Genomic DNA, 55531 nt, shown 5'->3' on the forward strand with positions numbered 1-55531 from the left:
CAACCACTGATCCCATGGCAGACAGTCTCCCCGCGGGGACGGTCCGCGATCAAGGGCCGACGTCGTCTCTAGCTCAACCAAATGAGATGACTTCTTAGCTGCGAGGCGGTACATGACCTGCCTCAAGGTCACCTTGAGCGGCGCGTACCCGCCCACGATCTGCCGCGCCCGTTCCACGACGAGGGGCCACCGGATCCGTTCACGAGCCATACCGGTACATGTACCCCTCCGCGCGGCCGCCGGCCCCCGGACGGACAGACCTCTCCCCTCGGCTATCGCGAGGTAAGAGGTGTCGTGATCCGAAGGAGGCCTGTCCATGGGCTCTGACCTGCACGGATGGAAGATCACCGGATTCGGTGGGTCCCACCTCCGGTCACACCTGCGGTCCCCCGCCTAGTGCACCCCTGCAACCACCTGTGCACGCAACCTCCGGTGCAACCCCGATGCGGCCCGTGCGGTCTACGGGCGGGCCGGGCTCCCGGCACCATCCGATGGAGGTCGGGGAAGAGCCGGCATTCCTGGAAACCGGGCAGCTGTGGGAGATCGCGACCGAGCTTCGGCCGCTGCTGGAACAGACCGCCCGGACCGGCTCCACCACCACCTGGCCCCAGATCCACAAACGCCTACCGGGCCTGCCCCGCCTGCACGCCGACGACCAGTGCGTGCTCCTGTGGCCGGTCGACGAAGACGGCCGGAACGGGGAACCGCTCCTGTCCGCGCTCGTCACCGTCGGAGACCGCCAGATGCACCCCCGCTTCCCCGCCGTCGCCGAACAGCTCGGTTGGACGCCCCCGGCCGGCACCCGTCCACACGCCGCATGGAGCTACGAGGTCCTCAAGGCCCACCAGCACTGGCGCCATCGACGCTGACACGGCCGGGCCGCCAGCCCTGGGCAAGCCTTTGTTACGGGAGGCTTGCCCAGGTTCCCCTTGGGCTTGCCCAGACTTCGGTTTCCGCATCGGAACCACTGGCTGGACCATGGGCGGGCGCAGCTGTCTGGGGTCTCCTGACTAGCTCTCTGAGGGTTTCGCGGAGGGCGGCAGGGCCCATGTCGAGGAGCGCGTGCCGTCGGCCCTTGAGGAGCCGCAGGCGCAGTCGGTTCGTCCGGCTCCTGGCGGTCAAGGGTCGGCTCCGTCCTTGGTGCCGGGATCAGCCTGTCGATGGTGATGGCGAGTTCGACGCTGGCGATGCCGCGCGGCCTAAGACCGTGTCCTATGTGGTGAGGCGGACGAGTCGCTTGTAGCAGCAGATGGCTGCGGCGAGGCCGAGGAAGGCCAGGTAGTTGCGAGGATGTCGCTCGTAGCGGTGGTTGAGTCGGCGGTAGCCGGTCAGCCAAGACATGGTCCGCTCGATCACCCACCTGCGGCGGCCGAGGCGTTCGGAGGACTCGATGCCCTTGCGCGCGATGCGGACGCCGATGCGTTTCCCGCGGAGCCATTTCCGCAGTTCAGGTATGTCGTAGGCCTTGTCGGCATGCAGACGCTGGGGCTTGAAGTGTCGGCCGCGATGAGGGTCGTGTCTCGTTTGGTGACCGAGCACCATGGGCTTCAGGGCCTGGCTGTCCCAATCATGTTTGTCAAGGCGCCGGGGAGTGTGGTGGAGCCCGGGAAGTGATCCTGGCGCTCGTCCCTGCGGCGGGTGAGATCCTGAACGGATGAACGAGACATCCGCTGCTCTGGCGACCGCTCGGTGGCCGCTGACCGCGGCTGGGGAGACTGATTGGCTGCGGGACCTGGCCGGCGATGACGGGCTCACCGGCTTCATGCCGCCGGCACTGCCCGACGCCGCCTGGGTACTCCACTCCATGTACGAACACGAACTCGGACCCACCGACATGTCCTATGTCGCGTATCAACGAGCCGTGCTGAATGGCAGCGGGCCCGAGATCATCCCGGGCCTCGACCCCGCGGACCTGATCGAGGGGACGCCGGGCGAGCCCCGCGGCCCCCGTTGGCGCCGGCTGCGCTGGGCGGAGCTCTCGCGGCGGACCGGTGATCCAGTGGCGCCCGAGGGGCAGCTGCCCTGCCACCGCTCCTTCCCCTCGCTCCGGGAGCCGAGCGGATGGCCGGTCGGCATCGACGGGCCGTCCGAGGGCAGCTTGGACCGGACCGACTGGAACCGCCTGGTCGACATCCTCACCGAGCACAGCCCGCAGGGTGCCGAGACCCGCTGCCTGGCCTACTACAACCCGCTGTTGCAAAGGGCCGAGGACTTCGACAACCTGCACGTCCGGACCGGCACGCTCGCGGATGCCAAGGCGTTGTACGACCACCCGGAGGAGGACGGTTGGACCCCGTCCAACCTCTGGGCCCAGGACCGGTCCTGGGTCCTCTGCACGGACTACGACCTCTGGGCCACCAAGGTGGCGGGCCCTGCCCCGCTCGTCGAGGCCCTCCTGGACAACACGGAAATTGAGGCCCTCCGACTGCCTTGGGCCCTCTGATCCCGACCGGTGCGCGCCGCTTGATCAAGCGGTGAGGTCGGTCAGCAGGTCTCGCACCCGGTGGCTGATCACCGGCGTCCGGTTGCGTCCCCGCCGCTCGCCGCCCGACGTGCTGTCCTCCAGCCGGCCCTCCAGCGCGGTGAAGTCGCGTTCGACGGGGTCGGTACCGTCCCGGGACTGCTTGATCTGCAACCCCAGCTTCGCCCCGTCGACTCGCTCCGAAGCATCACTCCGTCATCCGCAGATCACCAAGATCACCGGCGTCTACGCCGCGCCCTATGACGTGGTGTCGCCGTCGTCGGAGGTGTCTTCCTTGCCCAGGACGAAGCAGGTTTTGGCGGCCCGGTCGAAGTCGTCGCCGTTGCCGGAGTCCGGCGATGCCCAGGTACACCCAGGCGTCAGTACCGGCTCCCGTCTCGTCCGCGGTCTCGATCTTCGCGCGGATCTGCGTGATGTCAGCCATCGGATTTTCCTTTCCTTCTTGATCGGTTCGGCAGCGCCGTGACAGCGCCGCACGGGTCACCCGGCCCCCGGGGAGGGTGCCGGACACTTGTGGGGGTGCTCAACGGCAGCTGGACGCGGCGGTCGCTGCCGCGACGGTCGAGGCCGGAGCGGTGCCGCCGGGGGGGGGTGCTGGCGGCGGCTGTGGTGACGGCCTGGTCCACGCCGACCCCGGCACGATGTACGTCGGTGAGGGTCCGGGCGACGTCGATCCCGGCGGCATCTAGGCGGCCCTTCGCGGCCGCGATGTATGTCACGGATGCCTCCGAGGCCGATCTGGCGGCGGCGGAGAAGTTGCCGAAGTCGTCGATCGAGGCGGAGTTCTACGCAACGCATCGAGCGCCAAGAACGGGGCTGGAGGAATAGCGCAAGTTTGGAATGACGCTCCGCGCCAGCTGGCGGGTACGGCTGGACCACCGAACGCCGCCGCCGCTACGCCAACGGCCTCGGCTCCGACGTCACCCTCGTCGGCGTCACCGCCCGCTCCAACCGCCAGAAGTCCGACCAGGACCCGGCCACCGGGATGCCCATGGACCAGGTCCACTGCCGCTACTCGGTGAATGGGTCGCCACCAAGCGCCGCTGGGTTCTCGCCGTCGACCCGGCCGAGCGGGAGCCCTCCTTCAGTACGCGGCGTCAGGATGCCGCCTCCGCCCCACGGTCAGGCCGGTCGGGGAGGGCCTGGATGCTGCCGACCGAGGCGGTGACCGGCGAGGTTTGACGGCAGCCGGACTTGCCCGCAGCCCGCAGCGCCACGGGGCTGAGAGCGGCCCTTCAGCGCAGCTCCCGCGGCGGCTCGGACTGTGCCAACTCGGCCCGAGGCATCGCGCCCCGGGGCCCCGTCAGGCGCCGTGTCTCGGGGAAAGGGTTGCTCCCTCGCGGGGCGTCCCAGGCCCGGGAGCGCCGAGAAGGTGCCAATCAGGCGGCCGGTCGCATCTTTTGCCTACGATGCGCAACCGTTCCGCCGCTCCTGCATGTCACACCTTGCAGGAGCGACAACTCCAATGACGACCAGGGGGAAACATGAAATCCACCCGTTCCGTCCTTACCACCACCGCATTCGCCGCCCTGGCCCTGGGGGCCACGACCGCGCTGGCGGCGCCCGCTACCGCCGCGCCCAACACCACGCCGCAGAAGGTCTGCGGAAGCGCATACAAGACCGTGAACTCGGTCGCCATCGGCTCGCTGGGCACCGTCTACCTGACGTACAACGCCTCGAACGGCAAGAACTGCGTCGCGACCATCCGCAACAACCCGGGTGCGGCCGTGGACATGGCCCTCTGGATCGAAGTTCCCGAAACCTGGGAGCGGGGCGAGGACTACGGCCGGTACACGTCGTACGCGGGCCCGGCCTACGTGTACGGCAAGGGCCACTGCGTCGACTGGGGCGGGGGCATCAGCAACGTGCACGTGCAGGTCTACAACTCCAACTGTGGCGCGCGCAAGGAGCACCGGGTCACCGAGGTCCGCTGACCCGAGCTCCTCCTGACCGCGACGTTCCGTGCCGTCGTGCGGCCGTCGGGGGCAGGACCTGCGACCCGACGACCGCACGCGAACCGCCGCGGTCCGGCTCGCCCCGGCAGACTCGCCGAGTTCTGCCGGGGCGAGTCTGAGCCTTTCTCCATTTGGTTTGGTACGGACGCTGGTCGCGCCCACGCTTCCCAGACGGCCGACCCGCCCCACTTCTCCCTCCACCACCCCCACATCACCCATTCGAGTGACAGCAGGTGGCGGCTGTGCGATTCGGATGGCCGGGACACACTCGGACGGCGAGATTCCGCGCCAAAGAATTCCACTGCACCCGGATCCTCGCCGGGCCTCGTTCTTCTTTCCCGGGGTCCGGTGGCCTGACCCGGCGATACCGTGGGCACAGACGCCGAACGACTGCCCTGGAGCACACCGATGAGTCAAGAGCCGGCCCCCGCCAGCACGGTGCGGCAGCCACTGGAGCCCGCGGCCGCCGACGCGGTCCGCGCCTACGCCGCCAGGACCCGCGATAACGCCGACCGACTCGCCGCCGTCCTCGAGGACATCGCCGCCAACGGCCTGCCGTCGGTGGAGGAGTGCACGCCCTGGGAGGAACTGCGCGAGGCTCATCTCGCCCGCCTCGCCGCGCAGCGTCCGGCCGTCGCCTGATGGCCCCACGACGCGCCAGGATCGCGTTCAGCGACTCCGCCGCGAAGCAGCTCGAAGAGCTCACCACAGAGCGGGAGATCCACGCCCTGGACCGCGCCTTGGTCGCCATCTCCGTCGCCCGGGATCGGCGGGCCGATCCCGGGCGACGGCACCGGGCCCGAGCTGCGCCAGTACGCCGACGAGATCGAGAACGTCCGCGTCCTGTACTTCATCACTGCACTGCACGCCGTCGTCGTGGTCGCCTACATCGAAACCTGACCAGAACGACCGCGCTCACCTCCCCGAGCGCGGACGTCCTGCCGAGTGCGGACCCTGTGTGCCTGCCGTTACCTGTCCTGCGCGGTCAGGAGCAGGACCAGTGCCGGGGAGCGGGTGGTCCCGAGCACGGCGGCCACCGCTTCGGCGGTCATAACGTCGTCGCACAGCGCGCTGGCGGTCTCCCGGCCCACCCGGGCGGCGATCCGCTCCGGCACACCGGCGGCGCGCAGCGCGGCCGACGGCGCGTCCGCGGCGGTGGCGGTCAGCTGCCCGGCAGTCTCGACCAGGAGGGCGGCCAGCCGTTCGGACAGCGGCACGGCCGCATCGCGGACGACGGACAGGTGCGCGGTCCCGAAAGGTCGACGTCCGCCTCGTACAGGGGTCGGTCGCCGAATCGTGCCCCAGTCCAGCGGGTACTGAGCGGCGCTGCGCCATCCGCACGCGCACACCGCCCGGAAGGCCTCGGCGCGCGGACGGCGGGCCCGGCCGTCGTACGCCGACCAGGGCCTGGTCGACGGCACCTCCGAACCGCTCCCGGCATCAAGTACACCGGGCCGGCTCACCACCATCGACGAGTACACCCGCCGCGCCCGCGTGCGCGTCCCCGAAGTCCACCGTCCACCAGTCCCAATCCACCAGCACACCGCCCTCTCCCACATCCCTGCCCACAGGCCGACCGGATCCCGTCTGCGACCCTGCCCCACCCACGCAATCGCCCACACCCAGGCAGCCTCAACAACCAGCACAGTTGGGTACTGGCTTTGCTCATGGGAACGGCGGACAGCAGATGTTCACGACCTCCGGAGGCGCCGTTGTCTGGCACTGTTCGATTGCAGCAGCAGTACTCGCGCTTCAACCTCCGCGGGCGCCGAGCCAGCCGTTGCCGCCCCTCGGTGCCATCGAGCACGGTTGCGTGAGGCGGCCAGCGTCACGCAGGCCCGGAGCACAGCCGCGTGAAAGACGCCGCACATGGTGAAGAACCGGGCGAACCGCAACCACCAGGGCAATCCCGGGGACATATGAAAGGGCCCAGACCAGGCGGGGGGCTGGCCGGGGCGGGTCCCGGCCAGCGGGGGGGCTGGCCGGGGGCATTCGGGGCGGAGCCGCAAGGGCAGTCACTTCACAGCGGAACCCCGACTCCAGCCGGACGTTTCAGCGACGCTGGCGCCCACGCAGATGGGATGCGGGGCTTCTTCGGTCGCTGGCGCGAGGACTTGCCCAACGCCGCTCAGTTGTCCGGACCGCAGACCGTGCCGCCGGGCTGCTGGCGGGAGTACCGGACGATGGCTTCCTGCGAGGTCGATGGCGCGCTGCCGTCGGCGGGAGTGAGGGTGTAGAAGGCGATGATAGAACCCTCGGTGACGGCGTCCAGGACGCCGTCCCAGGGGATGGTGTAGCTGACGGATGTGGTGTCAGCGGTGACTGTTACGACGCCCTGGATCTGCGCGGCCAAGGTCTGCCCGGCGGTGTCGCTGCAGACCATGACGTCGAAAGTGACCTTGTCGCCGGTCGTGAACGGTATTTGGTCCACCACCACGAGCACGCCATTCCAGGGCTTCTGCAGGCAGTTGATCCACCCGGGGGGGGCTCCTCAAAGGGAAACTCCGGGAAGTCGAGTTCGATCGACGTGAAGGCTCCTGGTTGTCGAAGGGTGGCCAGAGGTCGGGCTCCCGCAGCACTGATCATCAAGCTTCCAGTGGTTGTGGACCGGGGCCGCCGCGACACATCTCGAAGACACCACACCCGGTAGGATTAAATCCAACAGGTAGATGGGGTTAATTTCGCTAGGGTTCGCGGTGGAGGTGGGCCATGCCGAGCCAGGAAGAACTGTTCGACGCGGTGGACGCGCTGCTGGAGGGCGAGCCGCGGTTGCCGTCTCCGGCGGAGCGGGCGCGGCTGCGTGAGGCGGCCGGTGTCACGCAGGCCCGGCTCGCGGCCGCGTTGAAGTCGACGCCGCAGACGGTGAAGAACTGGGAGAACGGCCGCTCCGAGCCGCGCCCGCCGCGGCTTCAGGCCTACCTGCGGCTGCTGGACGGCTGGGCCGAGCGGTACCCCGCACCGGCCGCCTCCGAGTGCACGCCCGAATCCGTGCCCGCGCCCGCTCCGGCCACGGTTCCGGAGGCGCTCACCGGCCCCGTGGAGCAACCCGCCGAACCCGCCGCTGCGCCGGATCCGGTCGCAAAGGCGCCGGTGGACGTGGCCGGACCGTCTGCGACGCCGCGCCGCCCGGCGAGGAAAGCCGCCCCGGTGGCGGCCGCCGACCTGCGGTTCCCGCACGGGCCGCTCGTGGTCCTGGACGGCGACGGGAGCGCGTACGGCGTCGACGGGATCGTGCTGGACTGCCCGGCCACCAACGTCCCGGAGTTGGTGGAGTGGACGCTGAAGGAGTCCGGGCTCGGCACACCGCGGCTGAACCGCAACGGCAAGGACTCCGACCCACTGGTCGTCCTCACCGCGGCAGCCGCGGTGAAGCTGGGGCTGCCCGAGCGTCTGGAGGGCCACGAGCAGCGCCGCTCTCTGCGGTTGCCCGACGACCACCCGGTCGTCAAGCAGCTCGCGAAGGCGAAATGGAAGCTCACCAAGCGCGGCTTCGGGCCGTGGGCTCGCATCTACCGGCCGGCGCAGGCCGGGCAGCGGCAGTGCGTGCAGCTCGCGATCCTGTCCTGGGACGCGCTCGATGCCCGGGCCTGGCCGGGGGTGGCGGCGATGGAGCCTGCCGAGGTCGCCCGCGTGCTGGGTACGTACGCGGCCCGGGTGATCACCCCGCGCGGCTCGACCGCCACCTCCGGGCTGGAGCTGATGACCGCGTTGCGGCCGCCGACCCGCGCCGTGAAGAACGAGACCACCGGCGAGTGGGAGCCCGCCTACAACCCGGGCTCGCTCGGCACCGAGCCGATGGATCCGGCCCCGCCGGAAGCCCCGCAGGAGCACCCGGCCGCGCAGGGCTGGACCGGCGGCTTCCTCGACGAGGAGGCCTACCAGTGGGTGCGCGAGGTGGACCTGCTCACGGATGAGGAGTGTCTGCTGCCGTACGCGGTCGGCCTGGACCTGAACACCGCGTTCCTCGCCGCGGCCGCGCGCCTGGTCGTCGGCCTGTCCGCACCCGACCACTTCCACGCGCCGAAGTTCGACAAGAAGATCCCCGGCTCCTGGCTGGTCGACCTGTCCGGGATCGAGCTGGACCCGCGGCTGCCGTCGCCGTTCACCCCGTCCGGGCAGCGGCCCGAGGGGCCGGCCTGGTACCAGACCCACACCGTCGCCTACGCCCAGGAACTCGGCTTCGACGTCGCCCCGATCGAGGCGTTCCTGCGCCGGGAGACGGGCGCGTATCTGGATCCGTGGCACGACCGCCTCAAGACCGCCTACGCCGACACCCTCGCCGACCTCGGCGTCACGCCGGATCTGGACGACCGGCAGTTCCTCGCCGCCATGGAACACCACAAGCAGGTCGACCCGGGGATGGCGGCGGTGCTGGCCGCGATCAAGGCGACCGTCAAGGGCGGCATCGGCAAGCTCCGCGAGCGCCCCCAGGGACGGCACTACCGCGACGGGGAGCGGTGGGCGGCGCTGGAGCGGCCGACATGGCGGCCCGACATCCGGGCCGCGGTCATCTCCAAGGCGCGGGTCAACATGCACCGCAAGATGGCCAACACCGCGAAGGCCACCGGCCACTACCCGCTCGGCGTTCTGTCCGACTGCGTCGTCTACGCCAGCCCCGGACCCTCCCCGCTCGACTTCCTGCCGTACACCACTTCCGGCAAGCCGCTCCCGGGTGCGTTCCGCCTCGGGACGACGCCGGGTCTCGCGAAGGTCGAAGGTGTGCAGGAGATGGCGTGGGCCGTTGACCTCATTGAGAAGGGTCTGAACCCGGCCCGTCACATCAAGGGCGGCGACGCTGTCACGGACGAAGGAGAGTAGCCGTGGGGGACATCGATGACGCTCTGGAGCGCGCGGGCCGCGAGACGTTCACGCGGGAGCCGCCCAAGACGCTGAAGGGCCGCATCAACTTCCTGATGAGCAAGCTGAAGACCACCAAGGCCGTCGCCGCGGAACTCGGCGTCAGCCAGCGCTCGATCGAGCGCTACCGCACCGGCGAACGCAAGACCCCGCCCAAAGCGATCACCAACCGCATCGACGCCGCCGTGCGCGCACGCTGGCAGCCCGTGGTGCGCAACCGCCGACGGAAGGAAGCCGCCACCCGCACCGGCATCACCATCGAGACCCGCGCCCGCTTCGGATACACCGCACCGATCGGCACCACCGACGACGGCCGCATGCGCCGCCTCACCGTCCACCTCCCGCCCGCCTACGCACAGCGCCTCTTCGACGCCCAGCAGCACGGCGCCCCCGATCCTGAACTCCGCGCGATCGTCGCCGAAGGCCTCCAGGACATCTACTTCAAAGACGGCGGAACCCGCGCCGACCAGCTCGAAGTCGAATTCACCGACATCGACTACATCGACGTGTCGTTCTAGACGGCCAACGTCCACCCGGAGCAGGCGCACCCCTCCCGGGAATACGCGAGGGCGGCGGTCACCGTGCTGGTGACCGCCGCCCGTCGTTTCCTGCCCCGGGGCGGGGTATGGTCCCGCTGCCTCACCGCCGTCCGCAAGCCCGCCCCGCCGGACACGGGGCCGGTGCGCGCAGCGGCATGGCTGCGTCGGAGCACTGCCGCTAGGTCCTGTCCGGCCGATCTTGGGTTGTGGGAGGATACGGTCCATGACTTGCACTCGAAGGGGCCGTGCCTCGTAGAACACCAGCTTCACTTCGGCCGCGGGAACGCGGCTGGGGTAGACCCTGGGTGCGGTATCGCGATGTCCCAGGTCTGTCGGGAGCGGCGAATGCCGCTGTCCGTTTGCTCGAACGGGAGCGATTGTCTCCGGGCATCGTGGCGGTGGCGCTGAGCATGTGGTCCGTGCGCGCCCACGGCACGAGGCGCCGATGGAGGCAACGGGAGGCGGAGTTCACCTGCCCTTGCTGCGGCGAGGGGTGGGCCCGGGACAAGCTGCAAGATGCTCTGTTCATGCTTCCGCCAAGGGCCGCCAGCGAACTTCGGGTGCAGGTCGAGCGCCTGGACGCGGTACTCCTCGGGCGAACGCATCACGAGCCGATGTCAGACCCCGAGTTGCCGTGGTGGCATCGCAGGGTGTTGACCGTACCCATGTCGCTCACTGGTTCGTTGGCTCTTGCGTGACTGGTCGGGGGGATCTGACAGAGGCGGAATGGCGACGTCTGAAGCCGCTCCTGCCCATGGGCAACAACCGCTGCGGGCGGTGGCGCGATCACCGCCAGGTGGTCAACGGCATCCTGCACCGGGTGCGAACTGGGGTGCAGTGGCGTGCCTGCCGGAACACTACGGGCCGTGGAAGACCGTCTACGAGCGCCACCGGCGCTGGTCGGCCGACGGAACCTGGGAACGCCTACCCAGCAGGTGCAGGCCCAGGTCGATGCCGCCGGTGGGATCGGCTGGGACGTCTCGGTTGATTCCACCTCGATCCGTGCCCACCAGCATGCGGCCGGCGCGCGGAAAGCTCCGCCGCCCGCCGCGTCAAAAGGGGCGGCCGCGATGGCACACCAGAGCGGAAGACCGTGGGCGACGGCCACTACAAGGGCCAGCACCACGGCGACCACTGACACACACCAGGCCCTGGACCCGGCGCGCTTCGCGCCGTCACCCCAGACCGCCGTGTGAACCAGCCGCAGCACACAGTACGAAATCGGCCTCCCCTTCCTTCCCCAGGGGAGGCCGCATCGTGCCGGGCTGCGCGCTGCAGTCTCCGCAGTACGAAACGGCTCCGCCCTTTCTATCCGCCGGATGCCCAGGCGGCCGCCGTGTCCGCTGCGACGGGAGATTTTCGGCCGCGCCTTCGGCACCGCCAACCTGCTGGAATTCCTGCGGCGGGCCGGCCTGGACCGCGACGTCGTCCGCCTGGATGATCCGCTGCTGATCGAGTGGCGCGGCGGCGGACCCGCCGTCTGGAGTCCCGACTCCGGCGAGGCATGAGAGCAGCAGTGCGGGCCGCCACCCGGTACAGATGCTGTGGGCGAATTGCCTACCCGCTGTCCGACCGCGTCTCACTTCGGGGAGAGCCCGTGCCGTGGCGAGGTTCATCCCCATGGGTGAGGTGCAGGAAGGATGGCGGATTTTCGCCTCAGTGGGAGGAAATGATCAAGTGCCGGAGTCTCCTCGATTGGGCTGCGGCCGGGGCGTCAGGATCGCGCCTTGGTACCGGATGAAGGAGTGGAACCGATGGCAACAGGCACTGTGAAGTGGTTCAACGCCGACAAGGGGTATGGCTTCATCAGCCAGGACGATGGCGGCGCAGATGTGTTCGTGCACTTCGCAGCCATCCAGACCAACGGATACAGGAGCTTGGAAGAGAACCAGCGGGTGGAGTTCGAGGTCACCCAGGGGCAGAAGGGTCCGCAAGCAGAAATGGTCCGCCCCTTGTAACCCCCTCTCCGTTCTGACTGCGCTCTGTACCCCCGCGATGGCCAGTGGGAGCAGAGCGCAGTCCCAGCATCCCCGGTGGGTGGCGACCCTCACTGCTGCGAGGGGCGAGTGGCACGGCAAGCTGACCGCCGCCAGGCCCCGGGCCGGGCCCCCATGGCGCCGCCACCGACTGCCATGGGAACCGGGTGGTGCGCAGTGTGTGCGGGCAGCGGAGCGGCTCCGCCCTCGTAGAGGGGGAGCCGCTCTTGTCGTATGCCGTCGGAGGGGTGGGTCAGGCGTGGCTGTGGTGGCGCTTGTTGCCCGTGACCAGCCGGTAGACGGCGAGGAGGATAACCGAGCCGATGATGGCAGCGATCCAGGTGGAGAGGTCGAAGAAGCCGTCGATGGAGTCGACGCCGAAGATGACCTTGCCGAGGAAACCGCCGAGCAGGCCGCCCGCGACGCCGATGAGCATCGTGATGATGATTCCGCCCGGGTCCTTGCCCGGCATGAGCGCCTTGGCGATGAGGCCCGCGAGCAGTCCTATGAGAATCCAAGCCACAATGCCCATGACGCGTCTCCTACCTCGATGTATAAGGCTGCTGTCAGCGATCGTCTGCACCACGACAGCGTTTTCAAACGCCCCACCCTTCGAGCAGACCGGGGGCGGAACCAAGGGCACCGAGGCCAAGCTGGCGGCACTCGGGAAGTGTCAGGTGATTCGGGCGTCTGCCTCGGTCGGCCGACAGCGCGGGTGGCGCCTCGCTCGTTGTGCGGGGGTGGATGACGAACCGAGAGTTGTGGACCAGCTGCCGTACGAGGCGGGGCAGCAGCGCCGGGAGCTGAGGTCCCACATGGAGACTGCCCTCGCCCGGCGCCTGGGGGTCATGGCCAAGCCATCGGCGTGGCCCGCTCCGGCGGGACCAAGCCGTGCGACGGATGGTGGCGGGTCCTAGGCTGCGGCGCCCATGGCCGCTCCCACGATCGGGGCGGGCACTCTGGTTGCAGCGGCCAGGCGGTGCTCTGTGGCCTGCTTCGAACCGGCTTCGCGGATTGTGTGACCTCTCGCCCGCCTGGTTCGACACCCGGAGAGCCCACCCGGATGGGGCGGCATGGCCAGCACGGCGACGGCCAGGGGGTGAGGGTATGAACGCGCACCCACCCAACAACGGGACCTGCGACTCCACAGGTGGGCGCGGGGCCAGTGCCACGGGTCACCCACCAGGGCCGCCGGCCACCGCGGCCGCCGCCCGCGACCAAGTCAGTGCCCTGCTGCAGCGCGCGGGCATCAGCCTCGACAGCGTCATCGCCGCGGACACGCTCCTGGTCACCTCTGAACTGGTCACCAACGCGATCCGCCACGGCAGCGGCATCACCACCTTCCACAGCGACATCACCGACGGCACCCTCCACGTGAGCGTCGGGGACAACAACCCACGCGGCCCCGCAGCCCGCACCGTCACCCCCGGCGAGCCGGGCGGCTACGGATGGCCACTAATCCAACGACTCGCCCAGCACATCCACATCACCAGCCACCGGCAGGGCAAGACCATCACAGCCAGCCTGCGCCTGACCTGACCCCACCCGGTCACAGCTCCCCGGATTCTCCACCCGCACGCCACCCAGCCACGTCAGCGGCAGTGGAAGAGGGGGCGGCCCGGTGGTACTGCCGCCAGAGCCTTCTGGTCACCGGGCCTCGCCCGCGCACGCCTGATCGGCACGGACTGCGCCCGACCCTAACCGCGACCCGCCGACGCCCCACACCGAAAGCACAAGTTTCCCCGTACCGCGTGACCGCCCCCGGGGCCAGGGCCGACTCCCACCCTGCCCCACTCCCCTCCCATAGACGCAAAGTACGCAGCCGCACCTCCAGGCCAGACACCCTCGCCCCTACTTCGGCAGCACGGCCACCGGGCCGCTTTCCACCGCCTCCCGGTAGACCATCCCCCACTCCTCGTCGCGGTGATGCTTGCGGCGACGAGGCGGGGCCGCTTCCGGCCGCAGCGGAACCGTGCGGCCGATGGGGCGGAGGCGGTCGTGGGTGTCGTGGCGGCCCAGGAGGAGGATTGGCGCAGAACCCTGCTGGACGCGCCGGAGGCCGGGATGGTGTGGGAGCCCGGCGAAGAGGCGTGGGAGAACAAGCTCGCCGCGCTCCGCTCCTACCGGCGGGCCACCGGACACCTCGCGCCCCGGCAGGACGCCATGTGGGGGCGAGGACGACGAAATGGTGCCCGTCGGCCAGCACATGGCCAACCTCCGGCGAAAGGGCGCCAAGAACGGCCTGGGCAAGGACCCCGAGCGGCGCAGCTGACCGCGGTCGACGAGGACTGGGGCTGCCCCTGGCCTCTCGACTGGCAACGCCACTACCGCGTCCTGGCGGACCTGGTCGACGCCGACGGCCACCTGCCCGACAGCGCACCCGGCGTGCTGATGGACGGCGACGACGTCGGCAAGTGGCTCCAGCAGCAGAAGCAGCCGGCCATCTGGGCTCCGCTACTGCCCGAGCAGCAGGAGCGGCTAACCACGCTGGGCGTACAGCCCGACCAGGCGCCCGCTCCCGCCCCCGCAGCCAGTCGCGGGGCGAAGGGGCCGAGCAAGGCGCAGCAGGCGTTCCAGCGGGGCCTGGAGGCCCTCACCCAGTGGGTGGCCGGGAAGGCGCCCACCGACCGGTCCCCAGGGCCCACGGGGAGGAGATCGCGGTCGAGGGCGAGGCAGAGCCGGTGATCGTGAAGCTCGGCGTATGGGTCTCCAACACCAAGAGCCGACGCGGCAAGCTCACCGCCGACCAGCTCGCCGCTAGAGGGCTTCGAAGGACAACCGGCCGGCTGCGGTGTCCCAGACGACGAGCTCGCCATCGAGGACCAGGCCGTCCGGCAGCTGCTCGGCGGTCGCGACCAGGTCGGGGAACCGGTCCTGGACCAGGGAGCCGCGCCGGGTCTGCAGGAGCAGCCGGCCGCCCGGGCTGGCGGGGGTGAAGAGGATCGCGCGGTGGCCGTCGAATTTCTGCTCCGCCGCGAAGCCGCTCGCCAAGACGCCGGAGCCGGGGACGTGCTCGGCGGCCTGGGCGAGCATCGGCTCGAAGGGCGGGGTGAGAACCACTCGGGGATGGCCTCCTTACCGGCGTTCCGGGCCTGGCACCCGACAGCGTGCCCCAGCCAGGCATGTACGGCGCATGGATACGGCCAGAGGACCCTGCCGAGTCAGGCTCCGGGGTGGGCCGGCTTCTGCTGCGCCTCCACAAGCCGGACCCCGTGCTCCAGGCAGAGCGAATTCCCCGACCCCATATTGGCAGCATGTTCGGTCAGTTGACTGCACCAACTTGTCGATCAACTCGACTCGATAGTCGCCTGCCAACGCACCGATCTCATGCTGAAACGATCAGTTAGCCGATCGCGGGCGCCGGTCCGTAAACAGCCCGCGGGCGATGCCGGCGGTCAGCTGTGTCGGGCCGCAAAGGCCGCGGTGGAGGTGTCGTCCAGGTCCACGCAGCATCCGTAGCGCCAGTAGACGTAGTAGTGCGGGCTGGCGAGTTGACGCCGACAGGTGGCACACACGACTTGCTGGTGGGGATTGGCGCGGATGACGGCCGTGTCCTTCAGGTTGAAGACCGCTCGGGTGGCGTCCAATCCGTGCTCTTCGATTCCCTGCTGCACAAATTCGAACGCGCCGTACGGGTGTCCGTTGGGGCACTTGATCCGGTTGGAGTAGGCCGAGCCGCTCACCTCGGTTCCGAGTGCGGTTCGGATCCGGGCCATTTCCTCGTCCGACACCGGCTCGAGTCCCATGTGCTTCATCCGCTGAGGGGTCCAGTACCACGCATTGACGGCGGAGAACTGAGAGGGGGTCAGGTAGAAGGTGGCGGTTCTGCCGCTCTTCACGGTGGCCTTCACGACGTCGACGATGACGCTGTCCTCGGCCGTCATGACGGCCCTGCCGCCGCTTACGACCGACTCGATACCGGCCAGCGAGGACTTGTCCATGGGTGCATCACTCCGAAGCAAGCAGCGGCGGGTTGGAATACCCGGCAGAGGCTTCTGTCGCTGTGATGCTCCGTCAGTCCATCGCACCCTGCAAGCAGGGGCAACCATTCGCGTTTCGAACCTCTGTGCGTATCGGTCTCTCAGGCCTGGGCCTCCAGGAGGTGGCGAGGGGTGTTGCGTGCCGGCACGGATCGGTCCTCGGGCACGGCGATCACTTGGCCATGCCCTGCCCCGCTCGCCGATCCAGCTTAGGCGCCTGATGTGGCCGTACATCGCCATAAGCAGAAAGCTCGTCACGCGCTTGGGCGGTACGCCCACCACGATTGAGAACCACGTCACCAACGGTTCGGTCAGCGGCTCCCATGAGTCTGGCCGCAACCGGGGTTCCGTATCCGGTCGCACGAAGGGGCCACCCCGCTGCTCCGGACCTTCGCCGGTCGACCAGGCCCAGCGCGGGAGCAAGCACCATGTGATCGATCACACAGCTGAACATGCTCTTCGGCACGAGCTGACCCGGGGCCCGGTCCGCGCACGGCCGGGCGCACCGGGGGCGGAGGCCGGACCGGCGGCCGCCCCCGGATCCCAAAAGCGGGAAGGGACACGGCGGAGGGAACACCTCCGCTGCCCTCTCCCCGGGCGAAGACCGCTCCCCGGCTGCCCCGACCGGCCGTCCGACAGGAGAACCGCCGTGCCCCTCCCGTCCCATCGCACCCGCACTTCCACCCGCGCACACCGCCTCGCCGGCACCCTCACCGCCGCCCTCCTGGCGTTGCTGTCGGCCGGGGCCGTGGCCGCTGTCCATGAGGGCCGCGCGCCCGGGCCCATACCTGAGCGCAGCTGGAGTCCCTGGACCGACAGGAGGATCGGAGGCTGGTCGACGCCCACACGGGTCAACACTCTTGCCATGACTTCCGCTTGGGCTTCGATGGCAGCGTCGCTCGGGAGCGGGCGCCCGGCGGGTTCGGGCTGGCTGTGAACCGTCCGAGTGACGGGGCACCGCTCCGGGACGGGGCGGTGTTGATGGCGGCGGTTGGGGTGGGCTACGCGGCGCTTCGGCGGTGAGCACCATCGGGGCCCCGGCGGGGACGGGGCCTCGAAGACACGTTCTCGGACAGTGTCTACGGTGCAGCGTGCACGTGACCTCGCTGGTCTCGCACCTGTCAGCGATGGCCCGCAGCACGTCGTTCACCGCCTCATCGACGGTAAGGCTCCGATGGTGCTGATCATGCAGGCCGATGCACCGTTCAGGGACTCACTGCCTTTTCGAGGGATCGTCGATGTTCACGACAACTCCTAGGACGACGGGGCCGGGGCGTCTCCGCGAGGAGCCGTCCTAGGGCCTGTATCGAAAGTGGATCTTTCTCCATGAATGATCTTCGTTCATGGGGCGGGGTGATCTCACTGATGAACAGTGGGCGGTGTTGGAGCCGTTGTTGCCGACGGGGACGAAGGCGGGGCGGCCGCCTGTCTGGTCCCGGCGGCAGTTGATCGACGGCATACGGTTCCGGGTCCGAACGGGCGTTCCGTGGCGGGACGTGCCCGTCGAGTACGGCCCGTGGGGCAGGATCTACGACTTGTTCCGCCGATGGCAGCGAAACGGCACCTGGCACCGGGTCTTCAGCCGGCTCCAGTCCCTGGCCGATGCGAAGGGTGCGATCGTGTGGGATCTGAGCGTCGATTCCACGGTGTGCCGCGCCCATCAGCACGCGGCTGGAGCCCGGAAGCAGGGTGATCTTCAGAAGGAACCGCCGGGTGGTGTCTTCACCGAGCCCCGTGATCATGGACTGGGACGCTCGCGCGGCGGGTTCACCACCAAGGTGCACCTGGCCGTCGAGCAGGGCCAGAAGCCCATGTCGATCGTGGTAACGGCCGGGCAGCGCGGCGACTCGCCGCAGTTCGAACCCGTGCTGAGGAAGGTCCGCGTGCCCCGCATCGGGCCGGGCCGGCCGCACGTCCGTCCTGATCGGGTGCGTGCTGATAAGGCGTACGCCTCCCGCAAGAACCGCGCTTACCTGCGTCGCCGAGGGATCCGCTGCACCATCCCGGACAAGGTCGACCAGGCGCGTCACCGCAAGCAGCGCGGCTCTCGCGGTGGCCGGCCGCCGAAGTTCGACCCAGTCGACTACCGTGAGCGCCACGCGGTCGAGTGTGGGATCAACCGCCTCAAGAGGTACCGCGCCGTCGCCACGCGGTACGACAAGCTAGCGGTCCGCTACGAGGCGACCGTCCTCATAGCGGCCATCGGCGAATGGCTGTGACCAGCACACATCAAGCGCGTCCAAAACAAGCCCGCAGGCGTGGAGGTGCTCTCACTCCACGGCAGCATTGAGGAGAATCTGCGCCAGCTCGCGCGGCTGGGAGAACATCGGCCAATGGCCGGTGTCCATCTTGACCAGCCGCCAGCGCTTGCTGTTCAGCAGCTCGGCCACATCTTCGTCGGGCTCGGCGTCTTCAGGCTCGGCCCCTGGCATCACGCACAGGATGTATGTCGCCGGAAGTTCACCGAGCGGCCGCGACAGCACAGCGGGCTCGGTCAGCGTGGCACCTGGGTGAGGCGTCGAGCCACGCACGAGGCGTGCGATCTGCTCATCGGTGAGACCCTCGCCGTCGTAATGAGCAGCTGGCGCGAGCGGCCAAAACCCTCCGCTCTCGGCGATCGATGCCTCCACTGCCGCCCCGCCGTCCGGCCAGGCGGAGACAAACGACTCGCCGTCAGTTGGAACACTTGAGTCGACGAATACTACGCGGGCCAGTCGGTCACCGATCCGCTCCGCGGCCTGACCTACCGGGATGCCCGAGTAGCTGTGACCCACCAGGACTACGTCACGCAGACCCTGGCGTTCTACCTCGGCGACGATGTCCTGGACGTGAGTCGCTTGCCCCGCCGGTACACCCCGCTTGTCAGCAAGACCGGACAGCGTCAACGGATAGACGCCGTGGCCAGCCGCACGCAAATACGGCACCACCTCGCCCCACGCCCACGCCCCGAGCCGTGCACCTGCAACCAGCACGAAATTCACCATGCCCGCACCGTAGCCGGGCAGCCTGACGATCTCCTAGAAAGTACTTTCGATACAGGCCCTAGCGGCGCACGTGGATGGTCACCTGGATCGCGCTGGTACCCAGCGCTCCAGCGCCGATGACGGCCACAGCGGTGGCCGCCTCGGCGTGGCCAGCTGCGGCCAGTACCGCGGTGACCCCGATGGCGGCGAGCGCCGTGGCACCGCTCAGCCACCTGAGCATGGGCGCACGGAGCTGCGGACCTTGGGACCCGGCAGGGCCTGGGGTACGGTCGACTGACGTCATGTGCCTTGTTCTCCTCACAGCAGGACGGGACGCCCGACGTCAGACGCGAGGGAGACCCCGCGAGGCCAGCCCTAGGAAGCAAGGGCCTCGCATCGGTCTCCCTTCGTCATCTCCGAAGGGCTGTACGGGCGTTGACCACGATACGACCCCGTGTTGACAGAATCGGGGCACCGCCTAGTACGGGCACCTCCCCCGGCACCAAACCCGGCCCCTGTGGAAGCACTCTCATACCAAAACGCAGTAGATCCGATGCAACACGGACACGCGCAGGTCACAGTGTTGGAGATCGCCACTGCCCCACGCACATCCCGTGATGGACATCACAGGGGGGCGGGCATGAGTCGGCACGCCCATGGCCGAGACCAACTGTCGAAACTGCCAGGTTTCCGCAGGTCAGAGGCCGCCATTGCTAAGACCGTGTCCTATGTGGTGAGGCGGACGAGGCGTTTGTAGCAGCAGATGGCGGCGGCGAAGCCGAGGAAGGCCAGGTAGTTGCGGGGATGACGCTCGTAGCGGTGGTTGAGCCGGCGGTAGCCGGTCAGCCAGGACATGGTCCGCTCGATCACCCACCGACGGCGGCCGAGCCGCTCGGAGGACTCGATGCCCTTGCGGGCGATGCGGACGCCGATGCGCTTGCCGCGCAGCCATTTTCGCAGTTCAGGTATGTCGTATGCCTTGTCTGCGTGCAGGCGTTGGGGTTTGAAGTAGCGGCCGCGGTGGGGGTCGTGTCTCGTTTGGTGACCGAGCACCATCGGCTTCAAGGCCTGGCTGTCGTGGGTGTTGCCCGCGGTGACGCCGACGACGAGGGGCAGCCCGTTCGCGTCCGACAAGACGTGCATCTTGGAACCCGGCTTGCCCCGGTCCACGGGGCTCGGACCTGTGAGTTCGCCCCGTTACCTTCTTCGTGGCCCCGCAACGGGGTTCCCGGTCTCCGGGTCCGGTATGACTTGAGCCCCTTGTCGATCATGGTCGAAAAAGTGGTGTCACCGGGCCTGGAGGCATTGGCAGACCGCTGATCAGGGGCATGACCGCTCACCTTGCTCGTCGAGGTGAAACAGGCCTTCTGTTCGAACGCGCCGTCACCGCCACCAAGGACGCCGGCTGGCCCTGGTCGTTCGCGTACGCCTCCCGACGCGCCGCCGTCCATGCCGACGCCCCAGAGTCCCAGGCCTCGGCGAGCGGGACCATGTGGTCGATGTCGAGCGCACCGGCCGGCGTCACCTCCCGTTCGTCGTAGTACGACCACCACACGCCGCCGGTCAGGGTGCAGCCCGGCCCGATCTCCGGGTACACGACCGCCTCGGCCAGGAGCACCTCGGCGCGGGTGTTGCAGCCGTCGGCCGGGACGTCGCCGGCATTCCAGTGCTTGAAGGAGGTCCGCTGGTAGCCGGTCCGGTCCTCCACCGCCAGCGGCAGCGCGGATACCGCGACCCCGATCGGCAACACCTGGGGCACGGCAGCAGCCGGAGCCGGGGCGGCGGGTTGTGCGGCCGCGTGCGCGGCCGTGGGCAGAGACAGGGTCAGGGCGAGAGCAGCGGCGACCGCGGCAGCGGACCGCGTCATGATCATCATGAGCCGGTTGTACCGGCCGCCGCACCGTCAGCAACAGGTCAGCCCGGCCCGGTTCACCCGCCCGAGCACGCCGGTTCACCGGCGAAACGCCACTGCACCCGACCCCCGCCCGGTCAGCTGGCGGCCGCCGCCGGACCCTCGCCGAACCCGGGTACGTCCTCGAGCCCCACGTCCAGGCGCAGCCGCTGGAACCGGAGTGGGTGGCGGTAGACGCCGCCGCGGTCGATGGCGCGATCCGCGCTGACCTCGGCGACCAGGGCGGGGTGGACGAGGGTGGTGTCGAGGACGTCGCGGCTCCCCCACGTCGCGGAGAATCGCACGCCCTCCCACAGGTGCCCGGGCGCGGCCGCGGTGAGGTGCTCGGCGACCTGCCGGGCGGCGTCCGGGCGCAGTGGCACGGTCCGGCCGACGGCGCGCAGCCGGCCGTCGTGGTCGTGGCGGCCGAGGATCAGGAGCTGGGGGCGGGTCAGGGTGCCGGTGATCGCGCCGACGATCGCTTCGGTGGTGTCCCGCCTCCGGATCTTGGTCCACCCGCGGTAGCCGGGCAGGTAGCGGCCGTTCAGGGGCTTGACCACGATCCCCTCCACCCCGGACACATCCGTCCAGGACTCCAGCCACTCCCGGGCCTTGGCCAGGTCCGTCGTCATCGGGCAGAGCGTTCACGGGGCCGCCAGGGCGTGCTCGGTGAACAGGTTATCCAGGAGAGCACGGCGGTCGGCGTACGGGTGGGCGAGGAGTTCCTGGCCGTCCTGCTGCAGGAGGTCGAAGGCGACGAAGTAGGCGGACCACCGTGGCGGCGATGGCGGCGGCGCCGCGGGCGCGGGTGGCGGCCCGGCGCTGCAAGGCCTCGAAGGACAGCCGGCCGGCTTCGGTGTCCCAGACGACCAGTTCGCCGTCGAGGACCAGGCCGTGCGGCAACTGTGATTCGGCGGCCACCACCAGGTCCGGCCACCGGTCCTGGACCAGCGCCCCGCGACGGGTCTGCACCAGCACCGAGCCGCCCGGGCCGGCCGCGGTGAACAGCAGCGCTCGGTGACCGTCCAGCTTCTGCTCGTACGCCACACCCGCTGGCAAAGCGGCCGGGCCCGGCACGGATTCCGCGGCCTGCGCCAGCATCGGCTCAATCGGCGGTCTGAGCGTCACAGGGGCCTCCCTCGTGGGTCGCCTGCCTCTCCTCCAGGGTCCGCCAGACCAGCATGGGGCGGCCCTGCAGGGCCGCCGTGGGTCGTCCATCCGAGGGGCGTAGCGGGGCCGTCAGGGGTGGCCTGCGGGGCTTCTACGGCACGGTGGCGGCATGTGTCGCCGGGCCCTTCCCCTGCTCCTGGTCGTGCTCCTCGCGCTCTCGGGATGCGTCTCCGTCCACCCCGCGCCCACCCAGCCCGCCGGGACCTCACCCGCGGGGGTTCCGGAGGACCGCAAGCCCCCTCACGGCCGGACACCGCGCCGACACTGCCGCTCTCCCCCTTGCCCGAGCCCACGCCCCCACCCCAGACCGGCGCCGTTCCCGAAGCCGGCCTTCCCGCCCGCGCGGCATCCGGAGACGGCGAGACTCAGCCCGCCCTGCGGGCATACGACCGCACAGCCGAGGGACCGGCCCGGCCGCGCAGGGCGACCGCGCCCCGGCCTGCGGTACGTCCCGTGGCCAAGCCCAAAAAGGTGAAGGTGCGGCCGCGCCGCACCCCCGCACCGCCCCGCCCGGTGCGGCCCGCTCCCCGGGTCGGGGACATGAGGGAGCTGTGCCGCGCCGCGCACGGCGTCACCAGCCCCGCCGTGGCCGCCCTCTGCCACCAGACGTACGTGTGACTGAGCACGCTACTTGGCCCCAACGGACAACTGGAAAGCTCAGTGCTCGCGCAGCCCCGCCAAAGGGCGGGCGCCCCGAGACTTGAGCTGGACGGTCGCGAGCGCCTCGCCCAGGCCGAGTTCGGCGGGCCGTACCGGAGTGCGCGGCAAGGAACGCGGCCCGCGCCTCGCCGCAGGCAGCCCGGTGACCGGGTCCGGTGGGGCCTCGACGTCGCGGTAGCCCCAGCCACTGCTCGCGGTGCTGGCAACATCGACGAGATCAGCTTGCCATCACCTTCTCCACCCTCGGCCGCCAGGGCGGGCACGCTGGAAACAGGAGTTCTCTGCGGACGGCGGCCGCGCCTGGGTACTTACCGGACGAATAGACCTAACGCGTCCCGCCGCGGCGGACACCGCCCCAGGGGCGGGACTTACGCGATCAAGCCGATCACGGCGGTGACGAGGTTCGCGATCGGGGCGCCGACGTCGCCGACGAAGTCGGCCGCCTTCTGGAGCGACTGCCCGAAGACCTGGAGCACATTCCTGCGCGGTGTTCCGGACAGCGCTTCGTCCTGGAGAGGCGGTGAGCTCCCTGCTCACTTGCTCGGCCTCTTCGGCGGGCAGCCTGCTCGCCGTCAGTGCGACGGCTTCCGTGAGCTGCTTCAGCAAGACCTTGGCTTCGTCGGGCAGGTTCGAGCTGTCTATCCGGTTGAAACTGCTCGTCACGATGTTTCCGCTGCCTATGACGCCGTGGATGTCTCCGCCTGCGCGTGTATGGAACTCGTTCACGGTTCCACCTTTCCCTACCACCACGATCCGGTCCGCGATGTAGACCGGCTGCGAACCGCCACCTGCGGCGGTGTCGCTGTCCAAGCGGGCCCATCCGCCGGTGGCGTTGTCGATCCGGGCCAGCTCGTGCGCCCGTTTCTCGCTCAGCATGTGCAATACGGTCCGCCATTCCTCCGCGGTCACGAGTTGCTCTGCCTCGTATGCGGCAGCCAGGATCGGATTCTGGTCGAACCCATACCTCTGCGGGCTAGACAGCAGATCGAGTCCTCGATTCAGGAAACGCGCTACCGCCTCGGTATTCCTGCCGCCCTGCGCCTGTCTCGTGAGGAAGCGGAGTACGAGTCGCACACACTCGTACTCCGTGTGGAGACGGAGCAGGTGCACCCGCAGGCGGCGCAAGGCGTCCTTGTCCGGACTCGGGCTCGTCCGTTCGATCAGCCAGACGCCCACCAGCGTTCCGCGGAAGCTGATCCGACAGTGCGCCAAGCGCACCCCGATGTCCTGCCCCACATCCACGGCCATGGCGTCGGGCGGTAGCTCGGCTTCCTTGTGCGAGTACTCGGCCAGCAGCAGTGGTCTGCCGGGCTGGAGCCAGGAACGGTCGACGGCGGGGGGAAATCTGGTGGTCGCCCGGAGAATGTGCGCCGTGAGCGGCCTTCCAGCTTGTCCGAGATGACAACTGCTGCGGCGGTCGCCCTCACCGCAGGACGTGATGGCGACGGGAAGATCGAGCCAGTTGATCAGGAGTGCGACGAAGTCCTGGCTGGGCAGTCTCGCCCGCCCCCGTCTTCCTGACCTTCCGCCGACGACGGCCAGCTCGAACCGGGTGCTGACGAATCCGTCCGCGATCAGACGCCGGTAGGCGCACGCGAAACCGGATGTGCGCTCGTCCCCGGGTACAAGGGAGATTCCCGACAAGCACGGCGGAAAGCGGAATGCGCTGGCGGCGTCACAGAAGACACCCTCCCCGCGCCACGGGACCAGTCCACCCTGCTTCCGGGCGCGTATGGGCCCGGTCGATCTGACGAACTCGCCTGACTGCACCAGCGGCCAGCACGGAACATCGAGTCGGCGGGTCTCCCGGGCGAGGAGAGGGCGCAGGTCGGCGATCGGGAATTGTGTCACCAGGAACACCCGCGATCACCTCGTGTGAAGGTCGCTGGGCTTCCCTCGTTGCCGAACGCGGAAGGAAGCCCGCCGGCGGCGTCCTATCGGACTTGAACCGATAACATCCGCGTCCGAAGCACGGGGCTCTACCATTTGAGCTAAGAACGCTTTCGGCCGGAGAGCGTAACCTGCCCGGTTGGGGGGCAGAATTCCGAGTTCTCCTGTAAATCAACCGTAACTCCTGGACCGAGTCACCCGCGACCTCGCGGCGTAGCTCGCGAGCCAGCTGCTGGACGCCGCAGCCTCGGTTTGCCCCCTCTAATCAGCCGATGCCGCGCCGCTCCGACCTTCGTAGATGGCGATCTCGGCGATCTGTCTGTACGCGTCGGCGTTGCCCGGTTCCTTCTGCCAGGTGCGGATCCGGAGAGCGGTGGACTCCAGGGTCCCGGGCGGGATGCCGAGGTAGCGGGCCGCCCCGGTTCGTGATCCGCCTCGGACCATCTGGACCAGGCGGATCACGGCATCGCGCCGCAGGAGTCGCGCCGGCCCACCAGCTGGATCCGTCAGCGCGCGGCGTGGATCGATCACCTGGAGCATGAGAGCTACCCGCCGGTGGAACTGCCCGTCGGTGGAGCCCCCACGCCTGCTGTGTCCCCCTGGCATGGCGAACATCTTGGAGCCGCCACGCAATGAGTACACCTTCACCCCCCGCACACCGTACTCACGAGGCACCCCCCTGGCCGTGCTGTGAGTACCGGCAACGTCGTCGAGGTCGTCCGCTATATGGCGCTGACCCTGCTACCGGCTCCGTCGGTTGCCGCGGCCGCCGCGTCCCCGACCACTTCGTATGCCTCGCCCACCTACCTGACCACGCCTGCGACGCCTATCTGGCCGGGTTGACTCCCGGCTCCGACATTGACCACCGCGGCACCCCTTTCACCGATGCCCTCCTCAGATCCCTTCTCGACGCGCTCCGCGACCCCGGCACCGGAGTCCTCCCTGGCACCGCCCGGTTCGGCGCTGCCCGGTTCGACTCGGCGACCTTCCACGGCGACGCCTGGTTCAATTCGGCGGCCTTCGAGCGCGACGTCTCGTTCGACTCGGCGACTTTCACGGGCGACGCCAGGTTCGACTCGGCGACCTTCAAACACGACGCCACGTTCAACCAGGTGACGTTCCACGGTCACGCCTTGTTCCCGTTCGTGACTTTCCATGGCAGAGCCAACTTCATCTCGGCGACCTTCAAGCGCGAGGCCGGGTTCCTCGAGACGGCCTTTAAGGACGCCGCCCACTTCGGCTTGGCAACCTTCCAGAGCGTCGGCTGGTTCAAGAAGGCGACCATCGATGGCAACGCCTCGTTCGAAGGGGCGACCTTCGAGCAGTCGGCCAGGTTCGGGCCGTTGCTGTGCAAGGGGACAGTGACGTTGTCCGAGGCGGTGTTCAACGGCCCGGCAAACCTCGAGCTCGCCACCCGCCACCTGGTCTGCGAGCGGACCCGTTGGTTGTCAACGGCCGAGTTGCGTCTGCGCTACGCCACGGTGGACTTCGCCCTTGCGGTGTTCGAACGCCCCCTCACCATCGCCGCAGCGGCCGCCCCCTTCGTACGCACCAGCAGACAGTCGCCCGACGCCACGGTGCGGGTGATCTCGCTGCGGGGGGTGGACGCGGCACATCTGGTCCTCGCTGACGTTGACCTGTCGGGGTGCAGGCTCACCGGGACGGTGAATCTGGACCAGGTGCGGCTGGATGGCGCCTGCTCCTTCGGCAAGGTGCCGTCCGGCACGCACTGGCCGCGCTGGTACCCGGTGCGGTTCACCCCGCGTCGCACCCTTGCCGAAGAACACCACTGGCGCGCGAACCAACCGAAGGCCGTCCAGGGCTGGAATGCGGCGGAGCCCGACGCTGTACAGGTCGGGCCTGCCCAGCTGGCAGCGCATTACCGGGCGCTGCGCAAGGCGTTCGAGGACGGGAAGAACGAGCCGGGGGCGGCGGATTTCTACTACGGCGAGATGGAGATGCGCCGCCATGACCGCACCGACACCACCCAAGCCGAACGCAGCCTGCTTCACGGCTACTGGCTGCTGTCCGGCTACGGGCTGCGCGCCTCCCGAGCCTTGGGGTGGCTCGCTGCCGCCATGCTCGTCACCATCGTGCTGCTGATGGGCTTCGGGCTCCCCCAGGCCTCCCCGAAGCAGCAAGTAACCGGCATCGTGCCCCCCGGCGGAGGCAGCGTTACTTTGAAGATCGACGAAGCGGCCCCGCAGAACCCCACCGGCAACAGGTTCACCAGCGAGCGCTTCGAGAAGGCCCTGAACGTCACCCTCAACTCCGTGGTGTTCCGCTCCAGCGGACAGGACCTGACCACCGCCGGCACCTACATCGAGAGGACCTCCCGCCTCCTGGAACCCGTTCTTCTCGCCCTCGTCGTCCTTGCCATCCGCGGACGCATCAAACGCTGACCACCCGCCACCATGTGATCGGCTTCGGCCTGCACCCCAGCACTGCCAACCGCTGGTCCGGCTACGCCAACGACAGCTGGACCCACTACCTGGCGGCTCGGGACCAAGACGTGCCGGGGGCCTGACTCTTAATCGGATGTCATGCAGGCGTCACTGGGCCTCGTCGCTTCGTACATTTCCCCGGTACGTCACTGCGTCGGGGCCGATCCCCAGGGCGGTGAGAAGGGTGTTGATCGCGACTTCGTCGTCCTCAGTGTCCTTGATGACGGACACGATGGTGTCCTTCAAAGGGCTGGTGTTCAGCCGGTAGAGAGCGAAGTGGATCCCTCTGATCTGGACCATGGCCACATCGACGTCGGAAAGCTCTTCCCAGCCGTGCTCGATCGACAGCCTCAAACGGTGCGCCAAGGCCTCCAGCGGAGGCGCGAGGCAGGCAACTTCGCGGAATAGGCCTGCGATGTACCACCACATACTCGTCTGCCACGCAGGGTTCGGGTTTGGGCACACTGAGACGGGCGCCTCTAGCCAGTCGGCTTCCGGGCCGGGCACATCGAAGTTCAACATCTTCCACCCCCGTTTTGACCGCAGCCTACTTGGATCGTCCAGCCGAACCCATCGAGGCCCTGCCACAGCCACAGGCTGAGGAATAGCGCACAGTCGAAGTACTGACTCTCCACCAGTACGGGGGCGGCGTCGAGCCGGCCGTGCCGGACGGAAGTCGGTGAACTGCACCACCCACGTGCCGCCGTCCTGCGATCATCGAGCCGTCCCGACCAAGCGACACCAACTGAGGCAGACCATGACGTGGGTCTACGCGGAACTCGCAAAGGAAGCTGGCAAGCGGGGCGGCCCCGTCGCGCTGCGGTACTTCTACCGCGGGCAGGGCGTCATCATTGGCGCCGCCCTCACCGGCGCCAGCGTGGCCGGGACCGTGCTCTACGACAAGTGGCACGCCCGCCGCGCCGCCACCAAGCCAGCGCCCCACACCACAGATACACCGACCCCCGGCGAGAGCACCAACGCATAAGCGATCACGCCCCCCCCCCCGACGCAGCCATCACATGTCCCTACGCCCTGCCCCCGGCAGGAACAGTGCCGGGGTCAGTCAGCCGGCGCCGCGCGGAATAGCCGCGGCCTGGCACCCTAAGCGGGGCTACGCCTCGTAGACGTGGCGCAGGACGACGGTGCGGCGTACGCCCGCCTCCAGCATGGCCTGGGAGCGGTGTTGCCCGTTGATGTAGCCCCCTTCGCTGTCGGGCTGGATCGCGTCCCACGTGCTGAACAGGGTGGCCAGGGCCTCGGTCTCCCAGTCGGTAGCGCCGACCGATGCTGCGTACGCCACGGCGAACTCCTCCACGTCCTCGGCTCCCACGGACTGCGCGCGGGCATCGCGGAGCACCTGCAGCGCCATCGCGTTAACCCGGTGCCAGTCTCCGCCGTGGTACCAGCAGCACGTACGGGTGACATCCTGCGGCATTACCTGCCGCACCCAGCGCCGCCACCAGGGCACCCCGGCCGGCATGCAGTGGGGCTCGCGGAACGGTCGGGGGCGAGCAAGGCGGGTCACCGCGAACTCCTCGAACAGCATCTGCGGGTCGGGCTCGGCGAGGCGCGGCACGTAGCCAGTGCCTCGGCCGGTCTCAACCGCGCACCCAACCAGCGCGTCGAGCTGCTCCTGAGTGATTGCAGACCAACGTGGGCGGCGCAACCGGTAGCGGCTGGCCTCGGCAAACACCACCCGTCGGAAGCGGGTCTCCTGGACCGACCCCTCCCGCCACAGCTGGCGCTCCACCCACACCGGCGGGAGGTCCTCCTCGGGGCAGTGCCGCTCCCACACTGCGGCCGCGAATCTCTCCGCGCCGTTCAGCAGGCTCATTCCCTCACCGGCGTGCTGGGTGACTACGGCAACGGAGCGCGCCCCGGGGGCAGTGAACAACTGCAGTCGGAACGTCCCCGGCAGCCCGGGCACGGTGAACATGTGCTCGTCCACGGTGCGCTGGCGCGCAGCCGCCAACGTACTGAAATCGTCGTGCCGGTGGTCGCGCGGCGCCGGCTCGGGGGCCGGACCGTCGGGGAGGTCATCGGTCATGCCCCAATCATTCCCGACCTGTCACCCGGGCCCAGCCGGTTGTCCGGACGAGCTCCACCTTGTCCGCTTCGACCAGGGCCAGGCGCAGCCGTCCCGCCTTCGCGGGCCGGGTGCGGGCAGGACGACGGCGGCGTCCAGCAGGGTTCGGCCGCTCTGGCGGACGTCGGCGTCGTAACAAGGGTCGCCGGCGGCCGGGGGCGTTGGTTGTTCGGTTGGTGGGGAGCATCACGCGGTGCAGGTTCGTCGTATCTGGGGTGACTGCAACCGGCGGGGCCGATCCTGTTGTGTCCACGGGTACTCAGGAGAGAGGACACCGGCCGTGACCGCGCCGACAGCACCGGCACCACCACTCGCCCCGACAAGCACACCGCCCGCGCTCCGGCCGAACTACCGTGACCGGGTGCGTGCCCGGTATACGGCCGCCGTGGAGGAAAGGATCGACAAGGCCCGGGCGGCCGCCGTGGAGCTCGGTCAGACGGATGCCGTGCCGTGGGAGGACATACAGGCCGTCTACGCCCGACCAGAGCGTACTCAGTGGCAGTCGTACTGGAAGGCCGCGAAGGAGTGCATCACGTTCCCCCTGAGCGCGCCGACCAGCGCGGGCCGTCCGGGGCATCGACCTGGGGCGGAGGCAGGTGGCGCCGCCCCCGTTCCGGATGAGGAAGATCATTAAGGGCGATACCCGCGATCTTCGCCAGGCCGGCCCGGTCCACGAGGCGGGCCGGCTCCAGCTCGGGGGCCCGCAGGTCAACGACGCACTGGTCGAGCGGCTGGGGGGCGGGCAGTCGGTGGCGCTGTTGGGCCCACAGGGCAAGGTGGTCGCGCCAGTTGGGCAGCGGCGTCTTCGGAGCCGTGAAGTCGGCGATCTTTGAGACGTGGGCGTTGTCCGGTGTGGCGGGCTGCGCCAGGAGGTCCGCGGCGGTGACGGTGGTGGCGGCTCGGACCGGGCGGGGGTCGTAGTGCTCGAAGGCGCGGTCGAGGACCTGGCCGGGCCTGTGCCAGGTGGTGCCGTCCCACCAGTAGCCGCCGTGGCGGTAGAGGAATCCGCTGTGCCCGTACATCCAGTCGTGGTGGAGGTCGCTCATGTCGCGGTCGTGGATCAGCAGGACGGTGCGGCCGTGTTCGGGGTGGTGGTGGACGGCCCAGGCGTACGCACGGTTCTTCGGTTCGGTGGTGAACGCCACCCAGCCGCCGTCTCGTAAGGAGTCGGTGCGGCCCCAGAGGCCGTCGCCCTGGTTGCGTCCGGTGCGCTCGATCGCGTCCGGGTTGTCCAGTGGTAGCCGCTCGTCGTTGATGAACGGCAGGCCCGGCACAGGATGATCGGTACGCAGGCCATTGGCGACCGGATGTATCACATGCACCACGGCTCCTCCCTTGCAGCATTCGGACCCTTGCGGCAGGCGCCGAGGGGCTTCCCCATCCCTGCGGCATGGCAGGCTCCGTCAAACCCGATCTCAGGGGGCGAGCGAATGCGGTGACGACCGTCTGGAGTCCCGCGGTAGTGCTCGGTCCCCCATCATGACCCTGAGCAGGGCTTCCGCGGCGCCGAGTTCACGCATCACCAACCCGGCAGTATGGGCAATGGAGAGGTGAGCACCATCCCCGAGTGGTCTGGCGTATCCGTCGCCGAGCACGTCGGCTCGGTGAACCGCGAGGAGAGCTTGGCGGCTCCATGCCGCCAGGAGCCTGCGCTCGGACGCGCCGACGACTTGGTCGGCGGTGGGAGCCGGCCCGTGGGAGAGCAGGCGGCTGGCCGGGAACAGATCCAGCTGTTCCTCCGTCTGCTGTGGAGCGGCGGGCCCTCCGGCTTGGGTCAGCTCGGCTATCCGGCGGCGTACCTGTGCCGCCACTTCTGCGGCCGGCAGGTCTGCGGGGCACTCGATGTCGTTGGGCGTCACGACCTCAAGCGGGTGCTCGCGTATTCGGATGACCAGGTGGCCGGAGGCTGACAGGTCTGCCGTCTTGGCGGCGTCCTGCTGGAAGCGGTCCTTGTGCCAGTAGGCGCCGTCGTACTCGACGACCACGGGCGGCGCTCCTGGAAGGTACATGTCCACTCGCCAGGCACGCTGCTGGCGACTCCCCTCGCCTGCGGTGGTACGTGGAACAACACCCGGGCTTGTCAGATCCGGAAGGGTGTCCTTCAACGCTGTGAAGATGTCCTGCTCCCGACGTGAAACACCGCGCTTCGCGCATCTCGGGCAGCCGGTTCCGACGGCGTGCCGGTTGCTGATGGACGTTCTCCACCGATGCCGTTCATCCCGCGGGCAGCGCCACCACACGCTGAGCGTGGAGGTCAGAGTCCCCCTGTACGGAAGGTCTGCCGGGTTGTCCTGGTGGTCAGAGTCGTACTCGTCCATCAGGTCAGGCCGCAGGTACGCGAGGGATCGACTCCCCGTCCCACCCAGCCGCCAACCCGCCTCACGCAGCGTGGCCTGCCATTCCGCGCGCGCATTTCCGAGCCGGCGCTGCTGCCCTTGGCGCCACGCTGCGTAGTCCTCCACCGGTAGGTCGCTGCGGCCTTCCGCGAGGAACACTTCGCTCAATTCCTCTTCCTGGGCCCACAGCCACGTGCGCGCGACGGCATGTTCACGCACCCGCGCTTCCTCGTCCAGCTCGTCCGTCGGCCCAGGAAATGGCGCGCTGCGGTCAGGGAAAGCATCAGATCGATCAGTCACGATCCTGATCTATCAGTCGTCACCGACAGCGGGGGGCCGGCGAGCGTGGGCGTCGAAGCCCGAGGCTAAGAAGCCGTGCCGGCCCCCTCCGGCACGGTGAACGTTGGCGGGCTACCGGCGGGGCCTAGCCCATGGTGTGGCTGCTCTGCGATATGGCTGCAGCATGGACATGCGTGATGTTGTCGACCGCTCGGAGCTGTACGACGAGCTCGCACGGCGGTACGGAACCGTCCCAGAGGGCAGGCGGCGGCCACGTCTTCCGGAGCACTGGCAGAAAGCCTGGACTTTGTTCGAAACGGCGTGCCGGTTCTACGGCTCCACCCAGCCGGAAGAGCTGGCCGCGGGCCTAAAGCGCGCACACGAGGAGTACACCGGACCTGGGGCGCGGCACAGCGTCGGGTTCCTGAACTTCATGTTCCGCCACCTTGCCCCAGCGGAAGCCTGGGGTGGGGACATTCCCCCCGGTGTGGAGTGGGCGGCTCGCTCGATGGAAGCGGTCCGAGCCGGGCTCGGCAACCAGGAGTTCGCGCGATGGATCAGTGCGATCGACGAGGCCTTCGCAGTCATCGCATCGGAGACCGAGCTACCGGGCGCTCTCGTGAGGTGACGCGGCCGAACTGAATGTCGTGCGGGCACGGTCAGGAACGTACCGCGATCATCCTGGCCGTGGGGAAACGCCTCCAGCCCGGTGACGCCCAGGGCAGGCAGACGGGCCCGCGCGGGCGGGATTGTCGACCTGGTCCGGGGGCGTCGTGGAGTACGGAACGGACCGCCTCCTACAGGGGTCTGTTCGGGCGAAAGCGAATGTGCCGGGCCCGCGACAGCGACGCGAGGGTCATGCTGTGGGTGGCGATCACGAACTGGCATCCCTGCGCGACCCTCTCGTACATCCACTGCACTTGCAGCCTGGTGGCCTCCGGGTGCAAGCCGGCCTCCGGCTCATCGAGCAGAAACAAGCGGTTTGGCCCGTCCATGCCCTCAAGGAGGGCATCCGGACCTTCTGGCGAGTTGCCCAGGTGCGAGACGAACAGCCGGCTCTCAGGCTCCCGAGATGTGGACCACTGCGCCTCCATCCCCGAGGCCAGCTCACGGCTGATCGAACTGAGATTGAACGGCAGGCCGCCGTTGCTGAAGCGGCAGCCTGTGAGCAGGGCCAGCGCTTCCAGGAGCATCGACTTCCCCGTCCCATTCGGGCCCGCCAGGACGGTGATCCCTGAGTTCAACGACACTCCTTTCTCCAAGCTCCGGATGATCGGCAAGGAGGACAACCCGGTGTGCTGCCCGGCGACGAGCCGCACCGACTGAAGGAACCCTTCTGGTGTGCCACGGCGGTGAGCGAACTCGTCGGAAAAGCGGTCAAGCGCTTCTCCGGCGGTCTCTACCTCTTGCCCAGCCGCGCCCAGCGCGCGATCGATGTCGGCAAGCTCCCACTCGTGCAGGTCGAGAGCCGATGGAGAGCCTGCCCCCGCGAGGGTCGGCTGCCGCTCACCGGGGCGGCCTCCTGGCAGTAGGGAACGGCTGAGGTCGGCTACGTACTGCGCCCACTCCAGCAACATGCACTGGGCACGCTCCCGCTCCATCTCCGCAACGGCCTGTTGCAACGTGCTCTCTTGGAGTCGGTGCTCCCACGCCAGCACCGACGAGCCGCCATCTGCCAGTCGTCCCCGGGCCTGAGCGAGCCGAAGATCATCCACACGTTGCCGACTTCGCTCACAGATCACCATCAGGGCCCGGGCCACATGCTGCATACGGTCCCGCTCCGCGAGGAGCTTAGCCTCGCGCTGCTCCGCCTTGCGCAGCTGCTCGGCGAGATCGAGTGCCCGGTGCGCCAGAACGCTGTCCCCGAGCTCTCGGCGAGAGACTGCCCTCTCGTGCGCCTCGTTCCAGGGAGCGCGCACTTCGGCAAGGCGGCGCTCCTGCACTGCGGCGTCGTCCGTGGTGACATCCACCACGGCCTCGATAAATTCCCACGTGAGGCCTCTACCCGCGAGGTGCTCATAGGTTGCGGTGCGTCGCGGCGGCTCGGCGTCACTGAAGTGCTCCGAGGTAAACCGGTCAATCAAGGTGGGCACGGAACAGCTGGCCTTGTCGAGCCAAGACCGCAACAGTCTGGCCACTTCGTTGTGCGCGGCACTCGGTCCTGATAGCGCCCCCCATCTTGTACCCGCCCCGGTCACTGCTTGCCTTCCTCCCCGCCCGCATCAACATCGAGGGCCATGTTGCCGTGCCAGAGCCCCATCCGGGCTCATCCGCCGGACGCCCCCGGACTGCTGGCCGACCCGCTGCCACCGGAGGAAGCTGAGCTCCTCCATCAGCCAAACTGCACAAGGAAGACCCCATATGACATCGCTCGACCATGAACCATCACGGGCACCTTCGAACGGCGCGGAGAAGGCCCTGCGGTGGGTGACCGCGCTGACTCTGCTGACTACGGCCATGGCCGTAGCCGCACTCGCCCTCACCAACAACGTCGACTATCTCGGCACGGTCCTCGGTATCGGCGTCGCGGCGGCCGCCGGCGAAGGAACCGTGCACATCTGCATCCACCTTCGCCGCTGACCCTGCTCTCGCTCGTCGATGACGACGGACACCGCCCCCTCCGGGGGCGCTTCGACGGTGGCGAAGACGGTTCCGTAGTCGGCCGTGATCAGGAATCGCATGAGGGCTTTTCAAAGGGCAGGGCCCCGGGCAGCCTTGGTGCCCGGGGCTGCGCCCATCGGACCGCGCAGCGCCGCACGGACGCCTTCCGCGTCAACCGCATCGACCGCGGACCGCGACCACTGCCCCGGCCCCGCGTCCGCCGACGGGACCAGTCCGGACCCTGCCGCCCACCGCCAGGCGGCCAACGGAACTCCGAGCCTCCCGGCCGCCGCCTGCTCGTCATAGAACTCCCGCTGCTTGCCCATCACGAACTCCTCTCCGGGCCCCGTCTGGAGCCACGCCCGAAAGATTGCGAAAGATCCCATTTCTTGTCAATGGCCCATACTCGTCCGCCAGTTGGGGGCGCACCGCAAGAGCCCCGCCCGCGTACGCGAGGGGGAAATTCACTCCTGCGGGTGAACCGGAGCGGTCGGGCAGGCCGGTGAACGATGGCTCGGTGCGGCACGTGCCGGGTCGGCGCCGCCTCGGCGACGCGCTCCCCCCGAGGCTGGTCGGCCCGTACGGCGGACTGCATCGACGGAAGCGCGCCAGCTGTCGCGGGCCGGGGTGAGTCCCTGCCGACCGAGGGCCGGTGGTGCGGGCTGGAGGCGAGTCCCGGCCCGGGGCGGGGTGCGCGCCGAGGCGCCTGCGCCCCAGGGCGGGCGCCGTGCCGTGGCCGGGCACGAGACAAGTCCTTCCACGGGCAAGGGCACGGGCCCCGCGTCGGGTGGGGCGCGGTCAGGGCTGGGGCGTCGTCCCGTCGGTCTCGGGCCAGGTGTTCCAGGGCCAGAGTCCGCCGATCGCGTAGCGGCCCTGGGCGTCCGGGGTGACGCGCTCGGTGCTGGGCTCGTCTCGGTAGGTCGCGTCCCACGTGAACGTGAGCGCGCCGTCGTACTCGAATGCTGCGGTGAGGCCGCAGTTGTCCTGGTGCAGGTCTTCGACGATGCGTTGCGCAGTCTCGCCGGCGAACAGGTACGTGTTGTAGGGAGATCGCGTCGCCGTTGTGGGTTGCCCGGCGTACGGCCCGTAGTCCGTTCCGTCGACCGTCAAGAGCTCAAGGGGCACGGCCGGGGCGGGTGTCTGGGGTGCTGGGCTCGATGCGGCGTCGCCTGGGCCGTCTGCGGCACGGCGGCCGACTGGACCGGGCATGACCGTCACGCTGTGGGCCGGGACCGCGTACCGGGCGCGCCCGGTACCGCCGGCCTCTCGCGGGCGGGAGGATCGAAGTACGTCGACGGTGATCCGGCCGGTGAGGCTGAAGCGCTTGACGACGCCTTCCGCCATTTCCGTCGAGTGGGCGCTGCGGCCCCACTTCCGGGGGAAGAGGACGTGCGCGCCGTGCGTGATCGGGGTTCCTCTCCAGTCGAGCATCCAGGCCATGGGGTACCTCCTGTGGGTTGGGTCTTCGGGCCCGGCGGGGTGCCACTCCCCGCCGGGGCGGGGGCGGGGCGGTTGGCCCCGCCCCCGCGGGTCGCCGCTGTCAGGCGAGGCGGACGTGCATCACCAGGTGCTTGTAGTCCTGGTTGGCCATCTCGGGCCCCTCGGTGAAGAGTCCGGGCTTGCTGATCTGTCCGTCCTTCATCTCGCCCAGGTGCAGGGTGATGGTGTTGCTGGTGAAGGTTCCGATCGCGTCCAGCAGGAAGCCGGGGTTGAAGGCGGCGAGGCCTCCCCGCAGGCCCTCGCCGGTGCCGTGGGTGATGGTCGTCGGGATGGGCATGCCCTTGGTGCGGGCGGCGTCTTCGGTCGTGTCCAGGCGGGGGGCGAGCGTGAGGTTGCCGTCGTCGTCCCAGGCGAATTGCACGGGCACGTTCCTGAGGCCCTTGGCGTTCAGGATGGCCTGGCACTTCTTTACTGCCCGTTCGGTCGTGGCGCGGTCGAGCTGGACCGACGTCTCGCACGTCTTGGGGAACAGGGACTGGTACTTGGGGAGGCCGCCGTCCAGCGAGCGCATAGTGACGGTGACGGCGCCCAGCGACAGCGTGGCGCGCGGGGTGGGCCAGGTGGCCACGGGGTCGCCTTCGGCGTGGTCGTCTTCGAGGATGCCGATGCCCACCGGCCCGGTGTGGGACTTCAGCCGCTTGGCCAGGGCGGAGAGCGTGGCGGCCGGGATGAGCGCGGCCAGCGGCTTCTCCGGCGGCTGCACGGTAGCGGTGACGGGGACTTCCGCGACGGCGAAGCGGTAGCGGTCCGTCGCCGCCATGGTGAGCGCACCATGCAGCGCCTGGACCGGATCCGGTCCGTAGTTGCCGAACCCTGATTCACGCCCCCCGCCGTGCCGGCTGCGCGAGTCGCTTCGATGCACCATCTGCTCCCGGCCCGTGCGTGGCCCCTCGCTGCGCTGGCCGAGGAACCCGATCAGCCAGACCCGGCGGATGCCTCTCTGCTGGACGCAGTCGTCAGGGATTCCTGTCGGCCTCGCGGGCCGCAAGGTTCTGTCGGACCGTGCGCTCCAGTCTGCTGCCAGGACGGTAGTACACGTGCCGTGTGGCTGCGAGGATCTGCAGCTTGTTCATGACGTCTCGGCCCTCATCGAGGAGCACGCCCTGAGCGTGATCGCGGCCGAGGGTCAGCAGATGCTTGGGACCGAGCGGGATCACCATGGTGGTCGCGTTGCCGAGCGCCACTCCGTAGACCCGAGTTCCTTGGTCCATGCGCAGGGTCTGAGCTGGGGTGTCTCCTATGAGCAGTTCTCCGGATACAGGCGTGTGGATCTCCAGGCCAGCAGTGGCTATGCGCTCGCTGACCTTCTGAAACATCTCTTCCATGCGGATACGCAGCAGGGCGCCGCTCTCGAAGAGTTCGTCCGTCGGACGCAGCAGCTCGTCAGTGAGGTACTCCAGCCCTTGCGCACCTGTCAGGTGGAGGCCGTACTCCTGCAGTGCTGCGGCCCGGATGAGCTCCTGGCCTGAGGTGAGGAACCAGTGCCTGCTGTGGGCACGGAAGTCCGTGTAGATCCGCGCGAATGCGTCTCGGTAAAAGTACGAACGCACCCAGTGCAGCGCGACGAGGTCGCGGAGGACAGGATGGTGCTCGGGCTCGTCGAAGAGCCTGCCAGCGTCGAGTGAGGCAAACGCGCGGGGCAGGGCCTGTTCGGTGCGGGCCCAGATGGCTTCGAGGGTTCCGGAGGCAAAGGGCACGAAGTCTTGTGCCCAGCCGCATCCTGCCGGCCCTTTCAGCTTGTGCGGCTGGTGGGGATGGCGGAGGTCGAAGGGGTAGAGCTGGGGTCCTGCCCCGCGGGAACCGGGTGCGGTGAACCGCTTGAGGAGAACTCGGGACACGAGGTGCTGGCGATGCACGGGCCGCCCCGGCGTGTGTTCCAACTCCCGGACCCGGGACCAGAAGGGGTCCGAGGCCGTACCCCGTGCGTCAGCGCTTCTCGCCATACCACAAGAGTCCCAGAGGCGACCGACAGCGGAAACGGAATTTCGATCGGGCGAACTGGCCCAGTTGCGTTCTCGCTCGGAGCCGCTATGCCCGGCCGACCGGGTGCTGTCAGCTGTCCTGCGCGCTCAAAGGGAGCACCAAGGCCCTGGAGCGGGTGGTCCCGAGTCCGGTGGCCACGGTCTCGCCAGACACTTCATCGGCCGCCAGGGTGCCGGCTGCATCCCGCACTACGCGGACGGCGATCCGCTCCAAGACGCTGGCGGCGCGCAGCGCGGCCAGCGGTGCGTCCGCGGTCGTGGCGGTCAGTCGCTCGGTGATCTCGACGAGAAGAGCGGTGAGCGGCTCGGGCAGCGGTACTGCCTTGTCGCGGACGAGGGACAGGTGGGCGTTCCAGTCCGCGAGCGGCCCGGTCAGGTCGACGTCCGCCTCGTACAGCGGGCGGTCGCCGATCATCGCCCAGTCCAGCGGGTACTCCGCGACGCCGCGCCACCCACACGCACACGCCGCCCGGAGCGCCTCGACGCGCGGGCGGCCGGCCCGGCCGTCGTAGGCCGACCAGTGCGAGGTCGACGGCACGTCCGAGCCGCTCCCGACATCGAAGTACACCGGGCCCGGCTCACCACCGCCTACAAGAACACCCGCCACGCCCGCATGCGCGTCCCCGAAGTCCACCGTCCACCAGTCCCAATCCACTAGCACACCGCCCTCCCACACGTTCCCGCCCACCACCCTGCCCCGCCCCCGCCACCGCCCACACCCCAGCCGGCCCAACAGCGCATGCCGTTGGACCCGCGCCGCCACATCGCGGGCACGAGCAGCCCAAGCACGGGAAGGGGCCCCCGTCGAGGCGGCCCTCCTTGGGGCTGGTCTACGGGCGGGGGCCGACCATCTTCCAGAGCCAGCGCGGACCACTCGCTAGGGTGACCTTGCCGAGGACCGCTTCGGCCCCCTGCACCCAACCGGTACGCGGGTGATCTAGGACGAGCAGGGGGGTCGGGTGGCGGACGTTTCACCCGCGCAGGCGCTGGCCCGAGCGACGGCCGTTGGCGGGCAGATAGCCGACTTGGTACGACGGGAGCCCCGAGGAGACGACCAGACGTGCCGCTGGGAGCTCGTTGTGACCCTCAGCGGCAGCCCCGAGGACCAGGCAGCCGCCGCGTGGATCGTTGCCGACGAGATCATGCGGGAACGCACCGGCGGGCGCCCACGGAGTTACCAAAATTGGCGCGATGCCACCTTGAACGGGGTGAAGCTGACCGGGAAGGACCACCTCCTGGTGGAGTACTTCGTGAAGCCCGTCTTCGAAGCGGCAGCCGCGAAAAAGAAGGGCAACCACGGGCTGGCTGGGTACGTGGGCGAGTGGCTCTGGTACCTCCTGACCCGCGACCTCCCCCAGGATCCAGAGCGCCCGGTGGAGATCCTCGGACCGCCGAAGCCGGCCGTCAACGACGGAGGCGGCGACGGACTCGTCGTCTACCGGGAAGACGGAACGGCCCGGGGCTTCTCCTTCCGCCTGTGGGAGATGAAGAAGTACACCGGGGAAGCGAACCAGCCTGATGGAGCAATCCGAAATGGGTGGACGCAGCTCAACACCAAAGCGGGAACCTACCTGGGAATGCTCTCCTGGGGCGACAAACTGCTCGCTGACGACACCCGGGAGTTCGTGGGCAGTCTGGCCGAGCAGTGGGTCGATGAGGAGGAGTCGGCAGGCGCCGGCGTCAGCGTCGCACTGAACGCAACGGCGATCCCAAAGAAGGCCTTCCACCTCGCGCACGAGCACTTCACTACCCACAAGCACCCCGGCGCGCTGCAGGGCCTGGTGGTGGCGATCGACGATCTGGAGGGCTTCGCCCATCAGGTGAGGAAGTACGTGTGGACCGCACTCTAGATCCGGCTGTACTTGCGACTGCCCTCGGCGAATACCGCCCTGGCGGGGTCCTGCCCTCGCCGCAGGAACTGCTGGCGGCCATCACCCAACTGGAGATCGCCGCCTTCGGTAGAACCCAGGAGATTCCTGACGATGTGCTGGCGACGGCATGGCTCTTGCACGGACTGGCCGCGGTCGAGCCCGAGACTCCTGGGTTCGACCAGATGCGGACCCGGCAGGCCCTCGCGGTCAGCGCGCACGTGATGGACCTGGCCCTGGCCGACGAGCGACACTCGCCGACCGAGCGGCTGAGGATCGCCTTCGCCGCCCAGGCCGGATACCGCCAGTGCGAGCAAGAGCCCAACGCCACTGCCGTTTACCGCCGGGTCAAGAACCTGGTGAACTTCGCTTCCTCGCTCCCGGCGCACATCGACACCCTGGCTCTGGAGGCTGGTGTCGTGTTCCTGGCATTCGACCGGCCCGACCTAAACCGGGTCCTGTCCGCCTGGCGTCGGCAGTTCGCGGAGCTCCGTGAGCTGATGGACGGCGATCCTCTCGCGGGCACGATGTACGGACCTGCCGAAGCCGTCGTCGAAGCAGTCCACTTCCTGCGCCTGTTCCTCTCGTTCGGCGATCCGGACAGGCTGCAGGACGCACAAAACCTGCTGCGCAGCGTGCTCGACGGCCGGGCCGGCCGCAGTGACCAGCCCGCCCGGTGGGTCGCGGCCCACCTCCTCAGCCTGAGCGGAGAGATGGCCGCCAGCAGCTTGTACACGCTGCTCCCAGAGGGAACTCCGGATGCGGTCGCCCGGACCTTCGCGATGTCTGATCCGCCGGTGATAACACTGTGGCGCCCGCAGCGCCAAATGCTGAACCTGGAGCGAGGCAACCCGGTAGACCCCTCCACCGGCCGGAGTCTGATCAGCGTGCCCACCAGCGCGGGTAAGACGCTGATGGCCCAGCTGGTGATCTGTTCCCACCTGGCGCAGAAGCCCGGCCGCGTGGTCTATGTGTCACCGATGCGCAGCCTGGGCCGGGAGATGCGGGCCGCGCTGCGGGGCCGGCTGCGGTTGCTGGAACGCAAGCTGGTCGCCGAGCAGCCGGACTTCCCGCTCGCCGACGGCAGCGGCTCCCTCGTCGGGGACGTGGACATCGTGACCCCTGAACGGCTCATGCACATGATCCGCAACAACCCGGGCGCAGCCCTGGACGAGGTCAGCCTCATCGTCGTCGACGAGGCCCACCACCTCGCGCAGGGCCGGCGCGGGTTCATACTGGAGAGCCTGCTCGCCCTTCTACGGACCCGCGCCGACGTCAGGCTGGTGCTGCTGTCCGCCGCTGTGGGTAACCGGGGTGCCCTGGCGTCGTGGCTGGACCCGGAGCGGCCGGCGGAGGAGGTCTATTTCACCGACGACTGGCGCGGCCCGAGGCGCCTGCACGGCCTCATGTACCCGAAGCTACTCAAGGACCGGGCCGAGCGCACCCCGCGCAAGCCAAGCAAGAACCAGCCCTCCACCACCCGAGCCACGGTGCCGGTGTCCCCCCGGCTCGACATCCGGCCCACCGCCACCAGCGGCACCTTCGGCCTGACCATGCGTGACGTCGGCACCAGGGTGTACGCCTCCCCCAACTCCTGGCAGTGGAAAGCTGCCACCAAGCTCCAGGGCGGTATTGCGGACTACGTGGTGTTCGCCGCCGGCGCCGCCGCCCTGACCCGGGCTGGCAGCGTCCTGATGGTCGTCGCCAGCAAAGTCATCGCCAGGAACGCCGCACGCGCCATGGCCGAGCACTTGGCCGTCCGTCCCGAGGCGGCGGCGCTCACCGAGTTCCTGGCCGAGACCCTCGGCGAGCAGCACCCCCTGGTGGACTGCACCCGCCACGGCGTCGCCTTCCACCACGCCGACCTTCCCGACGACGTCCTCCACGCCGTCGAACAAGGACTTCGTGACGGAGACCTGCTGGCCATCGCCAGCACCACCACCCTCACCGACGGCGTCAACCTCCCGGTGCGCACCGTCATCATCAATCACACGGTCGAGGGTGATCCCACACACGGCAACCAGCACGGCCTCGGTCCCGCGAAACTGCTCAACGCCATCGGCCGAGCCGGCCGGGCCGGGCGCGAGAGCGAGGGGTGGGTCATCCTCACCCGCCCCTACCCGCCCCAGGCCGCGGAGTTCGAGACGCTCACCCCCGACAGCGAGCAGCTCACCGTCACCTCTGAACTGCTCAGCCAAGAAGCCCTCACGTCACTGGCCCATGCCGAGCAGCAGCTGCAGAACTCGCTCGACGGCTTGTTCGGCGTGATGGGAACCGTCGCGGCCGACTTCACCGCGTTCGTGTGGCTCGTCCTGCAGACCCACGCCGATACCCTCCACGCGCCCGGCGACCGGCTGGACCCGGTGCGGTCGCTGCTTGCTATGGAACAGGCCAACGACCCTTCGGTCCCGACCCGCTGGATGGCGCTCGCAGAGAAGGTCACTGCGGTCTATGACGCCACCGACTCCGTCTCGACCCGCCGGTGGGCCAGCACCGGAACCAGCATCGGATCCGCCCGCTTCCTCGACCAGCTTGCTCAACGCCTCGCGGAACAACTCGTTGCCCACGCTGTCCCCGAGGACACCCCAGACGAGATCAGCGTCTTCTTCGGGCCGCCCGAGTGGCCGCTGGAGCAGACCTTGGACTTCCTTGCCGAGCAGGGCGCCTTCAAGAACCTTCTGCTAACGCCCGAGGCCCGCGGGAGCTGGAAGCTCACCAACGAACAGAGCAAGAGCCTCACATTCGACGTACCGATCGACAACGCGGTCCGGGACTGGATCTCCGGCACTTCTATCCCGGAGCTGGCCCGCACCTGGAGGCCCGACGGCATCCCGCCCCATCCCCAGATGCTGGAGCTGACTGTCCAGAGCATCAAGCAGGCCTTCGAGCATGCGATCAGCTGGACAGCCGGAGCCCTAGTCAACCTCGTAAACACCCACCCCCTGCTGACCCCCACCACGCCCCGCCTTTTTGCACAAACGGCCTGGCACATCCGTCACGGTGTTGACACCGAGCAGGCCATCACGCTGTTGACCTCAGGCATCACCTCGCGCCGCCTGGCTCATCAGATCGGTCGTGCTGCGGCGGAGGCGGGCATCGGCTCCGGTGAGCTCCGCACCTGGGTCGCCGATCAGCAGATCGACGGCTGGACCACGGCGCACAAGGCCAACACGTACGAGGTCGAGGACCTCCTCGACTACGTAAGCAAGCCGGCCAACCCGCTTAACGAACTGCTGCGAGGCCGCCCCGTGACGATCCCTCTTGCACGGGTAGGCCCTGGCACTGGGGACGGGCCGGTCACCCTGACCCGTCCAGGCAAGAAGCCGGCGACCATCAGGGTCAACCGCGATGGCAACCAGATTGCCGCCATCCCCGCCGCCCGACATCACGCCGTCCTCACCATGATCGACAGCGGTCTCGACCTCACCCACCGCCTTGAGGCCGGGCAGCTGGTTACCGCCTTGGCCATGGTCAGCCTGTAGAACACCGAGGTCAGTCCTCCTCGTGCGCACCTTGGGTGGATCCTGTCAGGCCGCCTGTGGGGTGGCGCTGCCGAAGACCTGGTGGAAGGGGTGAGCTCGATCGGTACGGACGAGGTGGTAGGCGCCGCTGTGGTGGCGGAGGGCGTGTTGGGCGTAGTGGAGGACTTCGGCCGGGGTGAGGACCTTCATGTCCCCGAAGACGTAGTAGAGGGGGGTCGGTGCGTGGACGGCGGTTAAGAGGAGACCGGCGTTGAGGGTTGCGGTGCTGATCGCGTAGCGGTCGGAGTGGGTGCTGGGCATGCGGTCTTTGGCGTCGATGGTGATGAGTTCGCTTCCACGGGCCGCAATGAGGTCGGGGAACTGGCGCAGGGCTGATCGGGTGTGGCGCAGGGCCTCTTGGATGGTGGGCGCGTAGGTTCCTTGGCCGCAGAGCTGGACGGTCCATCCGAGTTGGCGCAGCGCGGTCGCAACGCGCTGCTCATGGGCATCTCCGACCGGCTTGCGTTCCTGCCAGCTCGTCACTACGACTCCTCGTCACGGCAGCTCCGGGACAGTGATACGAGACTTTCGGTTTTCGTATGCCTCGCAGGACTATGATGCCCAACGTGACGGCATACGTTGACCCACGATTTCGTCCTACTCTCTGGCCGGGTACGCCTGTTCCGCCTCCTCAGCTGCCACCGTTGCTCGGCGCGCGGGCAGACGGCGAGTGGATCGTCTGGGACATCGGCGGCCCTGCGCAATTCGATGCAGAGCGGTCCTGCCTGCCCGCCGACTTCTATATGCGCGAGCTCATGGAGGTCGACCCCGGTGACCTGGTCACCGTGGCCGGCTGGATGAGCCTCTACGGTCACCTCGGAGGCAGCATCCATGCAGGCGGGTGGGCCCAGGAGGAGTACGAGCGACTGCAGGAGCTGGAAGATCGTGAGCATCCCCGGTACCGGGCATGGGCCATGCACGGCGAACTGGTCGCGTTCCACGTCCGCGAAGCCCAGCAGGCCGTTGCGACGTGGCTCGCCTGCGGCCGCGAAGGAGGACTCGACGAACTCGTCGAAACAGAAGTCACCGAGCAACGCCTCGCCCAGGAGCGGGCCTACAACGCGCACCGAGAGGACGTGTACCCCCGCGACCTCGACCACCTACGTCAGCTCATCCTGTGGCTGCGGCTGAGCCAACTGCAAACAACGCTGGACAGCGCCCTCAAACCGTTCAGCGTCGGCCTCAGCCGCCTCGAAGACCGCCACGTACCGATCCTGTCCGTGGCATTCCTGCAGCTGTACAACCACATGGCCGAACAAGCCACAATCCGTACCTGCGCGAACGAGACGTGCCGAGGCTCCTTCGTCCGCCAGCGCGGCCGCGCCGAGTACGGGCAGAACCGCACCACCGGCATCAAGTACTGCACCCGCGAATGCGCCCGCGCCCAAGCCCAACGCGAACACCGCCGGCGCAAGCGGCAGGACAGCACCGACGGTCTCAGCTGACAGCAGTCAGGCGCACGTGGCGGCCGCAGCGCCTCTGGCGCGGAGGAGGCACCGTGACGGGGACAAAGAAGCTTCAAAGACCGCAGACCGGAGATCCACTCCGGCGAGACCGAAACAGGCGGGCGCTGTGGTGCGTGCCTTACCCGTCCTGCGCGGTCAGGAGCAGGACCAGGGCCTGGGAGAGGGTGGTGCCGACGCGGTGGCCACCGCTTCGGCGGACATACCGTCGTCGCATAGCGCGCCGGCGATCTCCCGGCTCACTCGGGCGGCGATCCGCTCCAGCACACCGGCGGGCCGCAGCGCGGCCAGCGGGGCGTCTCTAGCCGTGGTGGTCAGCTGCCCGGCCATCTCGACCAGGAGTGCAGCCAGCTGGTCAGCACGGAGGGCACTCCTCTGCGCACGCCCGTGCTCGAAGGGCACTCTAGGGTGGGCCAGCCCGCAGGGGCGCGGCCCGGCGAGCACCGCTCCCTGTGGCACCACGGTCCACAGTACGTTCGGCGTGGCTTCCTTCCCCTGGACACCGCAGCCGGTCGTACACGAGGTCACCTCACCTGCTGACGCCCCGCCACCCGGCGACGCGCCCATGCGGGTCGCCGACGCGGCCTCCACCGCCCTGCACGAGCGCCACGTGCGCCGGAGCACCAGTCGGCGGCATTGAGGCACCCGCGGCGCACAGCGGTGAAGCGGTGCGCTCCCTGCGATCCAGCAAGGCCGGTGCCTCTACGCAGAGGTGCTGTCGCTTTGGGTAATAGCGCTGGCAGGGTGGGCGGGGCGGTGTACCCGGGGCTTCCGGCCGCAGATCGGGCTGGGTGACAGTGCGTCGCTGCTGCTCCACACGGGACAGATCCGATGAAGGAGTCAGTACATGCGTGTTCCCAGGGTTCTCGCGCTCGCCGGTACGATCGTAGCTGTGGCGGCGGCGTTGGCCGGTGTCGCCCCTGCCCAGGCCCGGTCCGCGCCAGCCGGGGCCGGTTCGGCCGTCACCGCCCCACGGGACCAGATCCAGTGCCCCCGCGGGTTCGTGTGCATCTATCCCGAGATCGGCTTCGAGGGCCAGCCCTACGTCAAACGCGCTACCGACGGCTCGGTCCGGCACCTGCCGGACTACATCCGCGGCAAGGGAAGCTCGGTCATCAACAACAGCAGCCGCACCGCGAGGGTCTACCAGAAGGACAACTACTTCGGCCGGCACGTGTGCGTCGGCGCCGACGGCGGCGCCATCGGAGACCTGCGTTCGTACCAGCTCAACGACACCACCCACTCCCTGAAGAACAACACCACACCCTGCGGCGCGTAAGGAGGCGTGGGAGACCAGACACGCCGCGCTCCGGTGCTGCCGGCAGCCCACGGGCGTCGGCGGCACCCTCCGAGGGCACCGCCATGCCCGAGCGGGAGCAGATCGGCCCGGCCTGGAAGTCAGCCCTCCCGGGAGTGCTTGCCGGGCTCGATGATCTCGTCGAGGACTGCTCGGATGCTGTTGTAGATCCGCGATGCCGTGGCATCCGCTATCCGTTGGTCGTCGGATCCACCGGTCGTGCCGGCGGTATGCAGCCGTTCGCCCTCCGCAGCAGCCCAGTCCCGCGCCGCACGGATTCGTCTCAGCAGCTCATCTGCATCGATCTCAGCCATGTGCCGGACCTTACCGAGCCTTCGCCGCCCCGAACAGGGCACGTCCAACGACTTCGGGCCCCAGGGAATTCGACCTCGGCCCCGCGGCCGGGCCGGTACAGCGCCGCGTCGCAGATCCCGCCCGCGATCATCACAGCAGACTTTCAAGGTCGCGTTTCCGCTGGCTGAATTCGGGTCGGACCGGCCGCGTCCTCCGCTCACCAGTAGGCGAGTTCCCTGCAAGTGGCAAGGGTGTGGGGGTGGTCCGGGCCGAGAACCTGGAGCCGGTCGGCGGACGGCTTCCCGGTCATGTCGCAGGAGATCCGCAGCCCGGCGGCCGTCGCGCCGCGACCCCGGCGGCCGACAGGACACCCGTGCCGGCGGCCGCCACCACGGCCGCGGGGACGATCAGCCGAACCGATGCACGGGCAACGCCCGGCCAGCAGGACCACTGTCCGGCGCCGGCCGCGATCGTGCGCAGCACCAAGTGCTGCTGCTTCCCAGGGGCGTCCGGGGCTCCGGCGGCGAGGTCGGCGGCCGTACGGTCGCGCACCACCTCCTCCCCCGCGCACCACCAGCTGGCCGACGAGGAGGGGTCACCGGGCTTGAGGTCTCGGCCGGCCAGAAAGCGCACCAGCATCGCGTCCCCGGCCCGCCGCGGCTCCGACGCGTCGGACCGTCAAGAGCGGGCCCGGTCCTTCTGCCGCTGCTGCGCCAGCGCGCCCGCCGCCGGAATGCCGATCATCACGGCCGCCGCTGCCGCCTTCGCCGGTTCCTCGACCGCCCACGCCCACAGATCCCCGTACAACCCGCCGCCCCGCCCTTCCAGCACAACGACAGACCAGTCCTCATTCAGAGCAACGAGGGCAGACCGCAGCAGAAACCCCCGTGCGTCGAGGCGTACGGGGTTTCCGTGTACCAGTCAGGCAGCCTTACGTCCGACGGCTCGTGGGCGCGAGCCGGATATCACCGCGGCGCCTGCCTCATGTCTGCACGGCATACAGCATGTTGGACCCGTCGGAGAGGTACACGACTCCGTCGGCGACCACCGACGAGGACGTCGGGCTGTTGCCCAAAGGGTGGACCCAGTGCTGTAGCCCGGTATCGGCCTGCAAGGCGCAGAGCTGAAAGCTGAAGGCGACGTAGACGATGCCGTTGGCTACCGCAGGCGAGAGGACCTCATTCGAACCGATTTCGGAGGACCAGCGTTCGCGTCCCGTGGCCGCATCAACCGCATACAGCTTGGGCATCACATCCCTATCTGTGATTTTCGCGACCCTTGCGCTGGCGAGGTAGACGATGCCATTGGCCACCGCTGGCGACGAGCGCACTATTCCGCCGGTGGTGAAGGCCCAATGGGGCTCCCCGGTTTCCGCGCTCACGGCATGAAGCCCGTGTTCGTCGCTGCCGACGTAGACGACTCCGCCGGCCACCGCAGGCGACGTGCGCACCGTTCCACCGGTGGTGAAGGACCAGCGCTTCTCGCCGCTCCTTGCGTCCAGCGCGTACAGCCCACCGTCGTCACTACCGAAGTACACGAGTCCCTCGACCACCGTCGGCGACGACCACGCCCTGCCGCCGGAGGTATAGGTCCAGCGCTGCTCCCCACTCGTTACATCCACCGCGTACAGGGCGCCGCTGCTGCAGTAGACCAGGCCGTCGGACGCGGCTGACCCCCGGTACCTCTCCCTAGGGGTGGCCCAAAAGCCCGTGGGGGTGCAGGCGTAGGACCACTTCCTCAAACCACGTAGGCGCCGGCCGGGCCTCCCGGGCACGGTGGCCCGTGTGTCCGGCACGGGCGAGGGGGGATCGTTCCGCTGAACGAGCTGGGCGATCTGGTCAGGCATCCAGCTTGGCTCTGTGAGCAGAAGTGTGGGGCGGAGGGACTGCCCCTTTCCGACCTTGCCGCGAGAGCCCGTCAGCCGATCGAGCAGTGTGGCCACGGTCGGACGCTGATCTGGCTCCTTGGCCAGGCAGGCGGCGACGACATCACGCAGGTCACCAGGGAGGGCATCAAGGCTGGGCTCTTCCTGGACGGTACGGATGCACAGCGCGGTCGAGCTGCCAGAACCGAACGCACTGACGCCAGTGGCCGTGTAGGCCAAGACTGCTCCCAGGGCAAAGACATCGCTGGCCGGGGTCACTGCCCTGTCGCGGAGCTGTTCCGGAGACATGTAGCCGGGGGTGCCGATCAGCACGCCGGCCCGGGTCAACGTACTGGCCTCCATGGCGACCGAGATACCGAAGTCGATGATCCTCGGTCCGTCCGCGGCGAGAAGCACGTTGGACGGCTTGAGGTCACGGTGGATGACCCCGGCCGCGTGGATGACCTCAAGTGCCTCAACCATGCCAGCGGCCAGGGCAAGCACCGAGTGAAGTGGCCATGGACCGTGAGCGGCGAGTGCCTCGCCGAGGGAGGGACCCGGCACATAGACGGTCGCCATCCAAGCTGGCGAGCCGTCCGGGTCGGCGTCGATCACACCGGCGGTGAAGGCCCCATTGACCCGTTGAGCCGCCATCACCTCTCGCTTGAAACGTCGCCGGAACTCGCCATCCCCAGCCAGCTCCGGACGCACTACTTTCACGGCAACCGGGCGCCTGCCGGGCGAGCGCCCGAGGTACACCCGGCCCATTCCTCCGGAACCCAGCCGCGCCACAATCTTGTAGCGCCCCACCTGCTGCGGGTCCTCCGGGCCCAATGGGTCCAACGCTCCCACCCCACACCCCCTTCAGGCTCCCCCTTGGGAGCCGCTGTCCGACCCCGCCACCACTTCCAGACAAGACGCAGTCCGTTGCCTGATATATCCCTGACGGTGTGCGCCGCAAGCGATGAAATTGTTGGCGGCAGCCGCATGGTGCCTCCCCCTCCGAGCTCTGTCTCACACCTGTCCTCGACCCGCCCCGCTGGGTGCCTACGGGCGGAAGATTTTGGACGTCCCGCCACCGCATCCCGAGGTGGGTAGCACCTAGCCCCTCCGGCTCCTCGTCCCCGTAATCCCGGGCCGTGACACAAGCCATCGGGGACGAGGGCGCGGCAAGGCCGCGGTCTCCCCGGCCGCTGTCGTGCAGGCGGCCGGGGAGAGGCACCTCCTCAGACCAGGCCGATCCATGCACAGGGTTCGGCCGGTGGGCAGCTCCAGCCACGATCGTCCAGGCCTTCCTCGGCGGCCCTACCCCTGACGGCTCCCCTCAGGCGCTACCACGCGGATCCCAGCCCGGTCAGCCGGTGGCCGCCGCCGGACCCTCGCCGAACCTGGGTACATCTTCGAGCCCAACGTCCAGGCGCAGCCGCTGGAAGCGGAGCGGGTGGCGGTAGATGCCGCCGTGGTCGATGGCGCGGTCGGCGCTGACCTCGGCGACCAGGGCGGGGTGGACGAGGGTGGTGTCGAGGACGTCCCGGCTCCCCCACGTCGCCGAGAAGCGCACCCCCTCCCACGGGTGCCCGGGTCCGGCCGCGGTGAGCTGCTCGGCGACCTGCCGGGCCGTGTCCGGGCGCAGCGGTACGGTCCGGCCGACCGCGCGGAGCCGGCCGTTCTGGTCGTGGCGGCCGAGAACAAGCAGCTGCGGGCGGGTCAGGGTGCCGGTGATCGCACCGACGATCGCCTCCGTGGTGTCCCGCCTTCTGATCTTGGTCCAGCCGCGGTACCCCGGCAGATAGCGGCTGTTCAAGGGCTTGATCAGGATCCCCTCCACGCCCGAGACGTCCGTCCAGGACTGAAGCCATTCCCGCGCCTTGGCCAGGTCCGTCGTCATCGGGCAGAGCGTCCACGGGGCCGTCAGGGCGTGCTCGGAGAACAGGTTCTCCAGCTGTGCGCGCCTCTCGACGTACGGGCGCGTCAAAAGCTCCTGGCCGTCGTGCTGCAAGAGGTCGAAGGCGACGAAGTAGGCCGGCCACCGGGCGACGAGGCCGGGGGCGCCGCGGGCGCGGGTGGCGGCCCGGCGCTGCAACGCCTCGAACGACAAGCGGCCGGCCTCGATGTCCCAGACGACCAGTTCGCCATCGAGGACCAGGCCGGGCGGCAACTGCGCCTCCGCGGCACCCACCAGGTCCGGCCAACGGTCCTGCACCAGCGCCCCGCGGCGGGTCTGCACCACCACGCTGCCGCCCGGGCCAGCCGCGGTGAACAGCAGCGCCCGGTGACCGTCCAGCTTCTGCTCGTACGCCGCTCCGGCCCGAATCGCGGCCGGGTCGGGCACAGTCTCTGCAGCCTGCGCCAGCATCGGCTCGACCGGCGGTCTGAGCGTCACAGCAACTCTCCCTCGCGGCTCACCCACCTTGGAGGCTGCCCCCTGGTAGCTGAACTTCAGCGCCGCCGCAGTCGGCCAGAGGTGTACGTGTAGCGGTGTGCCCCGACTTCAGTGGCCGCGCATCGTGACCCGTGCTGCCGACATCGTCACCGGCTACAACTAGGTCGGCGGCTGCACCCTCCGACAGGCCTACTACCGTCTCGTCGTCGAGCGGCTGATCCCACACACCGCGCCGACGTTCCAGCGCGTGTCCGCCCGCCTGGCTCAAGCCCGGCGGGAGGAGCCCATTCACGCGTCCGCGCGTCCGTCTGGTCTGCGGAGGCTCGGCGGATGGGTTTCGCCAGTCTCAGCCCCGCGAGCGGTACTGCCGGTGGGGACGGCGACGTCCCGGTGCGGAATCAGGAGCGGCCTCCGGCGAGGAGAAGCCGCCCGGCACCGCGGCGCGCTGCGTCGGCTGCTTCACAGGAGGAGCCGCGGGGGTGGGGAGAGCTGGCTTGCCCTTGGCCAGGATGGTGATGTGCGGGATGTGCCGGGCACAGACCTGGCAGACCTCTGCCAGGGTCCAGACCTGGCCGACGGCCGGGTTGTGGACGAGGACCAGGAGGCTGGTGCCGGCGCAGTGGACGGGGGTTTCGTGGAGGGTGCACTGCGCGCTGCCGCAGCTGCAGGCGGCGTTGGGGCGGGCGCCGGCGAGGCGTCCGTGGGCTTTGGCGTGCTCTGCGGCGAAGCGGCGCATGCTCGCGGCGTCCTTCGAGCGGGGCGGCATCTTGCACGCGGCGGTGCTACAGGTGACGGACACGGTGTGGTCGGGGTGGCCGGTGAGGCGGACCGTCCAGGTCCGTCCCGGCACGCGTGCTCCGGGCGTCAGGGTCAAGTCGGGTCCTGTCGTCGTGCTGGTAGTGGCTGGCGTTCCTGCTTGCTCGTGAAGGAGCCGGGTGCGTGCGCCGTGTCTCTGAGGACAGCCCGTCGGCGGCGCGGGGCGCTCTGGGTCAGAGCGCGCGCAGGACGGCGACCACCTTCCCGAGAATAGCGGCGTCGTCGCCGGGGATCGGGTCGTACCCGGCGTTGTGCGGCATGAGCCAGACCTGGCCGTTCTCGCGGCGCAAGCGTTTGACCGTGGCCTCGCCGTCCAGCATGGCCGCCACGATCTATGGGGTTCCGGAAGGTGTGGCGTGACGTGGTGCGAGTCGTCCTCGTTGGCGTTGAGGCGCTCGTACTCGGGGGGTGTGGCTCTGTGGCGGGTTGTTGCATGACTGTCTGAGCACCGGAGAGAGATATGCGAGCATTTCCCGTGACCCTGCCCTCGGGCACGCGCTACTCGACCGTCGTCGACGACGAGCTCCAAGTCGTCCCTGTCGCTGATCAGTGGGCGCGGCACCAGCGCTTCGGCAAGAGCCGCGCCGAGTTCACCACCAGGACGAACGCCGGCGGAGCGGCGCTCTACCTGCGTTGGTGCCGTGCGACGGCACGCGACTGGCGCACGGCGGCCCGCGACCTGGGCCTGTTCATGGTCTGGCTGAAGCACGTGCCCGCACGGCAGGACCGTCGCGGCGCTCTCCTCAGCGGGCCGGGCGGCAAACCGGTACGGCAGGAGCGCAGGATCAACGTCGTGCTGTCGGCTACCCGCGGCCTGCTGTCGTACGCGGTGTCGGTAGGCGAGGCGCCGCGCCACGTGCTCGGGCAGATCTACGAGCTGGCCGACAGCCGGGACCTGCCTGTGGAGGCTCAGGGGGAGGACTCCGGGCTCTCATACCGGCTCCGTGCCCGCCACCGCGTCCAGGAGCCGCAGTCGGTCTTGGACCGCGCTTCCGACGACGAGATCGTCAGCATGTTCCTGAAGTGCCGCTGCGCGCGGGACCGGCTCGTCGTCGTGCTGCTGGCCCGGGCGGGGCTTCGGCGAGGGCAGGCCGCTGGTCTTCGCCGGTCCGACTGCCACATGCTGCCGGACTCGCGCGCGCTGGGGTGCGGCTACAAGGGGCCTCACCTGCACGTGCGGCGCCGTGACAACGCCAACGGCGCCTGGTCCAAGTCGCGCGCCGCGTGGATCCAGCCGGTGGACTTCCTGGTGGTGCAGGCATTCGACCAGTACTTCGACGAGCGCTTCGAGTTCCTGGGCGCCGGCGGCAGCGACTTCCTGCTGGTGAACCTCTTCCGCGGCGTGATCGGTGCGCCGATGAGGCCGGAGGCGATCTACGAGCTGTTCGAGCGACTGACACGGCGGGCGGAACTGCCGCGGGCCGTGGTGCCGCACATGGCCCGCCGCGCGTTCGGGAGCAACGTGTCGGATGCCGGCGGTCGGCTCGACGAGGTGCAGGCCCTGCTCGGGCAGAAGAACCCGGAGTCGGCGCGGCCCTACGTGATCCCGGACCAGGACCGGCTGCGCGAGGCCGTCGAACGGGTTCCCTCCCCGCGGGAGCTGCACGGGCGCGGTGAGCTGTGAGGGCGGCCGTCGCCCTGTCGTTGCCGGCGGCCCCGCCGGACGCGCGGACGGCCGAGCTGGTCGGGGCTCTGGACCCGACGTTCCTGAGTCTCGTCGGCTGGGACTGGGACCTGGGCGTCTTCTTCTACCCGCGGGCCCATCCCGTGCTTGGGATCGGGGAGTGCGACGTCGTCGGCTGCGACAAGGGCTTCGAGCGCACCGGGCCGCTGTGCTCGGGCTGCCGGTTGCGGTGGAACAAGTCGGGGCTGTCCTTGGCGGAGTTTCTCGGGGCAGCGACGCGCTACAACGCCCAGCACGTGACGCAGTCGCTGTGCCGGTTCCCGGCGTGCGGGCGGCCGTGGCGGAGCCCGACTGCAGGGTTGTGCCAGAACCATCACTACCAGCGGGTTCAACGCCTGAAGGTCTCGGTGGAGGAGTTCCTCGTCCACCCGGTCCCGATCCCGTTGGCTGGATTCGGCGGCTGCGAGGTCGCGGCCTGCAACCGGTACCGGGTCAGTGCGACCAGCCCGTACTGCGACGCGCACCGCCAGCGGCTGACCAAGGCAAAGGCCGGCAGGTCCTTCGACGAGGAGAGGTGGCGGCTGACCACCGCGCCGGTCTCCATGGGCAACGAGGTCAGTATGCGGGGACTGCCGAGGCGGCTCGTCGCCGAGCTGCTGTACTGCGTGCAGGAGCGCACGGCGAACGGGATCAAGACGTACGGGTTCTGGCTGCGCACGTTGTGCGAGAGGCTGCGGGCTCTGCGGTGTGAGGATCTCGACGGGCTCGGTGACCCGCTGGCTTCGGGACTGCGCGGTCAGACGGCGACGCTGGTCCTGACGATGCGCAAGATGCTGGGCCGGCTCGGGGCGAGTCCAGAGGTGGAGGCCCGCAAGGATGTGTGGGACCTGGCCGTGTTCGGGTTCGGCGGTACGGCGAACTTCACCAGGATCCACCAGAGTGCCCTGCGGGAGGCCACGAAGCTCTGGGCGGTCGATGAGCTCCCTCGCCGCCGGGGAAAGTCGGTCGCCCGGGCCCTGCAGGCGAAGATCAACGCGATGGCGGAGCTTTCGCAGAGTCTGCGGTTCCAGCGCGAGGACGGCGGCCACGCGGTGGCGCTCCTGGACCGCGGCGACATCACGTCGTTCTGCACCCGCCTGGCGTTCAGGGCGGAGGCCGGGGAGCTCAGCGTCTACCAGTGGATTCGCACTGCGCGGTCGGTCCGCGCGGTGCTGAACCGGTGGCGGACCCTGGGGCTCACAGCCAGGGGCCAAATCCTCGAAGGGCTTCGCGCGGACTTCGTGATGGGCGCCGAGGATATCCCCGACGAGCCCGAGGACAGCGAGGCCGGCAAGGACCTCCCCGACGAGGTGATGCGGGAACTCTGCGACAACTTGGACCTGCTCGAAGAGATGAGCGGTGTGGAGGTGCGCGTCTGCACGGAGATCCTCATTGACACCGGCCGGCGTCCCGACGAGGTCTGCCGGTTGCCCCTAGACTGTCTGGAGCGCGACCCGGACGGCAGCCTCGTCCTGCTCTACGACAACCACAAGGCATACAGGCTGGGCCGCCGGCTGCCGATCGGCAAGGCCACCGGGGCGGTGATCGCCGCCCAGCAGGAGCGCGTGCGCCGGCGCTTCCCGGACACCCCCGCGGCCTTGCTGAAGCTCCTGCCCTCCTCGGTTTCGAACCTGGCGGGTACCAAGCCGATCTCCGGCATCTGGGACCAGCACCGCTCATGGGTCAAGGCCCTGCCCGACTTCCTCGTCCCCATCCAGGTCCAAAAGGACGGCAGGCCGGTCACGAAGACGGTTGCCGTGCCGGTCGAACTGGAGGGCCGTCACCCGGTCGATGGCTTCGCGCCGGCGGTCCTGGCCGATGCGGTAGTACGCCTGGGTGGTCATCAAGTGCCGGTGGTCCATGAGTTCCTTGAGGACTTCGGGCGGTACGCCTTGGTCCGCGTGCCGCTGCGCGAAGCTGTGCCGGTAGGCGTAGGGGAAGATGCGGCTCTTGTCGAAGGGCAGCATCGTGTGGCGCAAGGCCCAGGGGCTCCTGGACTCCGAGCACGTCCGCCGCGAGATCGGGGAGGTGGCCACCGCCTACGGAGTCTGCAAGGAGCCGACGAACGTGGCCGCGGGAGGCCAGAGCTGCCCGCTGAGGTTCCGCTGCCTGGGCTGCGAGCACTACACCACCGACATCTCCTACCTCCCAGACCTGGAGGCATACCTCGCTGACCTTCTGCGCAGCCGCGAGAAGCTGATGTCGGCCTTCGAGGCCGACGACTGGGCGCGCAGCGAAGCGATGCCCTCGGAGGAGGAGATCCGGCGCGTCCGGCGGCTGATCAGCCGGATCCGAGCAGGGTTGGACGACCTCGGCGCGGAGGAGCGGGCCCAGATCGAGCAGGCCGTCTCGACCGTGCGCCGCGGGCGCGGCGTGATGCTGGGCATGCCGGGCATGCGCCGGATCGGTCAGCCCCTGCCCGATGTACGGCCGCGGAGGAGCATGTGAACGCCGCGAGCGACGGCCGCAAGGCCGACTCCGCACGTCGCCGGGAGCGTGTGGTCAAGGCGATCAACGCCGCGGCCCAGGGCATGGGCCGGATCAGCGTGTCCGCCATCGCCCGCCACGCCGGGGTGGACCGGACCTTCCTCTACCGGCACCCGGACCTCCTCGCCCTCGTCCACGCCGCCGAGACCGAGCCGGCACAGCATGGACCGGCCAGCTCTGTGACAGTCAGCCGCGCGTCGCTTCAGGCGGACCTCGCGCACGCGCAGGCCCGCAACACCCGGCTTGCGGCGCGGATCCAGCTCCTGGAAAGGCGGCTCTCCAGC

General features: G+C 69.2%; 54 protein-coding genes, 1 tRNA gene and 7 pseudogenes (1 of these 62 cut by a window edge). 28 read left to right on the forward strand and 34 right to left on the reverse strand.

Translation table 11 applies throughout. The annotated features are described in order from the left end of the window. Positions 1-452: 452 nt before the first annotated feature. On the forward strand, positions 453-869 hold the full coding sequence (locus AB0F82_RS29695; RefSeq protein WP_362632798.1) for a hypothetical protein: 417 nt from the start codon (positions 453-455) through the stop codon (positions 867-869). Positions 870-1212: 343 nt separating this feature from the next. Here the strand turns inward: AB0F82_RS29695 and AB0F82_RS29700 are convergent. Then, positions 1213-1563: pseudogene (locus AB0F82_RS29700) on the reverse strand (transposase); the annotation flags it as partial. A 91-nt stretch (positions 1564-1654) separates the two neighbouring features. Here AB0F82_RS29700 and AB0F82_RS29705 point away from each other — a divergent pair. Beyond that, positions 1655-2443, forward strand: coding sequence for a hypothetical protein (locus AB0F82_RS29705; protein WP_362632801.1), 789 nt, complete (start codon positions 1655-1657; stop codon positions 2441-2443). 24 nt (positions 2444-2467) lie between these two features. Here the strand turns inward: AB0F82_RS29705 and AB0F82_RS29710 are convergent, their stop codons facing one another. Beyond that, complete coding sequence (locus tag AB0F82_RS29710) at positions 2468-2635, reverse strand: hypothetical protein (RefSeq protein WP_362632803.1); 168 nt, start codon at positions 2633-2635, stop codon at positions 2468-2470. On the opposite strand from AB0F82_RS29710, the gene AB0F82_RS29715 reads away from it, so the two are divergent. The 4 genes and pseudogenes from AB0F82_RS29715 to AB0F82_RS29730 all read left to right on the forward strand — a co-directional run bounded on the left by AB0F82_RS29715 (position 2625) and on the right by AB0F82_RS29730 (position 5337). After that, a complete protein-coding gene (locus AB0F82_RS29715) occupies positions 2625-2948 on the forward strand; it encodes a hypothetical protein (RefSeq protein WP_362632806.1) in 324 nt (107 codons plus the stop codon). The genes AB0F82_RS29710 and AB0F82_RS29715 overlap by 11 nt on opposite strands. Before the next feature lie 1018 nt (positions 2949-3966). After that, positions 3967-4416 carry a spore-associated protein gene (locus tag AB0F82_RS29720; RefSeq protein ID WP_362632809.1) on the forward strand — a complete coding sequence of 150 codons (450 nt, stop codon included), beginning with the start codon at positions 3967-3969 and terminating at the stop codon, positions 4414-4416. Positions 4417-4845: 429 nt separating this feature from the next. Next, positions 4846-5079: a hypothetical protein gene (locus AB0F82_RS29725; protein WP_362632812.1), complete on the forward strand. Its 234-nt coding sequence runs from the start codon at positions 4846-4848 to the stop codon at positions 5077-5079. Continuing rightward, positions 5079-5337: pseudogene (locus AB0F82_RS29730) on the forward strand (hypothetical protein). The gene AB0F82_RS29725 and the pseudogene AB0F82_RS29730 overlap by 1 nt, the downstream one beginning before the upstream one ends. A 68-nt stretch (positions 5338-5405) precedes the next feature. Here the strand turns inward: AB0F82_RS29730 and AB0F82_RS29735 are convergent. Beyond that, positions 5406-5654 (reverse strand): hypothetical protein, encoded by a 249-nt coding sequence (locus AB0F82_RS29735; RefSeq protein WP_362632815.1) that lies wholly within the window; start codon positions 5652-5654, stop codon positions 5406-5408. Between the two features lie 911 nt (positions 5655-6565). Continuing rightward, the gene (locus AB0F82_RS29740; protein ID WP_362632819.1) at positions 6566-6868 is read right to left on the reverse strand and encodes a hypothetical protein; all 303 of its coding nucleotides are present in this window, start codon (positions 6866-6868) and stop codon (positions 6566-6568) included. A gap of 278 nt (positions 6869-7146) precedes the next feature. Here AB0F82_RS29740 and tap point away from each other — a divergent pair, with 278 nt between their 5' ends. The 5 genes and pseudogenes from tap (at position 7147) to AB0F82_RS29765 (ending at position 11791) form a co-directional block, all read left to right on the forward strand. Continuing rightward, the gene (gene tap / locus AB0F82_RS29745; RefSeq protein ID WP_362632820.1) at positions 7147-9255 is read left to right on the forward strand and encodes a telomere-associated protein Tap; all 2109 of its coding nucleotides are present in this window, start codon (positions 7147-7149) and stop codon (positions 9253-9255) included. A gap of 2 nt (positions 9256-9257) precedes the next feature. After that, entirely contained in the window at positions 9258-9812 is a 555-nt protein-coding gene (gene tpg, locus AB0F82_RS29750) for a telomere-protecting terminal protein Tpg (protein WP_362632823.1), read from the forward strand. A 715-nt stretch (positions 9813-10527) separates the two neighbouring features. After that, positions 10528-10934: pseudogene (locus tag AB0F82_RS29755) on the forward strand (IS5 family transposase); the annotation flags it as partial. A gap of 218 nt (positions 10935-11152) precedes the next feature. Then, on the forward strand, positions 11153-11341 hold the full coding sequence (locus AB0F82_RS29760; RefSeq protein WP_362632826.1) for a hypothetical protein: 189 nt from the start codon (positions 11153-11155) through the stop codon (positions 11339-11341). 246 nt (positions 11342-11587) lie between these two features. After that, positions 11588-11791: a cold-shock protein gene (locus AB0F82_RS29765; RefSeq protein ID WP_030299464.1), complete on the forward strand. Its 204-nt coding sequence runs from the start codon at positions 11588-11590 to the stop codon at positions 11789-11791. 271 nt (positions 11792-12062) lie between these two features. On the opposite strand, the gene AB0F82_RS29770 is transcribed toward AB0F82_RS29765, so the two are convergent. Then, positions 12063-12341 carry a GlsB/YeaQ/YmgE family stress response membrane protein gene (locus tag AB0F82_RS29770; protein ID WP_362632829.1) on the reverse strand — a complete coding sequence of 93 codons (279 nt, stop codon included), beginning with the start codon at positions 12339-12341 and terminating at the stop codon, positions 12063-12065. Positions 12342-12916: 575 nt separating this feature from the next. Between AB0F82_RS29770 and AB0F82_RS29775 the strand changes: the two genes are divergently transcribed. Next, a complete protein-coding gene (locus tag AB0F82_RS29775; RefSeq protein ID WP_362632832.1) occupies positions 12917-13348 on the forward strand; it encodes an ATP-binding protein in 432 nt (143 codons plus the stop codon). A 489-nt stretch (positions 13349-13837) separates the two neighbouring features. Continuing rightward, positions 13838-14568: pseudogene (locus tag AB0F82_RS29780) on the forward strand (helicase associated domain-containing protein); the annotation flags it as partial. Here AB0F82_RS29780 and AB0F82_RS29785 read toward each other — a convergent pair. Together AB0F82_RS29785 and AB0F82_RS29790 are read right to left on the reverse strand one after the other, a co-directional pair. Beyond that, positions 14567-14842: an ATP-dependent DNA ligase gene (locus tag AB0F82_RS29785; protein ID WP_362633027.1), complete on the reverse strand. Its 276-nt coding sequence runs from the start codon at positions 14840-14842 to the stop codon at positions 14567-14569. The pseudogene AB0F82_RS29780 and the gene AB0F82_RS29785 sit on opposite strands and share 2 nt — an antisense overlap. A gap of 362 nt (positions 14843-15204) precedes the next feature. Further along, positions 15205-15750, reverse strand: a complete 546-nt coding sequence (locus AB0F82_RS29790) for a hypothetical protein (RefSeq protein ID WP_362632834.1) — start codon at positions 15748-15750, stop codon at positions 15205-15207. 1382 nt (positions 15751-17132) lie between these two features. Here AB0F82_RS29790 and AB0F82_RS29795 point away from each other — a divergent pair. Next, complete coding sequence (locus tag AB0F82_RS29795) at positions 17133-18008, forward strand: IS5 family transposase (protein ID WP_362632837.1); 876 nt, start codon at positions 17133-17135, stop codon at positions 18006-18008. Positions 18009-18059: 51 nt separating this feature from the next. On the opposite strand, the gene AB0F82_RS29800 is transcribed toward AB0F82_RS29795, so the two are convergent. The 6 genes and pseudogenes from AB0F82_RS29800 to AB0F82_RS29825 all read right to left on the reverse strand — a co-directional run bounded on the left by AB0F82_RS29800 (position 18060) and on the right by AB0F82_RS29825 (position 21771). Then, entirely contained in the window at positions 18060-18773 is a 714-nt protein-coding gene (locus AB0F82_RS29800; protein WP_362632840.1) for an alpha/beta fold hydrolase, read from the reverse strand. A 58-nt stretch (positions 18774-18831) separates the two neighbouring features. Further along, entirely contained in the window at positions 18832-18993 is a 162-nt protein-coding gene (locus AB0F82_RS29805; RefSeq protein ID WP_362632841.1) for a hypothetical protein, read from the reverse strand. A 485-nt stretch (positions 18994-19478) separates the two neighbouring features. After that, positions 19479-19946, reverse strand: a pseudogene (locus tag AB0F82_RS29810) (IS5 family transposase); the annotation flags it as partial. Positions 19947-20118: 172 nt separating this feature from the next. Next, positions 20119-20628, reverse strand: a pseudogene (locus AB0F82_RS29815) (HNH endonuclease); the annotation flags it as partial. A gap of 113 nt (positions 20629-20741) precedes the next feature. Continuing rightward, entirely contained in the window at positions 20742-21275 is a 534-nt protein-coding gene (locus AB0F82_RS29820) for an ATP-dependent DNA ligase (protein WP_362632843.1), read from the reverse strand. A 46-nt stretch (positions 21276-21321) separates the two neighbouring features. Beyond that, positions 21322-21771 (reverse strand): ATP-dependent DNA ligase, encoded by a 450-nt coding sequence (locus AB0F82_RS29825; protein ID WP_362632845.1) that lies wholly within the window; start codon positions 21769-21771, stop codon positions 21322-21324. Positions 21772-22266: 495 nt separating this feature from the next. Between AB0F82_RS29825 and AB0F82_RS29830 the strand changes: the two genes are divergently transcribed. Continuing rightward, positions 22267-22431 carry a hypothetical protein gene (locus AB0F82_RS29830; protein ID WP_362632848.1) on the forward strand — a complete coding sequence of 55 codons (165 nt, stop codon included), beginning with the start codon at positions 22267-22269 and terminating at the stop codon, positions 22429-22431. 270 nt (positions 22432-22701) lie between these two features. Here the strand turns inward: AB0F82_RS29830 and AB0F82_RS29835 are convergent, their stop codons facing one another. From AB0F82_RS29835 to AB0F82_RS29845, 3 genes are all read right to left on the reverse strand, one after another. Further along, positions 22702-24333 carry a hypothetical protein gene (locus AB0F82_RS29835; protein ID WP_362632850.1) on the reverse strand — a complete coding sequence of 544 codons (1632 nt, stop codon included), beginning with the start codon at positions 24331-24333 and terminating at the stop codon, positions 22702-22704. Positions 24334-24401: 68 nt separating this feature from the next. Further along, positions 24402-24474: transfer RNA gene (locus AB0F82_RS29840), tRNA-Arg, on the reverse strand. A gap of 150 nt (positions 24475-24624) precedes the next feature. Then, on the reverse strand, positions 24625-24903 hold the full coding sequence (locus AB0F82_RS29845) for a hypothetical protein (RefSeq protein ID WP_362632852.1): 279 nt from the start codon (positions 24901-24903) through the stop codon (positions 24625-24627). A 299-nt stretch (positions 24904-25202) separates the two neighbouring features. Between AB0F82_RS29845 and AB0F82_RS29850 the strand changes: the two genes are divergently transcribed. Further along, a complete protein-coding gene (locus tag AB0F82_RS29850) occupies positions 25203-26765 on the forward strand; it encodes a pentapeptide repeat-containing protein (RefSeq protein ID WP_362632854.1) in 1563 nt (520 codons plus the stop codon). Positions 26766-26915: 150 nt separating this feature from the next. Here the strand turns inward: AB0F82_RS29850 and AB0F82_RS29855 are convergent, their stop codons facing one another. Beyond that, positions 26916-27329 carry a hypothetical protein gene (locus tag AB0F82_RS29855; protein WP_362632856.1) on the reverse strand — a complete coding sequence of 138 codons (414 nt, stop codon included), beginning with the start codon at positions 27327-27329 and terminating at the stop codon, positions 26916-26918. Between the two features lie 235 nt (positions 27330-27564). Between AB0F82_RS29855 and AB0F82_RS29860 the strand changes: the two genes are divergently transcribed. Continuing rightward, positions 27565-27792 (forward strand): hypothetical protein, encoded by a 228-nt coding sequence (locus AB0F82_RS29860; RefSeq protein ID WP_362632858.1) that lies wholly within the window; start codon positions 27565-27567, stop codon positions 27790-27792. A gap of 126 nt (positions 27793-27918) precedes the next feature. On the opposite strand, the gene AB0F82_RS29865 is transcribed toward AB0F82_RS29860, so the two are convergent. From AB0F82_RS29865 to AB0F82_RS29875, 3 genes are all read right to left on the reverse strand, one after another. Continuing rightward, positions 27919-28854, reverse strand: a complete 936-nt coding sequence (locus AB0F82_RS29865) for a hypothetical protein (RefSeq protein WP_362632861.1) — start codon at positions 28852-28854, stop codon at positions 27919-27921. Between the two features lie 569 nt (positions 28855-29423). Further along, the gene (locus tag AB0F82_RS29870; RefSeq protein WP_362632863.1) at positions 29424-30218 is read right to left on the reverse strand and encodes a hypothetical protein; all 795 of its coding nucleotides are present in this window, start codon (positions 30216-30218) and stop codon (positions 29424-29426) included. 90 nt (positions 30219-30308) lie between these two features. Beyond that, entirely contained in the window at positions 30309-31448 is a 1140-nt protein-coding gene (locus tag AB0F82_RS29875; RefSeq protein ID WP_362632866.1) for a zinc-ribbon domain-containing protein, read from the reverse strand. Positions 31449-31692: 244 nt separating this feature from the next. On the opposite strand from AB0F82_RS29875, the gene AB0F82_RS29880 reads away from it, so the two are divergent. Further along, a complete protein-coding gene (locus tag AB0F82_RS29880; protein WP_362632869.1) occupies positions 31693-32136 on the forward strand; it encodes a hypothetical protein in 444 nt (147 codons plus the stop codon). A 169-nt stretch (positions 32137-32305) separates the two neighbouring features. Here the strand turns inward: AB0F82_RS29880 and AB0F82_RS29885 are convergent, their stop codons facing one another. Next, positions 32306-33601, reverse strand: a complete 1296-nt coding sequence (locus tag AB0F82_RS29885) for an AAA family ATPase (protein ID WP_362632872.1) — start codon at positions 33599-33601, stop codon at positions 32306-32308. Between the two features lie 268 nt (positions 33602-33869). On the opposite strand from AB0F82_RS29885, the gene AB0F82_RS29890 reads away from it, so the two are divergent. Next, positions 33870-34088: a hypothetical protein gene (locus tag AB0F82_RS29890; RefSeq protein ID WP_362632875.1), complete on the forward strand. Its 219-nt coding sequence runs from the start codon at positions 33870-33872 to the stop codon at positions 34086-34088. A gap of 819 nt (positions 34089-34907) precedes the next feature. Here the strand turns inward: AB0F82_RS29890 and AB0F82_RS29895 are convergent. The 4 genes from AB0F82_RS29895 to AB0F82_RS29910 all read right to left on the reverse strand — a co-directional run bounded on the left by AB0F82_RS29895 (position 34908) and on the right by AB0F82_RS29910 (position 38252). After that, positions 34908-35549, reverse strand: coding sequence for a hypothetical protein (locus AB0F82_RS29895; RefSeq protein WP_362632879.1), 642 nt, complete (start codon positions 35547-35549; stop codon positions 34908-34910). Positions 35550-35649: 100 nt separating this feature from the next. Next, on the reverse strand, positions 35650-36369 hold the full coding sequence (locus tag AB0F82_RS29900) for a DNA polymerase III subunit beta (RefSeq protein ID WP_362632882.1): 720 nt from the start codon (positions 36367-36369) through the stop codon (positions 35650-35652). A gap of 196 nt (positions 36370-36565) precedes the next feature. After that, a complete protein-coding gene (locus AB0F82_RS29905; RefSeq protein WP_362632884.1) occupies positions 36566-37465 on the reverse strand; it encodes a DUF4238 domain-containing protein in 900 nt (299 codons plus the stop codon). Between the two features lie 196 nt (positions 37466-37661). Then, entirely contained in the window at positions 37662-38252 is a 591-nt protein-coding gene (locus tag AB0F82_RS29910) for a hypothetical protein (protein ID WP_362632887.1), read from the reverse strand. Positions 38253-38670: 418 nt separating this feature from the next. Between AB0F82_RS29910 and AB0F82_RS29915 the strand changes: the two genes are divergently transcribed. Both AB0F82_RS29915 and AB0F82_RS29920 read left to right on the forward strand, forming a co-directional pair. Beyond that, the gene (locus tag AB0F82_RS29915) at positions 38671-39441 is read left to right on the forward strand and encodes a hypothetical protein (protein ID WP_362632889.1); all 771 of its coding nucleotides are present in this window, start codon (positions 38671-38673) and stop codon (positions 39439-39441) included. After that, entirely contained in the window at positions 39426-42941 is a 3516-nt protein-coding gene (locus AB0F82_RS29920) for a DEAD/DEAH box helicase (RefSeq protein ID WP_362632892.1), read from the forward strand. Before AB0F82_RS29915 ends, AB0F82_RS29920 begins: the two co-directional genes overlap by 16 nt. 45 nt (positions 42942-42986) lie before the next feature. On the opposite strand, the gene AB0F82_RS29925 is transcribed toward AB0F82_RS29920, so the two are convergent. Beyond that, entirely contained in the window at positions 42987-43463 is a 477-nt protein-coding gene (locus tag AB0F82_RS29925) for a hypothetical protein (protein ID WP_362632895.1), read from the reverse strand. 161 nt (positions 43464-43624) lie between these two features. Here AB0F82_RS29925 and AB0F82_RS29930 point away from each other — a divergent pair, with 161 nt between their 5' ends. After that, positions 43625-44425, forward strand: a complete 801-nt coding sequence (locus AB0F82_RS29930; protein ID WP_362632897.1) for a hypothetical protein — start codon at positions 43625-43627, stop codon at positions 44423-44425. Positions 44426-44581: 156 nt separating this feature from the next. On the opposite strand, the gene AB0F82_RS29935 is transcribed toward AB0F82_RS29930, so the two are convergent. Beyond that, positions 44582-44773: a hypothetical protein gene (locus AB0F82_RS29935; protein ID WP_362632900.1), complete on the reverse strand. Its 192-nt coding sequence runs from the start codon at positions 44771-44773 to the stop codon at positions 44582-44584. A gap of 151 nt (positions 44774-44924) precedes the next feature. Between AB0F82_RS29935 and AB0F82_RS29940 the strand changes: the two genes are divergently transcribed. Both AB0F82_RS29940 and AB0F82_RS29945 read left to right on the forward strand, forming a co-directional pair. After that, positions 44925-45083 (forward strand): hypothetical protein, encoded by a 159-nt coding sequence (locus tag AB0F82_RS29940; protein ID WP_362632903.1) that lies wholly within the window; start codon positions 44925-44927, stop codon positions 45081-45083. Positions 45084-45290: 207 nt separating this feature from the next. Continuing rightward, on the forward strand, positions 45291-45722 hold the full coding sequence (locus AB0F82_RS29945) for a peptidase inhibitor family I36 protein (protein ID WP_362632905.1): 432 nt from the start codon (positions 45291-45293) through the stop codon (positions 45720-45722). Positions 45723-45841: 119 nt separating this feature from the next. Here the strand turns inward: AB0F82_RS29945 and AB0F82_RS29950 are convergent, their stop codons facing one another. The 7 genes and pseudogenes from AB0F82_RS29950 to AB0F82_RS29980 form a co-directional block, all read right to left on the reverse strand. Further along, a complete protein-coding gene (locus AB0F82_RS29950) occupies positions 45842-46054 on the reverse strand; it encodes a hypothetical protein (protein WP_362632908.1) in 213 nt (70 codons plus the stop codon). Between the two features lie 286 nt (positions 46055-46340). Then, positions 46341-46673 carry a hypothetical protein gene (locus AB0F82_RS29955; protein WP_362632911.1) on the reverse strand — a complete coding sequence of 111 codons (333 nt, stop codon included), beginning with the start codon at positions 46671-46673 and terminating at the stop codon, positions 46341-46343. A 39-nt stretch (positions 46674-46712) separates the two neighbouring features. Further along, on the reverse strand, positions 46713-46865 hold the full coding sequence (locus tag AB0F82_RS29960) for a hypothetical protein (RefSeq protein WP_362632914.1): 153 nt from the start codon (positions 46863-46865) through the stop codon (positions 46713-46715). 151 nt (positions 46866-47016) lie between these two features. Then, positions 47017-48708, reverse strand: a complete 1692-nt coding sequence (locus tag AB0F82_RS29965; protein WP_362632917.1) for a serine/threonine-protein kinase — start codon at positions 48706-48708, stop codon at positions 47017-47019. 544 nt (positions 48709-49252) lie between these two features. Then, entirely contained in the window at positions 49253-50281 is a 1029-nt protein-coding gene (locus tag AB0F82_RS29970) for an ATP-dependent DNA ligase (protein ID WP_362632920.1), read from the reverse strand. Between the two features lie 346 nt (positions 50282-50627). Further along, positions 50628-51131 (reverse strand): hypothetical protein, encoded by a 504-nt coding sequence (locus AB0F82_RS29975; protein WP_362632922.1) that lies wholly within the window; start codon positions 51129-51131, stop codon positions 50628-50630. Positions 51132-51270: 139 nt separating this feature from the next. Further along, positions 51271-51429: pseudogene (locus tag AB0F82_RS29980) on the reverse strand (LexA family protein); the annotation flags it as partial. 128 nt (positions 51430-51557) lie between these two features. Between AB0F82_RS29980 and AB0F82_RS29985 the strand changes: the two are divergent. The 4 genes in view from AB0F82_RS29985 to AB0F82_RS30005 are tightly spaced (at most 25 nt apart) and all read left to right on the forward strand, a layout consistent with a single transcriptional unit that may run on beyond the window. Next, the gene (locus AB0F82_RS29985; RefSeq protein ID WP_362632925.1) at positions 51558-52721 is read left to right on the forward strand and encodes a tyrosine-type recombinase/integrase; all 1164 of its coding nucleotides are present in this window, start codon (positions 51558-51560) and stop codon (positions 52719-52721) included. Then, positions 52718-54934, forward strand: a complete 2217-nt coding sequence (locus AB0F82_RS38750; protein ID WP_436842187.1) for a hypothetical protein — start codon at positions 52718-52720, stop codon at positions 54932-54934. Before AB0F82_RS29985 ends, AB0F82_RS38750 begins: the two co-directional genes overlap by 4 nt. 25 nt (positions 54935-54959) lie before the next feature. Then, entirely contained in the window at positions 54960-55208 is a 249-nt protein-coding gene (locus AB0F82_RS38755) for a hypothetical protein (protein ID WP_436842188.1), read from the forward strand. Continuing rightward, positions 55205-55531, forward strand: the 5' portion of a protein-coding gene (locus AB0F82_RS30005) for a DUF6262 family protein (protein ID WP_362632932.1). It continues 216 nt past the right edge of the window; only the first 327 of its 543 coding nucleotides appear in the window; the start codon lies at positions 55205-55207; its stop codon lies beyond the right edge, outside the window. Before AB0F82_RS38755 ends, AB0F82_RS30005 begins: the two co-directional genes overlap by 4 nt.

It is taken from the genome of Streptomyces virginiae (assembly GCF_040638905.1).
Classification (GTDB): domain Bacteria; phylum Actinomycetota; class Actinomycetes; order Streptomycetales; family Streptomycetaceae; genus Streptomyces; species Streptomyces virginiae_B.

Excerpts from the sequence above, each read along its gene's own strand:
- AB0F82_RS29855 (WP_362632856.1), bottom strand. The coding sequence starts at position 27,329 with ATGTTGAACTTCGATGTGCCCGGCCCGGAAGCCGACTGGCTAGAGGCG.
- AB0F82_RS29890 (WP_362632875.1), top strand. The coding sequence starts at position 33,870 with ATGACATCGCTCGACCATGAACCATCACGGGCACCTTCGAACGGCGCG.
- AB0F82_RS29795 (WP_362632837.1), top strand. The coding sequence starts at position 17,133 with ATGGGGCGGGGTGATCTCACTGATGAACAGTGGGCGGTGTTGGAGCCG.
- AB0F82_RS29985 (WP_362632925.1), top strand. The coding sequence starts at position 51,558 with ATGCGAGCATTTCCCGTGACCCTGCCCTCGGGCACGCGCTACTCGACC.
- AB0F82_RS29775 (WP_362632832.1), top strand. The coding sequence starts at position 12,917 with ATGAACGCGCACCCACCCAACAACGGGACCTGCGACTCCACAGGTGGG.
- AB0F82_RS29845 (WP_362632852.1), bottom strand. The coding sequence starts at position 24,903 with ATGCTCCAGGTGATCGATCCACGCCGCGCGCTGACGGATCCAGCTGGT.
- tap (WP_362632820.1), top strand. The coding sequence starts at position 7,147 with ATGCCGAGCCAGGAAGAACTGTTCGACGCGGTGGACGCGCTGCTGGAG.
- AB0F82_RS29790 (WP_362632834.1), bottom strand. The coding sequence starts at position 15,750 with ATGGACAAGTCCTCGCTGGCCGGTATCGAGTCGGTCGTAAGCGGCGGC.
- AB0F82_RS29770 (WP_362632829.1), bottom strand. The coding sequence starts at position 12,341 with ATGGGCATTGTGGCTTGGATTCTCATAGGACTGCTCGCGGGCCTCATC.
- AB0F82_RS29945 (WP_362632905.1), top strand. The coding sequence starts at position 45,291 with ATGCGTGTTCCCAGGGTTCTCGCGCTCGCCGGTACGATCGTAGCTGTG.
- AB0F82_RS29880 (WP_362632869.1), top strand. The coding sequence starts at position 31,693 with ATGGACATGCGTGATGTTGTCGACCGCTCGGAGCTGTACGACGAGCTC.
- AB0F82_RS29705 (WP_362632801.1), top strand. The coding sequence starts at position 1,655 with ATGAACGAGACATCCGCTGCTCTGGCGACCGCTCGGTGGCCGCTGACC.
- AB0F82_RS29935 (WP_362632900.1), bottom strand. The coding sequence starts at position 44,773 with ATGGCCGGGCAGCTGACCACCACGGCTAGAGACGCCCCGCTGGCCGCG.
- AB0F82_RS29950 (WP_362632908.1), bottom strand. The coding sequence starts at position 46,054 with ATGGCTGAGATCGATGCAGATGAGCTGCTGAGACGAATCCGTGCGGCG.
- AB0F82_RS29785 (WP_362633027.1), bottom strand. The coding sequence starts at position 14,842 with ATGCTCGCCCAGGCCGCCGAGCACGTCCCCGGCTCCGGCGTCTTGGCG.
- AB0F82_RS29760 (WP_362632826.1), top strand. The coding sequence starts at position 11,153 with ATGCCCAGGCGGCCGCCGTGTCCGCTGCGACGGGAGATTTTCGGCCGC.
- AB0F82_RS29955 (WP_362632911.1), bottom strand. The coding sequence starts at position 46,673 with ATGCTGGTGCGCTTTCTGGCCGGCCGAGACCTCAAGCCCGGTGACCCC.
- AB0F82_RS29900 (WP_362632882.1), bottom strand. The coding sequence starts at position 36,369 with ATGGCGGCGACGGACCGCTACCGCTTCGCCGTCGCGGAAGTCCCCGTC.
- AB0F82_RS29895 (WP_362632879.1), bottom strand. The coding sequence starts at position 35,549 with ATGGCCTGGATGCTCGACTGGAGAGGAACCCCGATCACGCACGGCGCG.
- AB0F82_RS29865 (WP_362632861.1), bottom strand. The coding sequence starts at position 28,854 with ATGACCGATGACCTCCCCGACGGTCCGGCCCCCGAGCCGGCGCCGCGC.
- AB0F82_RS29725 (WP_362632812.1), top strand. The coding sequence starts at position 4,846 with ATGAGTCAAGAGCCGGCCCCCGCCAGCACGGTGCGGCAGCCACTGGAG.
- AB0F82_RS29820 (WP_362632843.1), bottom strand. The coding sequence starts at position 21,275 with ATGACGACGGACCTGGCCAAGGCCCGGGAGTGGCTGGAGTCCTGGACG.
- AB0F82_RS29860 (WP_362632858.1), top strand. The coding sequence starts at position 27,565 with ATGACGTGGGTCTACGCGGAACTCGCAAAGGAAGCTGGCAAGCGGGGC.
- AB0F82_RS29800 (WP_362632840.1), bottom strand. The coding sequence starts at position 18,773 with ATGGTGAATTTCGTGCTGGTTGCAGGTGCACGGCTCGGGGCGTGGGCG.
- AB0F82_RS29720 (WP_362632809.1), top strand. The coding sequence starts at position 3,967 with ATGAAATCCACCCGTTCCGTCCTTACCACCACCGCATTCGCCGCCCTG.
- AB0F82_RS38755 (WP_436842188.1), top strand. The coding sequence starts at position 54,960 with ATGTCGGCCTTCGAGGCCGACGACTGGGCGCGCAGCGAAGCGATGCCC.
- AB0F82_RS29805 (WP_362632841.1), bottom strand. The coding sequence starts at position 18,993 with ATGCTCAGGTGGCTGAGCGGTGCCACGGCGCTCGCCGCCATCGGGGTC.
- AB0F82_RS29765 (WP_030299464.1), top strand. The coding sequence starts at position 11,588 with ATGGCAACAGGCACTGTGAAGTGGTTCAACGCCGACAAGGGGTATGGC.